Raw genomic sequence first — 55,890 nt, forward strand, 5'->3', positions numbered from 1 at the left:
GAGAGGCGATGAATTTCATCCACAAATAAGATATCCCCTGGCTTCATGTTCACCAGTAGCCCAACAATATCTCGTGGACGTTCTAGGGCTGGCGCACTGGTAATTTTGTAATTTACCCCCATTTCCGATGCTAAAATCATTGCCATTGTGGTTTTGCCCAATCCTGGCGGTCCATACAGCAGCAAGTGATCCAGCACCTCACCACGAGACTTGGCTGCTTTGATGGCAATATCTAGCACATCCTTTAAATCTTTTTGTCCAATGTAATCGGCAAATCGGTGCGGCCGAATACCTTCTTCCTGTTGTTCTTGTTCATCAATAGCAGCTTCAGGCTTCAAAATATTTTCTGTGGATGGTGCTTTCGCCGACTCCCGACGCTGCTTTGGTTCTCCGTTGGGTTCTGGAGGCTGTTTTTTCGAGGAGATTATCGCCATAATTCTTACAAGGTAGAGGTTACAGGGTAAAGGTTACAGGGAATGAGGTACAGGGTACAGTTACAGGGAATGGGGTACAGGGTAAAGGTTACAGGGTACAGATTATTCCCTATAACCTGTCACCTGTTACCTCTCCCCTAATCCCAATACCCGTGAAAATTTTCGTTTGGAAATACCCGCGCCAATTTAAAATTTAAATTCCGGTCAATTACCCAGAAGTACAAAAGTTATTATGTTATCTAAAAGAATCTTACCGTGCTTAGATGTGAAGGCGGGACGGGTTGTAAAAGGAGTTAACTTTGTCAATCTCCAAGATGCAGGCGATCCGGTAGAGTTGGCCAAGGTTTACAACGAAGCCGGTGCTGATGAGTTAGTATTTCTGGATATTACAGCTACTCATGAAGACCGAGCTACTATTTTAGATGTGGTCTACCGGACTGCTGAACAGGTCTTTATTCCATTAACTGTGGGTGGTGGCATTCAATCCTTAGAAAATGTTAAAGCTTTGTTACGAGCCGGCGCAGATAAGGTTAGTATTAATTCTGCGGCGGTACGTGATCCCGACTTGATTAATCGGGCAAGCGATCGCTTTGGTAATCAGTGCATAGTTGTTGCAATTGATGCTAGACGCAGAAATAACCCGGAAAATCCAGGTTGGGATGTGTATGTGCGGGGTGGCAGGGAAAATACAGGCTTAGATGCTCTATTGTGGGCACAGGAAGTTGAGAAACGCGGTGCTGGAGAACTTCTAGTAACAAGTATGGATGCGGATGGAACCCAAGCCGGATATGACATCGAGATTACACGGGCTATTGCAAACGCTGTAGAAATTCCAGTCATTGCTTCTGGTGGTGCAGGTAATTGTGAACATATTTACACAGCTTTAACTGAAGGCAAAGCGGAAGCAGCACTATTGGCATCGCTATTACATTACGGGCAATTAAGCGTAGCAGAAATCAAAAATTATTTACGCGATCGCAATGTGCCAGTAAGAACATTATCTTGACCCACAAATCACCTGTTAATGACATCTATCTGAGGTTAGACACACTTCTTAAAAAGGGTGTTAATATTATTTTACAAGTATTAACAAATATTAAAAAATATGTTGCTTCCTATTTTACTTTTTGATGTAGCTTTGGTAGCGTGGTCGCTGCACTTAATGGAAAAAGCCTACGAGAGTAAAGAATTTTCCCTCATGTTGGCTGGTACATTGGTTGCCCTGGCTGCTGCTGCCATGTTAGTAGTTTACTTTTTGATGGGGCACTGTATGACCTACTTGTTGCAAGTGTCGTTGTGAGTGTCTAGTGGTAGAGGAGATATTTAAAATTTAGTTTTCATAAAAAGCTTGACAAAGTGCCAAAATTAAGTGATTATGTATAATGGATTTTAAGGGGTTATAGCGCAGTTGGTAGCGCACCTCAATGGCATTGAGGGGGTCAGCGGTTCGAATCCGCTTAGCTCCATTCTTAAGTCCCTAATCTTCTTAGTAAATTGAGAGGGTTAGGAAAATTTTTTATGAGTTTTATTTGCTGTCTACCTAGCCAGTCTCGAAAGTTGGAATGATAGAGACTGTAATGGATTTCTAAGGCGATTCGTTTTTGCTGTAAAAACTCTAGCCCATTTTCTCGCACTTCCTCAACTTCATATTCATCAGTAAGCTAACGCGCCTACATATTGCAATATTTTCCGTGTAGACCGTCATTAGTCATTAGTCAAAAGTGTTTACCAAGGACAAAGGACAACCTCACCAGTTGATGTGCAATCTTATTTGCGTAACAGCTTATCAATGATTTGTGCAATACCTCGGCTATTTCAAGTTCTAAACTCGACACTTGGCTTTCAGACCCTCAACTACGGCAATATTAACCTTGCAACCATATCAACAAATAGATGCTTGCACACTAAAGATAGCCATCTATGGTATAGAAATGTATAGAATCTTGTAAAGATATAAAATATAGTTGTTAAATGCACACATTTCTAGCTTCTTCCTCAATGCAGCTGTCTGTACCACCAAATCACTTTCAGTCAATGAAGATTGTCGCACTGGGGGACAGCTTAATTTATGGATTCGGCGACCCGGAAAAAGGAGGCTGGATCGAGCAACTACGGCGATGGTGGATGTTGCCGGATAGTGCCGGTCATGTTCTTTATAATTTAGGGGTAAGAGGCGATCGCACGCAACAAGTAGCGCAAAGGTTAGAAGTAGAATTTCGCCACCGGGGTGAATTGCGAAATCGTGTCCCCGACTTGATTATTTTATCTGTAGGTGTGAATGACTCAGCGCGGTTAGCACGTCCCGATGGTCGCAGTTATACAGATTTTACATTGTTTGAAAAAGAAATTGCAACTCTTTTAGATTTAGCACAGCAACTCTGTCCTGTGTTATTTGTGGGCATGGTGCCAGTAGATGAAGCCAAGATGCCATTTTTAGATTGTTTTTACTATAATCATATCGATCAGTACCGCTACAAAGAAGCAACTCGACTTGCTTGTACCAAACGGCAGATTCCCTATTTAGATATTTTTGAGCAATGGATGGAACGCGGTGAAAATTGGCGGCTCAAACGCTTGAGTGAAGACGGTCTTCATCCCAATACACTCGGTTATCAAGCTTTGTTAGAAGATGTGATAAATTGGGATGCGATACATTCAGTAGGCTTTGCCAATGCAGCTTACCATTCTCAATTTAATTATCATCTTAAACAATCCTAATTAATATAGATATGTTGGTGCTTTGAAATTAGCCAAGATTGTCATATTTGCCATCTTCGCAAAAGCACCACAATCTCCCTAATTTTTTAATGAAGCGAGTCAAAATCTATCTATAAAAACTCTAATTTCTCTATATTATTCATTACTCCTAACTCATAACTCCTAACTCAGCACTCCTATGACACCAACTTTATTTGGTCGTTGGCAAACTCGATTATTATTACTTGCAACTGTGGGTGTACTTGTATCTTTGCCTTTTGCAATGGGTTGGATTGGCCCTGGTGCTAACTCAGTTTATTTTTGGATACTTCTTTATGTAGCCATATTTGGCTTAGGTTGGGATGTGCTTTATAACTATCTCCAAAAATCCCGATGGGATAGGGATTGGCCCGCAGCTTATCAACTCTTAGCTGGTATATGGGAATTAGTATTTGTGTTCTGTGGAGTAAAACTATTTGGCTTTTTACCAATACCTTTACCGAAAGAAGAATTACCGTTAACAGTTTTTCTACTGCACTATAGCATCGTGTGGCTAGCAGTTTTTATTAGTTCCCAAAGCCTAATGCGAATTATTTTCCTTCGTTGGCGTTTTCGGGGTGGTGAGTGGTTGTAAATTGCATAGGGTCTTGTACAGAACGGAATAAGAGTTGTAGAGAGTTATTGCATAAATGTTATTGTTATGCAAATACATCGGTTTGTAAAAATTAACTAATACAGCGTTTTTCAGGTAAATGAAGTACACAGATAGGGGCACAGCAGTACTGTGCCCTTAAAATCATCTGTACCTTATAAAGTTGCAATCTGCTGTATGTGGCGGTTTCAGTTTGGATGCAATATGTTGTATTGACACAAAGTTGTATCCGTTTTGACGAAAAATAGGGCAGTTGCTATCAAATTAAAAGCAGCTATCTTAATATTTCTAAAATTAGCACTTGTGCTGATGTATTCATCTATGAGAAAAACAGGACAAGCTTTGGAGTCTGAAAAGATTTTTCAATGCAGAGACGCATATTAAGGAAGTGCAATGTCAAATTTCGATCTGGTTATTCAGCTATTTTTGCAACTCACAGTTATTCTAGTCGCTTGTCGCATCGTCACGATTTTAGGACGGCGCTATCTTGGTCAAACCGATGTTGTTTGCGAAATGATTGCAGGTGTAATGCTAGGTCCATCGCTTTTGGGATTGATTGCACCGGATTTTCAGCAATGGCTTTTTCCTAAGCTTCCCATCATCACTGCTGTAGGACTCAAAATACCCAATCCATCAATGTCGATTTTATATGCTATCAGCCAGATTGGGTTGGTAATTTATATGTTTTTGATTGGTTTAGAGTTCAACACTAAACTCTTAAAACATCATATCAAAAGTGCAAGTCTGCTATCTGCGGCTGGAATTATCACTCCTTTTATTTTAGGAGCGATCGCATCTTTTTGGTTTTATCATAATGGCGATTTCTTTCAACCAAAGGTAATGCCTTGGTCAGCCGCTTTGTATCTGGGTGCGTCGATGACAATCACAGCATTTCCCATGTTGGCTCGCATTCTTTACGAACGCGGTCTTGCACAAACCCGCTTTGGGACTTTAGCTTTAGGTGCAGCATCGGTAGATGATGCAGTTGCTTGGTGTTTGCTAGCGATCGTCCTTGCTAGCGTGAAAAATTCTCTGAGCATTGCCATATTAGCAATTGGTGGTGGCATTTGCTACGTGCTATTTGCAATTTTTCTTGGTCAACCTCTACTGAGAGCGTTCACACGGATGACAAAACGCGATGCAGGTGTGAACAGACAAACTTTGACTTTGATGTTGATAATTTTGATGTTTTGTGCATGGTTTACCGATATTACAGGCATCTATGCAATATTCGGTGCTTTCGTGCTGGGAGCAGTAACACCACGCGGAGAATTTGCCCAACAAATTCGCCAATATACTGAGTTTTTAACTACTTCTTTTTTGCTACCGATATTTTTTGTCTTCTCTGGACTGAACACTCAAATTGGATTGGTAAACACGCCTACTTTGTGGGGAATTACGCTGTTAATTATTGCGATCGCAATTCTTGGTAAAGGTGTCGCTTGTATGTTGGCTGCAAGGTTAGCCGGGGAAAATTGGCGTGAATCTGCAACTATTGGCGCTCTTATGAATGCTCGTGGTTTGATGGAGTTAATCATCCTTAATATTGGTCTTGAGCAAGGTATAATTACCCCGACTTTATTCACTATAATGGTTATTATGGCAGTCATTACTACACTCATGGCATCACCACTAATTGCCTTTTTATTGCATGGTACAAGCTATGATCAGCCTTCTGCTTAAGCAAAGATAAATATAAAATTAAGTACCAATTAACTGATATTAGTTACATAGTAGTTGGGTAAAATTATCCGCTTAGACTCTAAGCTATAACGGCTAATTTGTTTGTGCCCACTTTTAACGAATACTACGAAACCAATCCCAATTATCTATTTTTTTGTATCGGCAATTCGGCAGTTATTCTAAATTTATCTCCTAAAATCATCAAAATTCATTTTTCAACTCTTCAAGTGCATCCTCTCAGTAATTGACATTACAACTAAGGGCAAATTAATCTTGGTTGTATCTAATGAACTTGACATTTTCAGACCCTTTAAAGATTCATCTTAGAGAAACCAGATAGTTAATTGTGAGGAAACCATGCACATAGTTATTCTCGTTCTGGTTGAAGTACTGATTATTATTGGACTTTCACGGTTAGTAGGGTTAGCATTCCGTTCCATTAAGCAACCTTTGGTAATTGGTGAGATTGTTGCCGGGATTATGCTCGGCCCATCTTTATTTGGTTTAGTTGCCCCCCATTTAGCAGTTACCTTGTTTCCACCAGAAACTATTCCTTTTTTAAATGTTTTGTCTCAGGTGGGACTAATATTTTTCATGTTTCTGATTGGGCTAGAACTAAATCCAAAATATCTTAGTGGGCAATTAGAAGTAGCTGTTTTAACTTCTCATGTCAGTATTTTAGTGCCATTTTCCTTGGGAACATTGCTAGCTGCGATTCTTTATCCCCTAGTTTCTAATGCAAGTGTATCCTTCACCGCCTTTGCCTTGTTTTTGGGGGCAGCAATGTCGATTACTGCCTTTCCAGTGTTGGCGCGAATCATTACTGAAAACAATTTGCAAGGAACGCGTTTAGGAACCTTGGCGCTAACTTGTGCAGCCGTAGACGATGTAACAGCTTGGTGTCTCTTGGCAGTAGCGATCGCAGTTGCTCGAACTGGTGACTTTGCTGGTGCGATACCCACAATTATCGCCAGTATCGTTTACATCGGCTTGATGTTGACGGCGGGACGTTGGTTCCTGCAACGCCTTGCCAGACACTACCTTCGTGCGGGACGACTCAGCCAATTGCTGCTAGCTGGGATTTATATGGCTGTGGTTGCGTCGGCATTAATTACCGAACTAATTGGTATTCACTTAATTTTTGGAGCATTTTTACTGGGAGCAGCAATGCCCAAAAATGAAGATTTAGTGCGGGAATTGGCAATAAAAACCGAAGATTTTGTTTTGATATTCTTGCTGCCGATATTTTTTGCCTACAGTGGCTTAAAGACACAGATTGGTTTGCTCAACCGTCCAGAATTGTGGCTTTTGTGTGCGTTAGTTTTAGGAGTTGCGATCGCAGGCAAATATGTTGGCACTTATGTCGCAGCCCGTGTCAGTGGCATTAGTAAACGGGAAGCCTCGGCACTCGGTTGGTTAATGAATACTCGTGGTTTGACCGAACTGATAGTACTAAACATTGGTCTAGAGTTAGGGGTAATTTCCCCTTTAATATTTACCATGCTGGTAATTATGGCATTGGTAACTACATTCATGACCTCGCCATTGCTGGAATGGACATATCCGAAGAAGTTGATCCGGTTAGATATGGTGGAACCGGAGTTGGAAGCAGAAACAGGTATAGATACCTCTGCTGAAGGTGAAACTTACCCTCATCCTTTCCGAATTTTGGTGCCAGTGGCTAATCCAAGTACCCAAAAAGGTTTAGTACAGTTGGCAGTAGCCTTGGCACAGCCCGCCGTCGGTGTGGCTCTCAGTTACCGATATCCTGCCATTGTTAACCCCCTTAGCCTGATTGAATTTCAAGAAGATTATGCCTTTGAAAGTACCCCAGTTGAAGCAGACAGATTAATCGCCCAGCGCCGCCAGCAACTAGAAGAATTAATTAATACTCTCGAACCGTCAGAAACTCGTTCTTGTGTGCATCCTATCGTTCGCATCTCCAGCAACGTTGCCCGCGAAACATCACAGATTGCCACATTAGAACAAGTTGATCTAATTCTTGTAGGCTGGCATCGGCCAGCTTTTAGTAGTAATCGTTTAGGTGGACGAGTCGGACAAATACTTACCACCGCCCCAGTAGATGTAGCAGTATTTGTAGACAAAGGCAAAGAGCGATTAGAAAGTCTACTTGTACCTTATTCTGCAAATATCCATGATGATTTAGCACTAATACTAGCTTTAAGACTGCTAATCAATCGTGAGACTTGTATGTTGCAAATATTACAGATAGCAGCAAATCACACTAGAGAAGAATTGAGTTACGAACTGCACACGATGATGGAGCAGTTGCCCACCAGTGTACGCGATCGCATTCAAATTAAAATTGTCGAAGCCCCAGAACCAATCCAAGCTGTAATTCAAGCCTCAGAAGGTGTTGACTTAACTATTGCTGGCACCAGCCGCACTTGGGGTATCGAACGCCAAACCTTGGGAAGATATACAGATCAATTAGCTATCCAATGTCGTTCTTCCCTGTTGATTACCCGCCGCTACAGTCAAGTTACCGCTCACCTTGCCTCTATGCTGCCTGAAGTTAGTAGTCAAGAGCCAACATTGAGGAATTGAAATTATGAATCATTTCAAGTTCAAATCTTTGGCTTTTTACGGAGTAACAATACTTTCAGTACTAGTGTTGTTTAAAACTGTAAGCGTTTACGGGGAAAACAATCTTAAGGCTCCTCCACCAGTGAACGGTAGGTATCGTCTAACCCTGTCAGAGAATTTGCCGAACTGTGAAAAATCGGATACTCTAACGTTAAACATTCAGCAGTCGGGTATTTACTTAAATGCCTCTGTATTACCGGCAAATGCTAACGCCGATACTGACGAAAAGCACTCTCTGGCAGGCATCTTCAGAAATCAACAGTTAAATTTATCTGGAAAAGTTGGTAGATCAATCCTTTGTAATATTCCTCGCCCTCAAAACGATCCTCTGAAGTCAGTCACAATTCAAATGCAACTTGTGGATAAAGTTAATATGACAGGTCAATTAAGCGTAAATGGCATTCCACAAACTCTAAAATTTACTGCTGTGCCCGAAAAAGCTAATTGAATTTGGGGGTGGGTAGAGACGCGATTAATCGCGTCTAGGGATTTAAAGCGCGAAGTAAACAGCAATGTGAGCGCATTGTATGGGTTTTATGGAGCAGATAAAAAGAATGGATCAGGGACTAAAGACTAGGCAATTTTGCCAATGGCGCAGGCAGCTATTTAACATCAGTCTATTAGGCTTTTGTGCAGCGATCGCCCTTGAAACTTGTACTACTGCTGCTACACCAGTAGCAAAGCTAGATAATTGGCGTTTTTCCCCAAAAACACAGCAACTCGAAATCAACCTTTCAGCAGGCACAACCCCCCGTTATTTCTACTTAGCCCAACCCTCTCGGCTTGTTGTAGATTTACCGAATACCAAGTTGGGCAAAGTTACCACACAACAAAATTATTCTGGAGCAATCAAAAGCATTCGCGTTTCTCAACTGAATGCAAATGACACACGCATTGTCTTAGATTTAGCACCAGGGACTGCTTTTAATCCTAAACAGGTACAACTGCAACCAGTTTCCCGAAAAAACTCCACTCGCTGGGTATTACGTCCCGTTAGTTCTGGTAAAACTACTGCCACGAAACCAGGAAACTCTGCACCTTCACCCAAGAAACAACCTCAAACACCGTATAAGTCACAGCCGCCTAGTAACCTACCCGTAACCACTACTAATCTACAAGCGCCATTACTCACAGTTCCGCCTATATCAAATGACCTGCCCACAACAATTACTAATAACTCAGGGCAGCCTTTTGTTACCGTACCTCCCCTAAATCCGAATACATCCTCTCAACAACCTGCTTTGATTCTTCCACCTCCTTCTTTCCCAAATCAACCCGGTAACTTAAATAGCATTCCTCCTTCTGTTACGTCAGAATTTCCAGTTCCAACAATCCCCAATGCTTCCAATCCCCAGGTAATCGAGTTTGGCCAACCTTTACCCAAAACTAAATAAAAATTGGGCATTGGGCATTGGGCATGGAAAATCGAAGCAATGCCCCATCTACTATGCGCCATGCCCTAATAATATTGTGCTTCTAGCTATTACTGTCCTCCAACTAACTCCTTCACCTTGTTGATAATGCTCACTGGATCGATACCTTGATATGGGTACTGTTCCCACAAACCACCGCAACCTTCTTTATGAGTTCCAAGATGAGCATATTTGGGAGTCAACCCGCGCTCTAGCAGCCAAGAACCAAAACGGCTGCCTAAGCCTGTCCTACGGTTGAAGGCTTCTACTACAAGGACAAAAGGAGCGTTACCAACTTTGGTAATCATTTCTTCATCAATAACGTTTAAAGTTGGTTTGTTAATTAAACCAACGTCTAACCCTTCTTGCTTCAGACGCTCTACAGCATCAACGGCACGGTAGAGAGCATCGCCAAAACTGATGATATAACCTTGTGTTCCCTCTCGTACAACCTCATCTTTACCGGGAACAAATTTGTAGCCACTTCCAAATAAGTCATTGCCGTTGCTGTCCTGAATATTGGGGACTTTGGAACGGGTGGAGAAAATAAACCGCAGTCCAGGCTCAAAGAATATGGCTTCTACACAAGCTGTCATTTGATTAACATCTGCTGGGAAGTATAGCTGTGTTTCGTAGCCATCATCTAAGCCGTTGTCGGCAAACATATTATTCAAACCGAAATGGCAAGTGTTATCTGCCATGTCATCGATACCCGCATGGGAAAAGTGGCACAGAACATTGGAATAGTTTAGTCGTGCCATTGTGATTTCTGAGATACACATTTCTAAGAAGGCGCTGAAGGTGGCAAAAATACCTTGCTTGCCCTTCTCCATCCCAAATCCAGCCGCAGCAGAGAAGTTGCTCCGTTCCATGATGCCGGAGGAAATAAATATTTCTGGGTATGTATCATGAATTTTCTTCAAACCGCAGGAGCCTTCTAAGTCACTATCAATGACCTTGACTGTTTCTTTACGCTTCGCCTCACTCATGCGACTGAGGACACCTACCACGGCTTCACCAAACACATTGCGGTTAGCGCCCCATTTGTCGCTGGAACCCAGAAATGTATATGTTTGTTTGGGTTTCTCAATACTTTTTAGGTATTCGACAGCCGCAGTTTGTCCGCGAGATTCTAGATACTTAACTGCTAAATCTACAGAAATTACATCATGACCATGAGTGGAGCCTTCTAAACCTTCAATACCAGGGCACATCGGGCGTTTATTGATAATAGCGATCGCTCCGGGAGTATTTACGGCTTCGCAAAGGCGACGGTATAAATCGTCTAAATCTTCCCCGTCTCCCTGAAGTACCTTTAACCCGTGCCCTTCTAAGGTTTTGGCGACACTGAAACCTGGTAAATATTTAGAAGGATGTCCAGCGATCGTTACATCATTGTCATCAATTATCAGCTTGACGTTAAGATGTTGAGCAACAGCCAAGCGAGCAGCTTCAGCATCGTTACCTTCTTGCTGCGATCCATCAGAACCGAGACAGAAAACAGCCTTGCCTGGATTTGCCATTGCCACACCATTGATGTAAGGCCAAACATGGCCCAGGCGGCCAGAACTAAATTTCACACCAGAAGTTAGTCCTAGTTCGGGGTGTCCTGGTAAATGGGAATGTGCTTGCCGATAATGTAAAAGTTGCTCGGCAGGTAAGTCACCATGCAACGTTGCCATTAGATATTGGGTGGCAACTCGATGTCCTGCTTCATCAAAGAAAATCGGTACAAATTGCTCCGATGCTCCCCGGAAAAAGGCATCAAGGATCATCACCTCTGGCACTGTATCATAAGGCCCCCCAGTATGACCGCCGACTCCGCTAGCAGCGCCAGTTGCTGTAAAAAAGACGATCGCATCTCGGCAGAGTTGAATATTCGCTTTGAGAGTCTCTCGCTGTTGGGCGGTAAGGCTGGAATTTGCTGGATTGAGCGCTAAAAATTGGTAAGCACCGAGATCAATCGGAAATTGGGTATTAATAATAGTCATGGTTTATTGATTGAATAAAAAACAATTTGAACAGATGGGACGCGCGATCGCACTACAAAAAAATTGTTAAAACCCCCATTGGGCAACAATTATCCAAGTTCAAGTCAACCACTTGGAACCACAATGGTTCCGAGTGATTTCATCAAATGCCAAAATCAATACATTCGATTGTGCATGAATGCGCTTGAATTCAATTGAAGTTACGGATTACCGTACAAAAACTTGCATATCAATAAGTATAAACTCACAAACGTGCAATTTCAAGGTCAAAAACGCATTTTCAGGAAAATTAATTATGCTAACTGCTGAACGACGACAATTCATCTTAGAAATTCTGCGTCGTGAGAAAAAGGTACTTTCGACAGAACTTAGTGCTGTTCTCAAAGTTTCTGAGGATACGATTCGCCGGGACTTGCGAGAACTGGCAGAAACTGGACTATTGCAACGCGTTCATGGGGGAGCGCTTCTCAAATCTCCAGCCACCGCTAGTTATGCCGATCGCCAAAAGCAAGCGCCAAAAGAAAAAGAAGCGATCGCTCGCACAGCAGCAAAATTAGTTTGTACGGGACAGGTGGTGATTTTAGATGGAGGTACAACAACTCTCCAAGTAACCCGTCATTTGCCCCTAGATTTGCACGCAACAGTCATCACAAATAGTCCGCCAATAGCAGTTGCTTTAGCAGAACATCCCCATATAGAGGTTGTGATGTTAGGTGGACAACTTTACAAAAAAGCCTTGGTGAACGTGGGTACTGTCACGATTGAAACTTTACGGATGATTCGTGCAGATTTGTGTATGTTGGGAGTTTGCAGTTTACATCCAGAAGTTGGGATTAGTGTACCTAACCTCGACGAAGCGCACGTCAAACGAGCCATGATTGCTGGCTCGGCCGAGGTAGTCGGATTAGTCACAGCAGAAAAATTAGACACGGCTGCTCCTTATCTAGTGGAGTCTATTCATGCTCTGACTTACCTAGTAACAGCACCTACGGTATCTAATAATATGCTGAGTGCCTACAAAGCTTTAGGTTTGACAATTATACGTGATGAGTACGAGTGATCTGATTTTGAAGATGCGATCGCTGGGGATTGGGGAAGGGAATAGGGTACAGGTTAGAGGGTACAGATTATTCCCTGTTACCTGTCACCTGTCACCTCTTCCCTAACCCCAATCCCCAAATCTAAAATCTATCCGTTTCTTGAGGTGTTCCAACTGCTCCTGGTTGAGCCGTAAAGAAGTTTTGAGCAGCTTCATTCTGATATATACACCTAATATCAGGTTGGCCACTGTCCAAGTTACCTGTGAAGCCAAAGGTATTCAGACGATTTTTGCAATCTCTTACCTGATCCGATGTCACTAGCTTACGTTGCTCTAAAAGCGCCCAGTTATTTTGTCGGATCACACATCCAGGACGCATACTCGGCTGGGCAACATAAACATTAAAAGGGTTGAGAGTAACGAACAGTCTAGCGTCCATCACCATCGCGCTAGCTCCGTACTGCACACAAATTTCCGGGTTTGGTGCTTTGGTGTCAATGAATTCACGGGAAGCCACATTTGATGGGGCTAACGTGGTTGTAGAACTAAAAGCAATGCCAATCCCAATTCCTAAAATCAACACCCCTCCCATAATTGCGATGGTGAAGAGGTTAAACATAGGGGATTGGAAAATAGAGGGTTTAGAAGTAGTAGCCGATCTACCAGTGGGTTTACGTCTCATTGTTGCTTAATCACCTTCACGTCGATTTTGCAGGGAGTTGTCTCAAGTTTTCTCTCTCTTTTCAGTATGCCTAGTCTTGACTGTTATTGGCTGCAATTTTCTGTACGATATACTTTTTAAACAATAAAAATAGCAACTTATCTAGATAACTTACTCTGCATTAATAAATAAAGGCTGTTAATAAGCGGCTCTCTCTGAAAATACGGCTATAATAACTATTTAGAATTCATATTACCGGGGATGATGGCGCTCTCGTCGATGCCAATATTTACCCTTATTCCAGTTTCTTTGGTACAGGATACCAATTTTGCTAGTGATTGTGATCGCACTTTCTCTGTGGGGTAGTTATAAATTCGCTCACCAGCAGGATTAAAACTTTAATTACAACCTCTGTTTTAACTGTTGAATTTTCTGTAAAACTTTTTCTCGATGCTGCGTCAACTTTATCCATCGGGGTAGACGACTGGCAAGACTGCCATTGTGCCAGCCTAATGTGTCATCAGGCAAACGTTCTCGCAACCTTGATTGAACATAGCTTTCCAAGAAGTTCAAATGTGCTTCATTATACGCCCATAGCACCTGACCACAACAGGAAGTTTGTAACCACAGAGGCAAGCCAAAAAAATGGTCTAATATTTCATAGCTAGAATTTCTTTTAGCCTTGGAATTGTTTTGCCATAACAGCAATACGGCTTTTCGCTGCCCATCCTTTGGCTGTTGTTTTGTATAGCTACAGTGCTGACAGATAATTCTTTTGATTGAACTGGGATTTGATTGTTCAGAGTTTACAGTCAATATTTTGGCAGTGCGCTCGCATTGTGGGCAGCGAACTAAAATTTCTTCCTCAAAATCAGAAAGCCTTTTGCTGTAGTCTCTAAATCTTACAACCATTCCAGATGACCACTTCTACCGTTTCTGCAACAATTCCAGAAAGTTGATTCACCCCGCGACAAAAGCTGACGTACCCTTCATCAGATGGGCGTTAAGCAAATTCGTCTAGATACAGCATTTATTTACCAGACTTCCCACCGATTATTTGCATCTTGTGCTTTTCGATTCAGCATTATTTGGAATACTAATTGGATTGAGTCATCAGTCATTAGTTATAAGCAAATGACTAATGACTAATGACAAAGGACTAACTAGCTAACAGAGTTTTTTCTAGAGAAGTCCAACGGAAGGCGCGATCGCCACCTCTCTCAATTACTACTTTCACTCGTGGTTCTAACTGAGGCAAATTCGTTAAATACTCAAGTTCCTCATTGGAAAGAATATGCCCTTCAATAATCCACAAAACCAGCCCCTTTGACTTTGGTGGTAGCTGTTCTAGATGAGAATCGAGAATTGGTGGCAAATAGTATACCTGACCTACTGCCGCACCGCTACCAGTGCTTTTTTTGCCAAGATGAGGAGGTCTGACTCCATGAATTCTTGTGAGATAGGCAGCTACGTCGCCTAGTCCCTTGGCAGTAATGTGGAGAGTGGTATAGCCAGCAGCGCGTAGTCGGCGCTGATATCTACCTTCATAACCTCCTTCTAGAGGTACATACACTCCAAGAGCGCCAAATTTTTCCAGATCGCGGATTAAACCGTTGCCAGTGGTAATTAGTGCCATAGATTTTCGTCGTATCCCACTTAGATATCTCTATTATTTACCCTGAACTGATAGATTAAAAGCATTTTCTTTGGGTATTGAGAAGAGGCAGAGGGGCATGGAGCAGGGAGCAGAGGGGAAAGAGATAATTTTTTATTCTCCCTTTGCCCCATGCTTCCCTGTTCTTCCCTACTCCCTAAAAATAACTCTATAAATTACTGGACAAACATAAATAAATAATTTATATTATTAGATTGTGACCAAACACGCAAATTAGATAAACTCTTTACTGTCATTCTGAGGTAGTGTTAGCATTAAAAGCTGATAATTTAATCCAAGTTGGATAATATAACTCAGATTGATCATAGACTGGTAAACTAAGAAAGCTTTCAGGTCAACATTGGAGCTTATGGATGAACAATCAAAGCCAATCCTAAGCTCCAGAGTGAATTTGCTCCCGTGCCTCTGAAAAAGCAGGCAAAATCTTAAACAATAGTTTAAGGTATTTAAGGAAGTAAAACTGAGCAGCAATGTTGGTTTCATGGCATTACGTCAGTCTCAGTTAACGGATACTGGGCGGTAAAGACCGCTTAAGTCCAACTGCAACACGGCAGTAGCCAAACTCCGGGAAACCGTCATTAGGGCGTACACAAATCGGAAAACCCGCCGACAGCGCTGCCTCCAGAAAGTGCCAGAGCAATTGCTTGGACGAAAGCATTGCTGCACACAGCTTAAAGCTGTAGCGCCTTGCATTGATTCCAGAAGTTACTCCTTCCCAAATGGAAGAGAATTGTAGCTGTTCTGGTGATCTATTGAGTGAAGCTAAACAGATTCACCAAGCAGTACGGACACGGTTTGTTGTGTCCCAAAGTATTTGGACTGGTTTACTGAAACCATTCCAAATTTCGCAGGCTAACTCAGCCTAAACTGATGCGTACAAAGCGTGTCCTCTAGAGTCCAATTCCAAGGTCAGCAAGTAGAAAGGAGAACCAGTTACTGTGTCTGTAGGTATTCTCGGCACCAAGCTGGGCATGACCCAAATATTTGACGAAGCAGGAGTAGCTATTCCTGTGACTGTCATTCAAGCAGGGCCATGCACCGTTACACAAGTTAAAACGAAACAAACCGACGGTTACTTTGCCATCCAAGTTGGTTTTGGCGAAGTTAAACCAAAGGCACTGAACAGACCACTACTGGGTCATTTGGCTAAATCATCTGCCCCAGCATTGCGTCACCTAAATGAATATCACACTGATAGTTCTAGTGATTATGCTTTAGGTCAACAGATTAAAGCAGATATTTTTAGTGCGGGTCAAATTGTCGATGTAGTCGGCACAAGCATCGGTCGCGGTTTTGCAGGAAACCAGAAGCGCAACAACTTTGGTCGTGGGCCCATGTCACACGGTTCCAAAAACCACAGAGCGCCAGGTTCTATTGGTGCTGGTACAACACCAGGTCGTGTCTATCCAGGTAAGCGGATGGCAGGGCGTTTAGGTGGTAAACGCATCACAATCCGTAAGCTGACCATAGTGCGAGTTGATGCAGAACGCAATTTATTGCTAATCAAGGGAGCCATTCCTGGCAAACCAGGCGCTCTAGTAAGTGTTGTACCTGCAAAAGTAGTGGGATAGTCAAAAGTCATTAGTCAACAGTCATTAGTCAAAAGTCATTGGCTAAAGACAAATGGCAAAAGACCAATGACAAATGACAAGAGACAAAGGACAAATAACAAAGATGGTTGAAAGCGTAGTTAAAAATTGGCAAGGAGAACAGGTCGGCGAGACGACCTTCGAGTTGCGCGTTGCCAAAGAAGAAACAGCGTCTCATATCGTACACCGCGCCTTAGTACGGCAATTGACTAATGCTCGTCAAGGAAATGCCAGTACAAAAACTCGTGCTGAAGTTAGAGGCGGTGGCCGTAAACCTTGGCGACAAAAAGGTACTGGTCGCGCTCGTGCAGGGTCTATTCGTTCACCATTGTGGCGTGGTGGTGGTGTGATCTTTGGGCCAAAGCCTAGAGACTTTGACCTGAAGTTGAACCGCAAAGAGCGACGTTTAGCACTGCGGACAGCATTTGTCGGTCGTATTGACGACTTGATCGTAGTAGAAGAATTTAGCACCGAACTATCTCGCCCGAAGACTAAAGACTTAGTGGCAGCACTTGCCCGTTGGGGAGTAGTACCAGAAAGCAAGGCACTGTTAATTTTGTCTGAAATTGCGGATACAGATAATGTTTATTTATCAGCCCGCAACATTGAAAATTTAAAACTAATTGCAGCCGACCAGTTAAATGTTTTTGATTTACTGCACGCTGACAAAATTGTAGTTACGGCATCAGCCCTAGAAAAAATTCAGGAGGTCTACAGTGCCTAGCTTTGACCCCCGCGACCTTGCCGACTTAGTACGTCGCCCAATAGTCACCGAGAAGGCGACTATCTTGATGGAGCAAAATAAGTACACCTTTGAAGTAATTCCAAAGGCATCCAAGCCAGAAATCAAGGCTGCGATCGAAGACTTATTTCAGGTCAAGGTTGTAAAAGTCAACACCACCTTACCACCACGTAAAAAGCGGCGCGTTGGTAAATTTATCGGTTATAAGCCCCAATATAAGCGAGCCATTGTTACAGTCGCACCTGGGGATGAAGACAAGATTAGACAAGTTCTATTCCCAGAAGTCTAGGAATTTTAGATTTTAGATTTTAGATTGAGGAGTTTACTGAATAAATACCAAAGATGGTCGCAATTAGTTAAACACTCATTAAATCCAAAATTCAAAATCCGAAATTAAGTAAATCAAAAATCCAAAATCCAAAATAGATTATGGGTACTCGTTCTTATCGCCCTTATACCCCCAGCACTCGCCAAGTTACAGTTTCTGACTTTGCGGAAATTACAAAAACCGAGCCAGAAAAATCCCTAACGACCTCCAAGCATCGTGCCAAAGGTCGGAATAATACAGGGCGGATTACCAGTCGTCGTCGGGGTGGCGGACACAAACAACTTTACCGGATCATCGATTTTAAAAGGGATAAACATAATATTCCTGCCAAAGTCGCCGCAATTGAATACGATCCTAACCGCAATGCCCGAATTGCCCTTTTGTATTACCAAGATGGCGAAAAACGGTACATCCTTCATCCCAACGGATTGAAAGTTGGAACAATAATTATTTCTGGTCCCGAATCTCCCTTTGAAGATGGTAATGCTTTACCTCTATCAAGGATTCCCTTGGGTACTAGTGTTCACAACGTAGAAATGACTCCTGGTAAAGGTGGTCAAATAGTGCGTGCTGCTGGTGCTAGCGCTCAAGTTGTGGCAAAAGAAGGTGATTATGTAACTCTCAAGTTGCCATCGGGAGAAGTCCGCTTAATTCGGCGTGATTGCTACGCCACCATTGGGCAAGTGGGCAACACCGATGCGAGAAACCTGAGTGCAGGTAAAGCCGGACGCAATCGTTGGAAAGGTCGCCGTCCGAAGGTTAGAGGTAGCGTCATGAACCCAGTGGATCACCCACATGGTGGTGGTGAGGGTAGGGCTCCTATCGGTAGATCGGGACCTGTTACACCTTGGGGTAAACCCACATTGGGCGCGAAGACACGCAATCGCAAGAAACTTAGCAGCAAATTCATTGTGCGTCGTCGCCGTAAGTCTTCTAAACGCGGTCGCGGTGGTCGTGAATCATAGAATTTTAGATTTTAGATTTTGGATTTTAGATTGGGGTCTACTTGTGAACATTGAAAATTTGTGAAACCTGATTGGACACCTAATTATCCAAAATCCGAAATTCTAAATCCTAATTCCTAAATCCTAAATCCAAAATTGAACTATGGGTCGTTCTCTAAAAAAAGGTCCTTTCGTTGCGGATCATCTCTTAAAGAAAATTGAAAAGCTCAACGACAACAACAGAAAAGAAGTTATTAAAACTTGGTCAAGAGCTTCAACAATTTTGCCCCTAATGGTAGGTCATACCATTGCTGTTCACAACGGACGACAACACGTTCCAGTTTTTGTAAATGAACAGATGGTAGGACACAAGTTGGGTGAATTTGCCCCGACACGCACCTACAGGGGTCATGGAAAAAGCGACAAAAAAGCGGGTAGGTAGTCATTAGTTATTAGTCATTAGTCATTAGCTAAAGACAAGTGACAAGTGACAAATGACAAATGACAAAATTGGAGAAAATTATGGCTACTAATACTACTGAAGTAAAAGCGATCGCTCGTTTTATCCGCATCTCGGCCTACAAAGTGCGTCGGGTACTCGATCAAATCCGGGGGCGATCATACCGAGAAGCGTTAATCATCCTAGAATTCATGCCCTATCGCGCCACTGAACCCATATTGAAGGTTCTCAGAAGCGCTGCTGCTAATGCTGAACACAATGCTGGGTTAGATCGGACTCAACTAGTGATTACTCAGGCTTACGCCGATCAAGGGCCGCCGTTGAAGCGGTTCCAACCAAGAGCGCAAGGTCGAGCTTACCAAATTCGCAAACCGACGTGTCATATTACTGTGGCCGTTGGAGCCGCACCAGAAAAATAAGCACGCTTACACGAATAAATTACGTAAAGTAAGAAATCTTAGAGGAAGCATTCGTGGGACAGAAAATTCATCCAGTTGGTTTTCGCCTGGGTATTACACATGAACATCAATCCCGTTGGTTTGCTGTTCCTGACCGCTATCCAGAACTTTTACAAGAAGACTACAAACTCCGTCAATACATAGAACAAAAGCTGGGTAGACTTGCTCAAAACAACGCCGGAATTTCCGAAGTGCGGATTGAGCGCAAAGCCGACCAAATCGACTTAGAAGTACGCACAGCTAGACCCGGTGTAGTAGTAGGACGTGGTGGGCAAGGCATAGAATCCTTGCGTACCGGACTCCAAGGACTATTGGGTAGCAATCGCCAAATTCGCATTAACGTAGTTGAAGTTCAACGAGTTGATGCTGATGCCTACCTAATTGCCGAATACATTGCTCAACAATTGGAACGCCGGGTTTCCTTTCGGCGGGTAGTGCGCCAATCAATTCAGCGCGCCCAACGCGCTGGTGTTCAAGGTATTAAAATCCAAGTCAGTGGCCGCCTCAACGGTGCAGAAATTGCCCGGACAGAGTGGACTCGTGAAGGTAGAGTACCTTTACATACCTTACGGGCTGATATTGACTACTCTTATTGCACGGCAAAAACTGTTTACGGCATTTTGGGCATCAAAGTTTGGGTGTTTAAGGGAGAAATTATTCCTGGACAGGAACCAGATCCACTACCACCAGCAAGCCGCGATCGCGAACGTGATCCCCGTGATCGCGATCGTGAGCCCCGTCGTCGTCAACAACAACGTCGTCGCCAGCAATTTGAAGACCGCTCAAATGAAGGATAAATCGTCATTAGTCATTAGTCATTAGTCATTAGTAAATGGCAGATGACAAATGGCAGATGACAAATGACAAATGACAAGTAACAAACCATGTTAAGCCCTAGAAGAACTAAATTCCGCAAACAACAGCGCGGACGGATGGAGGGACTAGCCACCCGTGGTAGCACCCTCAACTTCGGTGATTTTGCACTCCAAGCACAAGAACCTGCTTGGATCACCTCCCGGCAAATCGAGGCTTCCCGTCGGGCAATGACTCGTTATATTCGTCGGGGTGGACAAATCTGGATTCGGATTTTCCCTGATAAACCTGTAACCATGCGTCCTGCTGAAACCCGGATGGGTTCCGGTAAAGGTAATCCAGAGTTTTGGGTAGCGGTAGTCAAGCCAGGACGAATTTTGTTTGAAATCGGTGGGGTTTCTGAAGAAATCGCCCGTGAAGCTATGCGTTTGGCTTCATTTAAACTGCCTATAAAAACCAAGTTTATTGTGCGCTTTCAACCACAGGAGCAGGAGTAGCTTATGCCTCTTCCCAAGATTTCAGAAGCTAGAGAATTAAGTGACGAGAAGCTCTCTGATGAAATTGTTGCGATCAAAAGACAACTATTTCAGTTGCGCTTGCAAAAAGCGACAAGACAATTAGAAAAGCCCCACCAATTCAGACAGGCTCGACATCGCCTAGCCCAATTGCTGACATTAGAAACAGAACGCAAACGGGCAGCAAGTCAATCGGCTAAAGAAGAAAAGTAGGAGATTATGGCAGTTAAAGAACGAGTTGGCTTGGTAGTGAGCGATAAAATGCAAAAAACTGTGGTAGTTGCCATAGAAAACCGCGCTCCTCACCCCAAGTACGGCAAGATTGTGGTTAACACCCAACGATATAAAGTTCACGACGAAGAAAATAAGTGTAAAGTAGGCGATCGCGTTCGCATTCAGGAAACTAGACCCCTGAGCAAAACCAAGCGCTGGAAAATCACAGAAGTCCTGAACATCAAACCTGCTTAAACCTCATCGTTGTTAGAAACTAACAACATCACAAGGGAGAATAATTGTGATTCAACCCCAGACTTACCTGAATGTCGCAGATAATAGCGGTGCCCGAAAACTAATGTGCATCCGCGTCTTAGGCGGAGGCAACCGTCGTTATGGTTTTATCGGTGATAAAATTATCGCCGTTGTCAAAGATGCTACACCTAACATGGCTGTTAAAAAGTCTGATGTTGTGGAAGCAGTAATTGTCCGCACTCGTAAAGCTGTATCTCGTGACAGTGGCATGAGTATTCGCTTTGATGATAATGCTGCTGTAATCATCAACAAAGACGGCAATCCTAGAGGCACACGGGTTTTTGGCCCAGTTGCACGGGAACTACGCGATAAAAACTTTACCAAAATTGTTTCTCTGGCTCCGGAGGTGCTTTAATGGCAACCAAACAGGGTACGCCCAAAGTATTCCACAAAATGCACGTCAAAACTGGCGACACCGTACAAGTGATTGCTGGTAAAGACAAAGGAAAAATTGGTGAAATTATCCAGGCACTTCCCCAACTGAGTAAAGTCATCGTCAAAGGTGTCAACATTAAAACCAAGCACGTCAAACCCCAGCAAGAAGGGGAATCAGGGCGGATTGTCACCCAAGAATTCCCAATTCATAGCTCCAACGTGATGCTTTATTCCACTAAGCAGAACGTTGCTAGTCGTGTTTGTTATACCTTTACCTCAGAAGGCAAGAAAGTCAGAAAACTTAAAAAAACTGGCGAGATTCTGGATAAATAGTCATTAGTCATTGGTCATTAGTCATTAGTTATAAAGACAAATAACAAAAGACAAAGGACAAATAACAAAGGACAATAAAAGTTCCCTGACCAAGCCCAGGGATATCAGGACAAAAAACTATGGCGACAACAAGACTCAAAAGCTTATATCAAGAGACAATCGTCCCCAAACTGATTAATCAGTTTCAATATACCAACGTTCATCAAGTACCGAAGTTGGTAAAAGTTACTATTAACCGAGGTTTGGGTGAAGCAGCTCAAAATGCGAAGTCGCTGGAAGCATCCATCAACGAAATTGCGCTTGTTACAGGTCAAAAACCAGTAGTGACGCGGGCGAAAAAGGCGATCGCTGGCTTTAAGATTCGTCAAGGGATGCCTGTGGGGATCATGGTGACACTCAGAGCCGAACGGATGTATGCCTTTTTCGACCGGCTGGTTAGCCTATCACTGCCCAGAATTCGAGATTTTCGTGGCGTTAGCCCTAAAAGCTTTGACGGACGGGGTAACTATACTCTGGGTGTAAGAGAACAGCTAATTTTTCCAGAAGTCGAATACGACAGCGTTGATCAAGTGCGTGGGATGGATATTTCCATCATCACCACAGCAAAAAACGACGAAGAGGGCCGCGCCTTACTTAAAGAATTAGGAATGCCCTTTCGCGATCAGTAAGTTCATCTATAGAGGGAACGATGGCGGCTAACGACACAATTGCAGATATGCTGACGCGCATCCGCAATGCCAACCTGGCGCGGCATCAGACTACACAAGTGCCAGCTACAAAAATGACCCGCAGCATTGCCAAAGTGCTACGGGAGGAAGGCTTTATTGCTGAAATCGAAGAAGCAGAAGAAGGGGTAAAACACAACCTAGTGATTTCCCTGAAATATAAGGGTAAAAATCGTCAGCCTCTAATCACCGCCTTAAAGCGAGTGAGTAAGCCAGGCTTGCGTGTTTACTCCAATAGAAAAGAATTACCAAGAGTACTAGGCGGCATTGGCATTGCCATTATTTCTACATCCAGTGGAATTATGACTGACCGCGAAGCGCGTCGTCAGAACTTGGGTGGCGAAGTGCTTTGTTACGTTTGGTAGTCATTGGTCATTAGTCATTTGTCATTAGTCATTGGTCATTGGTCATTAGTCATTTGTTATTAGTGAAAGACAAAGGACAAAAGACAAAGGACAAAGGACAAATAACAAAAGGCAAAGGGCAAATAACAAAGGACAAAAAGTAATGTCTCGTATTGGTAAACGTCCAATTACTATTCCCGCCAAAGTTGAAGTGGCGATCGATGGTACGAATATTGTGGTGAAAGGCCCGAAAGGAGAACTTTCTCGCACTCTCAGAGATAATGTCTCACTCTCTCAAGAGGGAGAAATATTACACGTAAATCGTCGGGATGAAACTCGGACATCGAAGCAACTACACGGCTTGAGCCGCACTTTAGTTGCCAACATGGTTGAGGGAGTTTCCCAAGGTTTTCAACGCCGTTTGGAAATCCAAGGTGTTGGTTACAGGGCACAACTTCAAGGGCGTAACCTAGTTTTAAACATGGGTTACAGCCATCAAGTGCAAATTGAACCACCAGATGGGATTCAGTTTGCAGTCGAAGGTACCACTAACGTGATTGTCAGCGGCTACGACAAAGAAATCGTAGGCAACACAGCCGCAAAAATTCGCGCCGTTCGTCCACCAGAACCTTACAAAGGTAAAGGCATTCGCTATGCCGGTGAAGTGGTAAGACGTAAGGCTGGTAAGACTGGTAAGGGTGGTAAGAAGTAGAAATGAAACTTACTCGTAGAGAATCAAAAAACCGTCGTCATCGACGCGTTCGTGGCAAAGTTGTTGGCTCCCCAGAACGTCCGCGTTTAGCGGTATTCCGTTCTAATGAGCATATTTATGCCCAGGTTATTGATGATAGTCAGCATCAAACCATAGTGGCAGCATCGACTTTAGAACCAGAGTTGAAATCTAGTTTAGCGTCAGGTGCAAACCGCGACGCATCGGTGCAAGTTGGTAAGTTGATCGCAGTGCGATCGCTAGAAAAAGGCATCACCAAAGTAGTCTTCGATCGCGGTGGTAACTTATATCATGGTCGTGTCAAAGCCCTAGCTGATGCAGCACGCGAAGCTGGTTTAGATTTCTAAAGTCATTGGTCATTAGTCATTAGTCATTGGACAAATGACAAAGGACAAATGACAAATGACAAAAGACAAATGACGTTCACCAGAGCATAAATTATGGCAACAGAGCGTAAAAGTAGAACAAAGCGTGCCAAAAAAGAAGAAACTACTTGGCAAGAGCGGGTTATCCAAATCCGCCGCGTGAGCAAGGTCGTCAAAGGCGGTAAAAAACTCAGTTTCCGAGCGATCGTTGTCGTCGGTAACGAACGCGGTCAAGTTGGTGTCGGAGTAGGCAAAGCCTCAGATGTAATCGGCGCAGTCAAAAAAGGCGTAGCCGACGGCAAAAAACATCTCATTGATATCCCCATCACCAAATCTAACTCTATTCCCCATCCCATTGATGGTGTAGGTGGCGGTGCAAAAGTGATTATGCGTCCAGCCGCACCTGGTACTGGGGTAATTGCTGGTGGTGCTGTGCGGACTGTGTTGGAATTGGCAGGAGTTCGTAACGTCTTAGCCAAGCAACTTGGTTCTAACAATCCGCTCAATAATGCTAGAGCAGCAGTCAATGCCTTATCTACATTGCGGACTCTTTCTGAAGTCGCCGAAGATCGCGGTATTCCTATTCAAAATCTCTACATCTAACTAGTCATTTGTCCTTAGTCAGTAGTCCTTTGTTCTGAACAAATGACAACCTAAGATAATGGCAAATGACAAATGAGAAACGAAAAATGACAACTTGGTAACTTATGAGACTCCATGATGTTAAGCCGCAAAAAGGCTCAAAGAAACGCAAAAAGCGTGTAGCCAGAGGTATTTCTGCTGGTCAAGGTGCCAGTGCTGGTCTAGGTATGCGGGGTCAAAAGTCTCGTTCTGGTAGCGGTACTCGACCCGGTTTTGAAGGTGGTCAACAGCCATTGTACCGCCGCTTACCGAAACTGAAGGGCTTTCCGATTGTTAATCAAAAGATTTACACTACGATTAATGTAGAGAAGCTAGCCTCCCTTCCCGCTAATACGGAAGTAACTTTAGCCTCCTTGAAAGCAGCAGGTATCCTGACTGCTGTCAAAGGGCCATTGAAAATTTTGGGTAACGGCGAATTGAGCACTCCGCTCAAGGTACAAGCGGCAGCTTTCACAGGTACAGCTCGTAGCAAAATTGAGGCAGCTGGTGGGAGTTGTGAAGTCTTATGAGTGAGCCGGAACAGCGCACTTAAATGTAAGCCAACTCGCTGTCAGCGCCTGTTTCAATATAAAGGTAGCACTCTATGATCAGTCGAGATAAAGCCCCAACGGCTCAAGAAACTTTTATGCAGATGGCACAAGCAGCCGGGCTTAGAGGTAGGCTGCTTGTAACTGTCGGTGTTTTAATTTTGGTTCGCCTGGGTATCTTCTTACCCGTACCAGGGATTGACAGACCCAGATTTGCCGAAGCTATATCGGGCAATAATTCCATATTCGGTTTATTGGATATATTCTCCGGGCGAGGACTTTCGACTTTGGGCGTTTTTGCTCTAGGGATTTTACCCTTTATTAATGCGTCCATTATCATCCAATTGCTCACCGCGGCGATTCCATCTTTAGAAAATTTACAGAAAAATGAAGGCGAAGCGGGCCGGCGGAAAATATCGCAGATTACCCGCTATGTCACTGTATGTTGGGCAATTCTTCAAAGCACAGCTTTTTCAGCATTATTCCTCCAGCAATTTGCCTTAAATCCAGGGCCAATCTTTGTAGCTGAAACTGCGATCGCTCTGACTGCTGGTTCTATGTTCGTCATGTGGGCATCAGAACTCATTACAGAGCGGGGAATTGGCAATGGAGCATCATTGTTGATTTTTGTCAACATTGTCGCCTCATTACCAAAAGCTTTAGGCGATACTATCGATTTGGTGCAAGTCGGCGGTCGGGAAACAGTGGGTCGCGTCATCGTACTAATCTTAGTTTTCTTAGCAACCATTGTTGGTATTGTGGTTGTCCAAGAAGGAATGCGCCGCATCCCGATTATTTCGGCTCGTCGCCAAGTAGGTCGTAGAGTTTTGGCAGAGCAACGCAGCTTTTTACCCTTGCGGCTAAATCAAGGTGGCGTAATGCCAATTATCTTTGCCGCAGCTATCCTCAGTTTGCCATTGCTAATTGCAAATTTCGCCAAGAATGCTGAGTTGGCAAATATAATTAACACTTATTTGAGTCCAAGCGGTTCTGGCTCTTGGGTCTATGCCTTGGTTTACATGATTTCCATTATTTTCTTCAGCTACTTCTATTCTTCGTTGATTCTCAACCCGGTAGATGTAGCGCAGAATTTGAAGAAAATGGGTTCTAGTATTCCCGGTATTCGTCCCGGTAAAGCGACTAGTGAGTATATCGAGCGCGTGTCAAACCGACTCACCTTTTTGGGTGCTATCTTTTTGGGCTTGGTTGCTATTATCCCAACCGGTGTCGAAAGTGCTTTAGGAGTACCCACATTTAAGGGGCTAGGTGCTACCTCTCTGTTAATTCTAGTGGGCGTAGCGATTGATACGGCAAGACAAATCCAAACATACGTAATCTCTCAGCGCTATGAAGGAATGGTGAAACAATAGTGACGCGACTAATCTTCTTGGGGCCACCTGGAGCTGGTAAGGGAACACAAGCTCAATTATTGGCGGAACACTTGAATATTCCCCATATTTCTACTGGGGAAATATTAAGACAAGCTATGAAAGAGCAAACTCATTTGGGAATCAAAGCTCAAAACTATGTAAATAGCGGCGAGTTAGTCCCCGACCAGCTAGTGCAGGACTTGGTACAGGAGCGCCTCAACCAACCAGATGCAGAAAATGGTTGGATTCTTGATGGTTTTCCCCGTAAAGTGACGCAAGCAGCTTTTCTAGAAGAATTGCTGGTAACAATACATCAGAGTGGCGAAAGGGTAATTAATCTAGATGCACCAGATGATGTTGTGGTAGAACGCTTGCTAGCTAGAGGGCGAAAAGATGATACCGAAGAGGTAATTCGTCGTCGGTTAGAAGTGTACCGCGCTGAAACTGCACCTTTAATTGATTATTATCGCGATCGCCAAAAACTTTTAACAGTCAATGGCAATCAGTCCCAAGAAGAAGTCACTGGTGAACTGCAAAAGGTAATCGCTTGAGGATCAGGGAGTAGGGGAGGAGCTAAAGTAATTCTTCCCCCAATTCCCAATGTCCCATGCCCTCCCAAGAAACAGATCAATTTTAGCTAAGATATATTAATAAACTGTTGATATATTTCTTGAAATGTGTTCTCTTGCAGATGAAGTGCTGCAACTGAACACAAAATTGTTGAGTTGAGGAAAAAACAAATTGTCTAAGCAAGATTTGATTGAAATGGAAGGCACGGTTACAGAGTCCTTGCCCAATGCGATGTTTCGCGTTGACTTGGACAATGGATTTAACGTGCTAGCTCACATTTCCGGCAAGATTCGCCGCAACTATATCAAGATTTTGCCCGGCGATCGCGTCAAGGTAGAGTTAACTCCTTACGACTTGACCAAAGGCAGAATTACCTATCGCTTGCGTAAGAAGTAACTATATGTAGATGTAGAGAATTTTACCATAAAATCATCCTTTTGACTGTTTGCTAGTCAAATTAATGGATTGTTTTCTCTAAAAATGCTATAATTTAATATTTGGAGTCAAAAAATAAAAGGCATGAAAGTTAGAGCCTCAGTCAAGAAAATCTGTGAGAAGTGTAGCGTGATCAAGCGTCGTGGTCGCGTCATGGTGATTTGCGTGAACCCCAAGCACAAGCAACGTCAAGGATAACGCTCTTACAAAGAGAGTCAGTTGTAACACGCGTATCATCATTAACAACGAAAAAACGCGATTAATCACGTTTTTCCAACCAACAGTAATTGCGAAAACAATAGGGAGAGTTCATTGTGGCACGGATTGCCGGAGTAGACCTTCCACGCGATAAGCGCGTTGAAATCGGTCTAACTTATATCTACGGAATTGGTTTATCACGCGCTCAAGAAATTATAGCGGCTACTGGTGTGAATCCAGACACCCGCGTTAAGGACTTAAGTGATGCCGATGTGACAGCCCTGCGAGGCGAAATAGAAAGCAACTATCAAGTTGAAGGCGACTTGCGGCGTTTGGAGTCTTTGAACATCAAGCGCTTAGTTGACATTGGTACTTACAGAGGTCGTCGTCATCGCATGGGCTTACCAGTCAGAGGACAAAGAACTCGCACCAATGCCAGAACCCGTCGAGGCAGAAGGCAGACAGTGGCTGGTAAGAAGAAGGCTCCAGGGAAATAAATTTGCAACGCTTGCTAATCAGAGCAAGTTTTACCTTAAATCAACTAAACAAGTATGGCGAGACAACCAACTAAAAAATCCGGGAGCAAGAAGCAGAAACGGAACGTACCAAGTGGGATGGCCTATATCCAGTCTACTTTCAACAATAGCATTGTCACCATTACCGATCAAAATGGAGATGTCATCTCCTGGGCTAGTGCTGGTTCTAGCGGTTTTAAGGGAGCAAAAAAGGGAACTCCCTTTGCAGCGCAAACTGCTGCTGAAAGTGCAGCCCGTAGAGCTATAGATCAAGGAATGCGCCAAATTGAGGTAATGGTAAGTGGGCCAGGAGCAGGTAGAGAAACCGCTATCCGCGCACTTCAAGGAGCAGGACTGGAAATTACACTCATTCGGGATATTACCCCTATTCCTCACAATGGCTGCCGTCCACCCAAGCGCCGTCGAGTTTAAATACCAAGACTTGGGCATTGAGGACGAGAAGCTACAACCAAGAAAGTAAAGTTACTCACAATGACCGCTTGGGCGGATAACGTGCAAACTGTCATTGGGTGAAAACTTGGGCCACCAAAAGCGAATCAGATTTTCCTGTAGGGAAAGCTGTTAAACTTCGGGAACCCAAAATATTATTAGCGCCTGAAAGCTCAATAGGAGCGTCAAACTATACCGTAATTTCATACTAGTAGTTTGATAGACCTATAACCTACAGGACATAAAGTCAATTCGGGAGGCAATTGATTTGTCTGCTAGCAGCACCTTAGAAAAAGGGAGGCTCATCCGTGGCGCAGTTTCAGATTGAATGTGTAGAGTCGAATACTGAAGAAAGTCGGAACCATTACAGTAAATTTGTTCTGGAACCTCTAGAACGCGGTCAAGGAACAACGGTTGGCAACGCACTGCGGCGGGTTTTACTGTCTAACCTAGAAGGTACAGCAGTTACAGCAGTGCGTATTGCAGGCGTTTCACACGAGTTTGCCACAGTTCCGGGCGTGCGGGAAGATGTACTGGAAATCCTCATGAAAATGAAGGAAGTTATCCTCAAAAACTATTCCTCACAGCCTCAGATTGGTAGATTACTCGTTAGCGGCCCAGCAACAATTACTGCGGCACATTTTGATTTACCTAGTGAAGTAGAAGTCATCGATCAGACCCAGTATGTAGCCACCATCGCTGAAGGTGGAAAGCTGGAAATGGAATTTCGGATCGAGAAAGGCAAAGGCTATCGCACTGTAGAGCGAGGACGTGAGGAAGCCACATCGTTGGATTTTCTCCAAATCGACTCAATATTTATGCCGGTGCGAAAAGTCAACTATAGTGTTGAAGAATCTCGTGGGGAAGGCTTGATTCCAAAAGACCGACTACTGTTGGAAGTTTGGACAAATGGCAGTATTTCTCCTCAAGAAGCACTATCTTCTGCTGCTGCGATCTTGGTAGATTTATTCAACCCGTTGAAAGACATCTCCCTAGAACCAACAGACACAGGTTCGGATATTCCAGACGATCCAACTGCCCAGATACCCATCGAAGAGTTACAACTTTCCGTGCGGGCATATAACTGTCTCAAACGGGCACAAGTTAACTCTGTGGCAGATTTGTTGGATTATACCCAAGAAGACCTCTTAGAAATTAAGAACTTTGGGCAGAAATCAGCAGAAGAAGTCGTGGAAGCTTTGCAGCGACGCTTGGGCATCACCCTGCCAATGGAAAGAGGCTCTAAACACCCTTAAGAAAAACCTTCATAATTCATAGTGCATAATTATGCGTCACCGTTGTCGCGTCAAAAAACTCAGTAAACCAGCCGATCAACGCCGTGCTTTACTGCGATCGCTCGCCACCGAGCTGATCCGTCATGGTAAGATCACCACCACTTTAATTAGAGCGAAAGTTCTAAGAAGTGAAGTGGAAAAAATGATTACCCTAGCCAAAAATGGCTCCTTGTCAGCACGTCGGGAAGCCCTTGGCTATATCTTCGACAAACAACTGGTTCACGCTCTATTTGAGCAAGCTCCAACTCGATACGGCGATCGCCAGGGCGGTTATACCCGCATCCTGCGTACCGTACCGCGTCGGGGTGATAATGCAAAAATGGCAATAATTGAATTGGTTTAAGTCATTGGTCATTGGTCATTAGTCATTGGTTATTCACAAATGACAAAGGACAAATGACAAAGGACAAAATCTGTATGTTAGAAAGCCACCAGCCTACACAAACTCATCGAGTAGCCTTGGTAATCCAATACCTGGGCACTCATTTTCATGGCTGGCAACGGCAAAAACAACACCGGACAGTCCAAGAAGAGATCGAAATTGCGATCGCTACTATTCTTGGGCATCATGTAACATTACACGGTGCTGGGCGAACCGATTCTGGAGTTCACGCTGCTGCTCAAGTAGCCCATTTTGAAGCAACAGGTTTTATTCCGCCTCACAAGTGGGCAACAATCCTCAACAGCTACCTGCCGCCAGATATATTAATCAGGGCTTCAGCTGGTGTAGATAACCGTTGGCACGCTCGCTTTAGTGCAGCCTATCGACGGTATCGCTACACAATATATACTGAAGATCGGCTTAACTTGTTTGTAAGACCCTTCAGTTGGCATTATTATTATGCACCCCTGGATGAATCTTTAATCCAAGCTGCCTTGAAACCTCTCTTGGGAAAGCATCACTTAGCTGCTTTTCACCGTGCAGGCTCAAAGCGATCGCATTCCTGGGTAGAGGTGCAAGCAGCAGAGTGTCGTCGCAGTGGGCCATTTATCCATATTGAAATACAGGCAGATGGATTTTTGTATGGCATGGTACGGCTGTTGGTAGGGATGCTGGTAGAAGTAGGTTCTGGACAACGAACACTTTCTAGCTTCACCGAACTCTGGAAAGAAGAACGCCGGGAAGAAGTGAAATATGCCGCACCGCCTCAAGGCTTGTGCTTGTTGCGAGTCGGCTATCCCGATTTTCCCTTTCCAAAAGAGATTTGGTACGACACCTTGCCAAAGTTCGTCACTAGTCAAGAGTCATTAGTCATTGGTCAATAGTCATTGGTCAATAGTCATTGGTCATTAGTGAATAACTAAGGACAACTGACAAAGGACAAAGGACAAATAACAAATGACAAAAGACAAATGACTAATGACAAATTAAAAATGACAAAGGACAAATGACAAATGACAACAGTTAAAACATACCTTCCTTCTCAAGCAACCCTTGAGCGTGAGTGGTACATAGTAGATGCCACTGATAAACGCCTCGGTCGCCTCGCCAGCGAAATCGCCCAGGTATTGAGAGGCAAAAAGAAACCCGAATATACACCTCATCTAGATACAGGTGACTTCGTAATCGTCATTAATGCCGAGAAAGTAGCAGTTACAGGCAAAAAGCGCACTCAAAAGCTTTACCGCCGCCATTCTGGTCGTCCCGGTGGGATGAAAACCGAAACTTTTGCTAAACTGCAAGACCGCATACCAGAGCGGATTTTAGAACAAGCTGTTAAAGGTATGCTACCTAAAAATAGCCTGGGTAAGCAGTTGTTCACCAAGCTGAAAGTTTACGCTGGTCCTACGCATCCCCATGATGCTCAAAAACCTAAAGAACTAAAAGTTAATACAATTCCTGGAGAAGAAAATTAATGGTAGTAGCAGATGCCAATAGCGGTCGCGCCGTATACTGGGGTACTGGCCGTCGTAAGAACGCAGTAGCACGGGTACGCTTGGTTCCAGGCACTGGTCAATTGACTGTGAATGGTAAAGATGGAAACTTGTATTTCCAATTTAACCCCAACTACCTGGGAGTGATCAAAGCACCCCTGGAAACTCTGGGACTAGAAAACGAATATGACATTTTGGTGAAAGCAGAAGGCGGCGGCTTGACCGGACAGGCTGATTCTGTTCGTTTGGGAGTTGCTCGTGCTTTATGCCAACTAGACCCAGACAACCGCCCACCTTTGAAAACCGAAGGTTATTTGACTCGCGATCCGAGAGCAAAAGAGCGGAAGAAATATGGTTTACATAAAGCCCGGAAAGCACCTCAGTACTCTAAGCGTTAGGGAATTGGGTATTGATGAAGAAGGTGATAGGTTACAGGGGACAGGTGATAGTTTTCTGTTACCTCTAACCTGTTCCCTTCTCCCTTCTTCTAGCTGCAATTGAACGCTGAAAGTTATAATTTATATAGATTCATCACAAAAAGAACAATGGCTAAAGCTGATATTCACCCCAAGTGGTATCCAGACGCTAAAGTTTACTGCAACGGTCAAGTTGTTATGACCATTGGCTCCACCAAGCCAGAATTGCATGTAGATGTTTGGTCTGGAAATCACCCATTTTACACCGGCACTCAGAAGATTATTGACACTGAAGGTCGAGTAGAGCGCTTCCTCCGCAAGTACGGTATGAGCAGCACTCAAACATCTGGCGACGAACAAGACAAAAAGTAGCGAGTTGGCTCTGCTGTTAACGACGGCCCTGCATCAGCTGGGTCGATTTTCATTTATATGCTCGAGCCAATTTGTTATTTTTTAAGGAGCGATCGCACTCGTCATGGCTGAATCATACTTACTGGACAAACTAAAATCCGTTGAACAAACTTTTAATGAATTAACACGTCGTCTTGGCGACCCCGATACCGCTAGCAATCCTGATGAATATCAAGAAATTGCTAAGTCTCGTTCTTCTTTGGAAGAGGTTGTTGATACTTATGAAATTTGGAAAACAGCCCAAGAAGACTTGACCGGAGCGCGTCAGGTTTACAAAGAATCTGCAAGTGACCCAGAGTTGCAAGAAATGGCATCACTGGAAGTAAAAGAACTTGAAGAAAAAATAGAACATTTAGAGTCTCGCTTGAAAGTCTTACTGCTACCACGCGACCCCAATGATGAAAAGAATATCATGTTGGAAATTCGCGCTGGTACTGGTGGCGATGAAGCAAGCATTTGGGCTGGTGATTTGATGCAGATGTACACCCGCTATGCCCAGACTCAAGGTTGGAAAGTTTCTCTAGTGAGCGAATCTCGTGGAGAAATGGGTGGCTGGAAAGAGGTCATTCTCGAAATTAAAGGTAATGATGTTTACAGCCAGCTAAAGTTTGAAGCTGGGGTGCATCGTGTGCAGCGCGTGCCGGCAACTGAATCTGGGGGACGGGTTCATACTTCCACAGCTACCGTGGCGATTATGCCAGAGGTGGATGATGTGGAAATTCACATTGATCCGAAAGATATTGAAATGACTACAGCCCGTTCTGGTGGTGCTGGTGGACAAAACGTCAACAAGGTGGAAACAGCCGTTGACTTGATGCACAAACCAACGGGAATACGCATTTTCTGTACAGAAGAACGCAGCCAGTTGCAAAACAAAGAACGGGCGATGCAAATTCTGCGGGCGAAGTTGTATGACATTAAGTTAGGCGAACAACAAGCAGCTGTTACTTCCATGCGGCGATCGCAGGTTGGTACTGGATCGCGATCGGAAAAAATTCGCACCTATAATTATAAAGATAACCGCGCTACCGATCATCGGTTAGGTCAGAATTATTCTCTTACCCCTGTTTTGGATGGTGATTTAGAGACGCTTATCCAATCTTGTATATCTCTAGACCAGCAAGAACGGCTGGCGGAGTTAGCGACTTCTGCCGCTAACTAATTTCTGCTGTTAAATATCCTGTAAAACCACTTGTTGTACTGTTGCTTTTAACACAGACAGGTGGTTTTCTAATATCGCGTGGAGTATATCTTCTATTTCACTGGGATAATGATAATAGGCAAATTCGTACTTCATAACGTAATTTAACTTCGCCCATTCCTTTAGGGTTTCACAAGTATAAATTAGCTTTTCCACTTCTTCTTGCCAACGTGCAAAAATCCGGTAGCTAAAAAAGCTGCTGCATATATTGCCTTTTGCATCCCAGTAGGAAATACACACTTGATGCTTCAGAAGGTGGATTTTTTTGATTTGCTTAACATCATAGCCTTTAACTTTTAAAGCTTCTTTGGTTTCTGTGTCAGAAATGTTCCACTGTTCTGGTTTAATTTTATTAGTGGCTATAAGGTTTTTACCTTTGCGGCGATATTGGTTAATTTTGCGTGGCTTGCGAAACATGATGCACCTTCGATATTATTTCTTCGCAGCAAAGTTGAACTACTAGCTGAAGCGCCGTAGCAAACTAAGTTTTTTGGGTTGGTTAAAGATAGATGGGTTATTCTACTAGCTTGATGCCTGTAGTTGCCAATTTAAAACCAGAGATATAGTTTAGTACTAAAACACAAGGCTGTCAATATAAAAGTAAACTTGTATTATTGAAAGTAAACTTGTAAATAAAGTTGGCTAGCTATATAAGTAGTGAAGATCGAAAGCAAACAAAAACTGATTGAAATCATTAAACTAGCTCGCGGTTCAATGAGTCAGCGAGCATTTGGTAAGCTTTTGGGAGTATCTGCTACTGCTGTTCAGATGTGGGAAAAAGGTGTGAAGGTTCCAGATACAGAAAATTTGGCTCGAATCGCATCGAAAGCAGGCTACACAATGGAAGAGTTAATCAGCTGCATAGATGGCAAGCCAATTCCAGAAACCTCAGATTTGAGCCTGATTCTTAGACAAATCCAGCACATGCCTTTGGCCCAAGTGGCTCAAATCGTCCAAGCTGCGGCAGATAGATTGGCTGCTGTGGCTGAAGCATCCGGGGATGAAGCGAAAGCTAGTTGATAGAAGAAGTCTTGCTAGATGGTTTTGAAGCAGGTGTTAATTTTTGCCTCAGAGAAACCAACTTACCATTACGAACTTTTCCAGAGCATTGCCCCTATTTATCTGATGATGCGATTGCAGACAATTTTCTGTGCGATACTCGTCAAGACTGGGAAGGATAGTTCCTGCCATTTTTATTATGTAACAAAATCGCATTGCTACCGCAAATATTTATCCCTAATTAATGTTAACTAAAACTTTTTAATTAAAGCTTTTCCCAAAGCTATACCAGGTAACTCTATATACTTGTATGAGAAATATGAAGTTACATATGTTAAAGGGATAACTGCAATTATTATCATCATTACACATTGGTTTGATGTGTATCCTAATGGGTATAAATTACGTTCTATATATGCGCCTAGAATTGACAAGAAAAATCCATGAAATAAATATGCTGAATATGATAAGTCTGATAAAATAGTAAAAAAATTATTATCAAAAAAGTTATTTAATTTTTGACTACAAACACTATTAGAGAATGAAATTGCCAATAATATTGCAGCAATTAACAAATAAAAATCATCTCGATGATCTTTTATTAAAATGCTATATAAACATAGCAATAAGGCTAATATAAGAGAAATAATTCTTTTTCTATTACTCATATCACATGTGCCACAATAAATAAAAATACCAATTAAAAATAGGGGTAATTGATAAAAAATTAATGAAGGTTCTGTAAAATAAGGAATAATATATTTTTTTGATAGAATACTTATAAATATTGTTGCAATCAAAAAGATTACTAGTTTATTCAAATTAGCTTTTTTGAAAAACAAAAAGATTGGTGGAAAAATTAAATAAAATTGCATTTCCAATCCCAGACTCCAATCTGGTAGCATCGTTGAGAATGCATTCTTGGGCTGTAATCCAAAAACATAAGTAATATGTAATATAATATTTTGCATACTAAAATTTGCTGGGATATTTGCCAACCATATATTGTGATTCAAACTACCAAGTTCGTGATAATATCGTACAAAATAATTTTCTAAAAGTAATGCAACAATCAGCTCAACATAGTAGGCAGGGGATAGTCTGAAAAATCTTCTAATGTAAAAACTTATCCAATTTTTTTTGTTTTCAAAAGATTGTTTATTGTGAACAATTTCCGTAGTGTACATCATAAGAAAACCAGAGATCATCATAAATATATCTACTGCCACTTTTGGATTGGGATTATACCCTTTATACCCACCCCAAATGCCACAATGGGAAATTATTACCCACAAACATGATATTCCTCTAAGCCCATTGATCGTTGATATCTTTTTCATCAGGTGTTATTTTTTAATGTTAATTTAAAAATATTGCAAATAGCTGTCGTTTTTCCTTGTTCAATATTACGTATAAAAGCAATATAGTATTATATTTACCGAGAGTATACACTGTTGGCAGATCGACTTTTTAGACCAACCATATAGTAGTATGTCTTTCGGCACCAGATAATTATGTTTCTTCCAAAAGTGGATTCCCCCTATTTACCTATACTAAATACACACAGCAACAAGCGAGCCTTGCTCACTTCAAGCCTCAGTCTTTTTACAGTTCCCAATGATATTGACATTCCAAACACTTCTTGCATTTCACCCAGTTTCTTGACACTGGTTAGAGTTTTCCTCAATCATCAGGGAATATCTGCTCTAAATGATTCAGGCGCTTCTGTTCCACATCACTTAATTTATCAGATTGGGGTAGCTTTTTTGACGAGCACTCTACTACCCCCCTTAACGGTTACGATGTAATTCTTCTTGCCACGTTATCGTTAACATACTATTTACCCTGTTTCTATGCTTACTTACTTGATATTTACAGTATTCCGATTATGGTTGAATATCTAAAAAAAGCCTCATAATACCACCCACTACTCGCATGGAAAGCCTTTAGGCACTTGGCGCTAATTTTGGCTGAGTTAGAGGTTCTGGTAGAAATACATAACGACTGCACAAACTAAATCCGTCTGCATGGACTCCAGCAAGTTGAAACCCACCTCCGTGGGTTTTGTCTGTATAGCTGCGATTTCTAATTACCAGGGCTAGGGGATTTTACTGGCAGTTAAGGAATAAATGGTTTTAAAATGGTGCAATCTTAAATGATTTAGGGGTGCAGCTATGTCGCTACGCAATGAGCCTTTAGATTGGCAACTTGAAACGAATAATCCTTATATACCAGTTTATCATCAAGGTAATTTGGTGGGATTTTTTAAACCAGAATATGCCAGTGAAATTATTAAAATTTTAAATGAAGAAGAAGTTTTAAAGAAAGCGCTGAAAATGGCTTGTACTGATTTAATTAAAAAAATCGGCGGCGATACCAGGAAAGTCAATTATTTAATGGAAAAATATATAAAAACTAGTGAACGTCCAAAGCATGGAACTAGAGCGATCGCAGTTTTACTTCGTGATAGGCAAAAAGAGCTGGATTTGAGTAACCAGGAGTTTGCAAAATTCTGCGATACCTTTAAATTATCTCCTACAGAACTGAATAATATTTATGCTGGAGAAGCATTTGATGATAGTTTACTAGCGCCCCTTTCACGTATATTAGGGATGGCAAAAGAGCGGTTGCTGGAAGTGCGAGATGGTTCTGAAGAATCAAGTAACACATGAACAGCGAATCAAAATTTTCAAATAATATAAAATTGTGAAAACAGACATCATCTTTTATCGGCTGTTTCAAGAATTCCCTGATATCTTTTTTGAACTTATTGGTAATCCTCCAGGAGAAGCTAATCTTTATCAATTTTCATCAGTTGAAATTAAACAAACAGCCTTCAGAATCGATGGTGTGTTTCTACCGACACAAGGAAGCGAGAACCCGATTTACTTTGTTGAAGTGCAATTTCAAGCTGATGGGGAAATTTATTCACGGCTAATTGCAGAAATATGTTTATACCTACGTCAAAATCAACCATCAAATGACTGGGATGCTGTGGTTTTATACCCAAATAGGAATGTAGATACAGGCGATATCAAACATTACCGTGAGTTTTTCACAAGTGGGCGCGTCAGACGCATTTATTTGGATGAATTAGGTGAGGCTGCATCGCTTCCAATTGGCATTGCAACTGCTAAATTAGTAATTGCAACCGACGAGATAGCGATCGCACAAGCAAGGGAGTTGATAGACAGAACCAAGTCAGAGATAAACTCACCACCAAAACAGCAGCAATTATTACAATTTATAGAAACTATTTTGGCTTACAAATTTCCCACAATGAGTAGGGAGGAGATGGAGGAAATGTTTGGCTTAAGCGAGTTAAAGCAAACCAGATTTTATCAGGAAGCCTTTCAGGAAGGTGTTGAACAAGGTAAGGTTCAAGGCATTGAACAAGGTAGGGTTCAAGGCATTGAGCAAGGTAAACTCAAAGCAGTACCAGCAATGTTGGCAGCCGGGTTGACTATAGAACAAGTAGCACAGGCGCTAGATTTGAGTGTCGAAGAAGTCAGACAAGCCGCGCAGTAGGATTCTTCTGATCAAGGAGTAGAGGAATTGGTGGACTACAACATAGGAACTATGAGTTTCAAAGATACAAAAGTTTATCAAGAAGCATTTGAAGAAGGGCGTTTGGAAGGTTTACGGCAATCAGTACCTCGTCTATTAGATTTAGCGTTAACTATTGAGCAAGTTGCGGAGGGATTAGGTTTAACTATAAACCAAGTTCAAAACGCGAAACTCTATCATGATGGCATCCAAATAGGGGAGCGTATAGCCAAATTACAATTAATACCCACCTTATTAAAATTGGGGTTGACTGTGGAACAAGTGGCAGAGGCATTTAGTTTCAGTGTCGAAGAAGTCAGACAAGTAGCACAAAGTCAACCTTGAGATAGATGTGGTAAATTTTATCCGTAGCTCAAGCCAAATTTGGTTTGCGCCTCCTCGACTTTCTCACGACGAATTTATAGTTAATTTTTGTTAATATTAGAGGCGGTGTTAGTACTTCGTCCTCAACCACCCACTCCCTACCTGAGAGAAACTTAATGCTGCGACTAGAACATATAAGTAAAATTTATCCCACAGGCGAAGTTCTCAAAGATATCAACTGGGAAGTTAAACCAGGCGATCGCATCGGCTTAGTCGGTGTCAACGGTGCTGGAAAATCTACCCAACTCAAAATCATCTCTGGGGAAATTGAACCCACCGCAGGCGAAATTATCCGTCCTAATAGCTTACATATAGCCTACCTCAACCAAGAGTTTGAAGTAGACCCCACCCGCACCGTTAGAGAAGAATTTTGGACTGTCTTCAAAGAAGCCAACGAAGTACAGTTATCTCTGGCGCACATCCCACAAGAGATGGAAACAGCTAACCCAGAGGAACTGGATCGACTGATCGACAAGTTGGATCGCTTGCAGCGCAAATTTGAAGCCTTGGATGGCTACAACTTAGATGCACGCATCGGGAAAATTTTACCAGAGATGGGGTTTGGGCTAGAAGATGGCGATCGCCTCGTCAGTGCCTTCAGTGGTGGTTGGCAAATGCGGATGAGTTTAGGTAAAATCCTGCTGCAAAAACCTGACTTGTTGCTGCTGGATGAACCGACTAACCACTTAGATTTAGAAACCATTGAGTGGTTGGAAAATTACCTCAGAGGGCTGGTTACACCGATGGTAATAGTCTCCCATGACCGGGAGTTCCTTGACCGCCTCTGTACCCAAATTGTGGAAACTGAACGTGGCGTTTCCAGTACCTACCTTGGTAACTACTCAGCATATTTGGAACAAAAAGCCGAAAGTCAATCAGCACAACTTAGTGCTTACGAACGTCAGCAAAAAGAATTAGAGAAACAGCAAACCTTTGTTGATAGATTCCGCGCCAGTGCTACCCGCAGTACCCAGGCAAAAAGCCGGGAAAAGCAACTCGATAAAATTGAGCGCATTGAAGCACCCATTGCTGGGGTAAGAACTCTACACTTCCGTTTTCCCCCTGCACCCCGCAGTGGACGCGAGGTAGTAGACATTAAAGATTTAACTCATCTTTATGGTGATAAAATCCTGTTTTTGGCAGCAAATCTCCTAATTGAAAGAGGCGATCGCATTGCTTTTCTTGGCCCCAACGGTGCTGGAAAATCTACCCTTCTGCGCGTAATTATGGGTATGGAACCACCAACTGAAGGTAGCGTTCAATTAGGGGATCATAACGTTATTCCCGGTTACTTTGAGCAAAATCAAGCTGAAGCTTTAGACTTGAAGAAAACTGTCATGGAAACTATCCATGATGAAGTTCCAGACTGGGATAATCAAGAAGTCCGCACGCTTTTGGGACGCTTCTTATTTACTGGTGATACTGTATTTAAGGCAGTCGGGGCATTAAGTGGAGGAGAAAAAGCTCGTTTGGCCTTGGCAAAAATGCTCTTACGTCCCGCGAACTTATTAATTTTAGATGAGCCGACAAACCACCTAGATATTCCAGCGAAGGAAATGCTGGAAGAAGCGCTGAAAAACTATGATGGTACGGCAATTGTAGTTTCCCACGATCGCTACTTTATTTCTCAAGTAGCTAACAAAATCGTCGAAATTCGTGATGGTGAATTCCGCGTTTACTTAGGAGACTATCATTACTATCTCCAGAAAATTGCCGAAGAAAAAGAACAAGCAAAATTAGCTGCGATCGCTGCCGAAAAAGCTGCTAAAAAAGCTGGAAAAGCTTCTACCAAAAAGAAATAAGTGATTGAATACGGACTTAGTAGTAGTGCTAAAAGGCTACTACTAAGTAATCATTTATTATTAGCGCTCAACAAAATTACAGAATAATCGCTAAGGTTTAAAAAATATTTCAAAAAACTGTAAGTCTTTCATAAAAGAAATTAATAAGCAAAAATTCACTTGCGACGTGGATTAGCAATGGTATCATTCGGGTATTACAAAAAGTAAAGGGCAATTTTACTATGACCAAAGCACCTGTTGCTCCTGTGGTGCTAGTCATTTTAGACGGATGGGGCTACTGCGAAGAAAAGCGAGGAAACGCTATTGTTGCTGCTAAAACTCCCATTGTGGACAGTTTATGGACAGCTTACCCGCACACTCTCATCCGCACATCAGGAAAAGCCGTAGGGTTGCCAGAGGGTCAAATGGGCAACTCGGAAGTTGGTCATTTGAACATTGGTGCTGGGCGAGTTGTACCGCAAGAACTGGTACGCATCTCTGATGCGGTCGAAGACGGTTCTATTGCATTAAACCCAGCACTTGTCAAAATTTGCCAGGAAGTTCGTTCTCGGAATAGCAAGCTACATCTAGTCGGGCTTTGTTCTGAGGGAGGGGTACATTCGCATATCACCCATCTATTCGGACTACTTGACTTAGCCAAAAACCAGCAAATTCCAGAAGTTTGTATCCACGCCATCACCGATGGTCGTGACACCGCCCCAACAGAAGGGGTAAAAGCAATCACACTGCTGCAAGATTATTTAGACCGTACAGGAATTGGACGCATAGTCACCCTCAGCGGTCGCTACTACGCGATGGATCGCGATCACCGATGGGATCGGGTCAAACGCGCCTACGACGTGATGACCCAAGATGGTACAGGTGATAATCGCACGGCTGTGGAAATCTTGCAAGCATCTTACGCCGAAGGGGTAAAAGATGAATTTATCAACCCCATCCGAATTGCACCCGGCGCAATAGAACCAGGGGATGGGGTGATATTTTTCAACTTCCGCCCCGATCGCTCCAGACAACTGACTCAAGCTTTGGTCAGTCCCACTTTTAACGGTTTTGAAAGACAGCAAATTACACCACTGTCTTTTGTCACTTTTACACAGTATGATTCAGACTTACCTGTAGCTGTAGCCTTTGAACCGCAGAATCTCAGTAACATTCTGGGAGAAGTCATAGCTAATCATGGTCTGAATCAGTTTCGCACCGCCGAAACCGAAAAATATGCCCACGTCACCTATTTCTTTAATGGGGGTCTGGAGGAACCTTTTGCTGGAGAAGATCGGGAACTGGTAAGCAGCCCGATGGTAGCGACTTACGATCATGCCCCAGCGATGTCAGCAGCAGCAGTTACAGATGTTGCGATCGCTGCGATTCAAAAGGGTACGTATTCTCTAGTTGTAATTAACTATGCCAATCCAGACATGGTAGGGCATACTGGTCAAATCGACGCTACCATTACAGCAATTGAAACAGTTGATCGCTGTTTAGGTCGCTTACTAGAGAGCGTTATCAAAGCCGGTGGGACAACAATTATTACTGCCGATCATGGCAACGCTGAGTATATGCTAGATGATGGGGGTAATCCCTGGACAGCCCACACCACTAACCCAGTCCCCTTTATATTGGTAGAAGGTGAGAAAGTCAAAATCCCTGGATATGGTACAAATGTCGAACTGCGAAGCGATGGTAAGCTATCCGACATTGCCCCCACAATTCTAGAGATTTTACAGCTGCCTCAACCACCAGAGATGACAGGGCGATCGCTGCTGAAAACAGCAGATTATGAACTGCAACGCACTCGCACCCCTGTGCAAGTAGGACTGTAAAACAGTTCTGAGTGCTGTTAGCGGTAGCGGGGCGTTCAGCCCGTGCTGAGTTAGGAGTTAGGAGTTTTTAGTGAACTTCTGACTCCTGAATTCTGAATTCTGAATTCTGTTTTTTGAAAAATTGTTATAAATGAGATTCCTACCATGACAGCTACTAATATCGTGCAAGGCATTTGGGCATTTTCCGCCACTGGTTTGATTATCTTAGTTTTACTACATAGCCCCAAAGGTGATGGTATTGGAGCCATTGGTGGACAAGCCCAGCTATTTAGCAGTACCAAAAGTGCAGAAAACACCTTAAATCGAATTACTTGGGCATTGACAGTAATTTTCCTCGGTTTAACAGTGGTTTTAAGTGCTGGTTGGCTGCCTAAATAAGGATAGGTCAATGGGGAAAAAAACCCAACACCAAATACTTAACATCCTAATAAATTTAATCTCACAACGGTTAATTACAGCTCTTGCCTTATTTATTGGCACAGGGCTGTTTATCGTTTGTATTAATCTTCATTCGAGTTATGGGTTTACAATAAAACCAAAATATGTTTATTCCGGCTCAGTAATCTCTCTCTCCACCTCACCCATCCCAAAACCCCATCCCTTACCGCCCACACTCGCACAGTGGCAAGATAGCACTAACAGTGGTGATTACTTTTCACAAGTCACAACAACCCAAGTTGGTTATTTAGTCTGGTCACAATTTCCCATTCGGGTTTACGTAGAACCACCAAAATCCGTTAAGGAAAAACAAGCTCAAGTATGGGTGAACGGTGTCTTGCAGGGTGTAAAAGAATGGAGCAATTATTTGCCTTTAACAATAGTAGAACAGCCAGAAAGTGCTGATATTACCATTGTGCAAAAAGCGCCACCTCTACAAATTTCCCCTGATAGTAATAAACCCCGTGCGCGATCAGCACAAACTACTTACGAGTTATACACCAGCAACAAAGTTTTATCCCACCGCTTCACTATTTTGCTAAGTCCCAGTCAAACAGGTGAGTATCTGATTGCAGCTACCCGCCATGAATTCGGTCATGCCTTGGGAATTTGGGGTCATAGTCCGCTACAAACTGATGCTTTATACTTTTCTCAAGTTCGTAACCCGTTGCCTATTTCTTCCAGAGATATAAATACTCTAAAACGGGTTTATGAACAGCCAACTAGTTTGGGCTGGTCTTTAGTGAATAATTCAAAGATTAATTGATCAATCTGACTTGCGTGGTAAGAGAATTCTGAGTGAGGTATCTATATTCATAAGTCACATATTCTATGACTCGAATATTAGTCAATGCTGCCTCAATACTGTTCAGTTTAGGGCTACTGGCAAAAATTTTGGGTTTTTGAGACGCGATAAATCGCCGTCTCTACAAATGTTTTGGTCTTATCTGAACTGTATTGAATGTTGCGTAACGTTCTTGCCCGATCGCATTGATTACCATCTCATAATTTACAGCGCGATCGCACTTCTTCCCTTTCCCTAAGCTCTACGACTTAGCGGTAGTGGTCGCTGTGCTAAAACTTCTTTATAAAGTTCTTCCAGCAGAGTAATATTTTTACTGAGGGTATAGCGGTCTAATACACGCTGTCTGGCTTTTTGCCCAAGTAAAGTTGTTAACTCTGGATGGTCTTGCAATACTGGCAAGAGGGTTTTTAACTGCGATCGCGCGGTTTTAGTACTAATAACTATACCTGCACCTTTTTCTAATACTTCTCCATCTGCACCCACATCTGTTGCTAAACAAGCCAACCCACATGACATTCCCTCTAACAGAGATAGAGATAAACCCTCTACCAATGAAGGTAGAACAAATACATCTGCGCCCCGCAAAATTTCGATCCGTCGGTCTTCATCAGCAACAAATCCCAACCAGATAATGCCGTATTCTGAACCATAAAACGGCTCTAAGGAAGACTTCAAAGGGCCATCGCCAACAATTAGCAACTTCGTACCAGGCCCCATTGCCGACTGCTTCCAAGCGCGGAGTAGGGCCTCGACATTTTTCTCTGGCGCTATTCGACCTTGGTAAACAAACAAGCGTTCGGCTTTAAATTCTGCTTTGATTTGAGAAAATCCTGGAGAATACTTAACGGTATCAACACCATTGGGAATTACAGCAATATTTTCTTCCCTTACGCCCATCCCTGCCAATAATTCTCGCTGAATTTGGGAAAATACAATCACGCGATCGTAGTTAACTAAAAAAGGTGCGTAAAGCTGATAAGCCAAAAGTTGTGTTCCCGATATCAGCTTTGCCCCCTTGCCAGCAAATGGTGTGTGAAAAGTTGCAACTAGGGGCAACCTCAGTTCCTCACAGATTTCCGGTAGAAAAAAGTCTAGAGGAGATAATGTTAAGGAAGCGTGGACTACATCTGGCTTGATTTCCCGCAGCGAATCAGTTAAAACTTTGGTTGCTTTAAAAGTAGGAATTGTATAAACCTGAGACTTGTAAATGAATGGGAGCGAAACCTCTCGAAGATTTGGCCAATTCTCAGGTTCAGACTCTTCCTGTGCGAAGTGAAGAAAGCTAACTTGATGTCCCCTATCTAGCAAAGCATTTGTAATTTCTCGACTGTAGGTTACATTGCCGCAAAAGGGTGATTTTTTTCCAATCCAGGCTATACGCATTCTTTATTTGGCTGTAAGAAAAGCGGGTTTGAGCTATTAATTGTGTGCCCTTTGTGATTTTTATTTTATCTAGCTATACTTGCTGGCTTTTATTTATTAAAAATTGCCACCACATAGTAGTTTAAAAAGCATATTTGAAAGCTGATTAAATTCGTGGATTGATGGCTTTATTTATTTTACGTATAAGTTGTTAATTTCTGATACTTAAACAACTTACTCCGACTAATGTCAGATTGATATCCCACAAGTATATGATAAATTTTCACTGACCACAGTTTAGCATGAACACAAAAGCTTTAAGGAAATTAGTAATTACTTCAAGGTAATGAATAATAACTCCTCTTAGCTGATAACTACTTACGTGAGTTATACCAGGTTAATATACCTCCTGAAAAGACGATCGCAGCTAATCCCAAAAAAACTACCTGTAATCCCAAAAAGGTTTCTGCGACACCAGCTAAAGCTAAAGGTAAGGAGAGGGCAATATTAATTACATTGTTTTGCAAGCCAAATACTTTACCACGCATTTCTGGTGGTGTTTCTGTTTGGATTGCGGTTTGCATGGGAATTCCTACTAGGGCTCCAAAGATACCTAATAACGCCACCAGTAACAGGACTAGCCACAGTTGGGTTGTAAAGATTGATAGACCAATCAGAGATGCTGCCATACCCATACAACCACAAAGACTTAGTTGGGTATAGGAAAAGCGTTGACCAAATTGACCGAGAATTGTTGCCCCCGCAGCAATGCCAACACCACCGGCTGCTAGTAAAAAGCCAAACTGGGAAGCTTTCATATTAGGAATTATTTCTGCCATCCGAACAGCTAGAACAGTTAATGCTGCAAAGACAGAAAACAAGATAATTAGCTGAAGCAAAGCATTGCGGACGCGATGATTTGCTTTGAGGTAGGCAAAACCATCTCGCAAATCAGAGAATACGTGAGGGAATTCTGTATCAGGGTGGTGGTGTTTTTCCTTAGTTGCTAGGAGGAATAAAATTAGTCCAGCGATCGCATAACTACCACCAACTAAAAGTTCTTTGCCCAAACTACCGCTACCACCAATTTGCGACCAAAGTCCATCTGCGATCGCTAACAAAGGTTCTCCCACAGCAAACCCAACAATCACCGATGCCATCATCGTTGTCGTATAAAGCGAATTAGCTGAGAGTAAATGCTGTTCTTCTACCACTAAAGGAATTGCTGCCTGTTCCGCCGGGGCAAAAAACTGTGTCAGTGTGGAAACTAGAAAAGTTACACCCAGGATGATCAAAAAACCTACTGGCATAACTCCTATGGGTTTCCAGGCATGAGTCAACCACAGCAGGAAGGGAATTGACAAAACCAGGATGCCGCGCCAAATATTCGTTGCCACCAGCACAGCCTTTTTTGACCAGCGATCGACAAACACGCCAGCAACAGAACCAAATAATACGGCTGGAATCGTAAAAGCCATCATCAATACTGACACCCAACCACTAATACTCTGATTACTAGCCTGAAACTGAGTATTAATCAAAGCAATCATCAGCACCAAATAAACTTTATCTGCTAGTTGGGAGAAAACTTGACCGCCCCAAAGAGCGAGGAAATTAGGGTTTTTTAATACAGGCAAAAACCCCTGCTGTGTTACATTCCCGGAAACAGCTTCTCCACCTGAACCAGATCCATCTAATTTGGGTGATTCTGTTTCTGGGGTAGTAGCTACTGGCAAACTCTGCCCGTTGCTATTACCGTTGCTATTTGCCTCAGCAGTAGTTAATTTGTCCTCAGATTGTATTTCTGATTGGCTTGGAACATCAGTTTTTGGGATCTGGGCTGTCCAACTTTGATCGTTTTTAGAAACGTCTTTTGGGGACATTTCTTGGCTATTGATTTGACTAGGTGTACACTTTGAAACGGCACTCAAGTGATTCTTGACGTTAGGATCTGATATCCTATTCTGTTTTTTAACGAGGCTTGGTGACAAAGGCAGGATTTTTTTATCCAAATCAGATGGTTGCATCATGGTTGGCAGCAAAATAAGAATCGATCAAGGTAGCAGAGCGAATAGGGCGACCTAATTGATACTGAGCATACTGCCGCAAAATCTGCTCAACAGATAACCAGTGATGGTCTCTAGCACCATCAATTTGCATTATCTCTGGTTGTGACAGATGTTGAAGCAAAGCCAGTTCCATAGCACCCAGACGACTAGAAATCAAAGGTATTTCTTGCCGATGCACAACAACTGTTTGGGCATGGGGTATGGGTAATGGGGTATGGGGTATGGGGTATTGGTTATTAATCTCCCCCTCTCCCTGTGTTCGTAAACGTTTCCAAGTTTCTAAGCAAATCGTTCCACCCGTAGGAACGCTAAATCCTATCTGCCAGTTGGGGTCTGTAAAGTCTGGCTTGAGGGAGCGCCCAGATAAGCAGCATACTTGCACTTGCGGTGTTACTCCTGCTAAGGCTAAAAGGTGAAACACCCCATGAGCCAGATGAGCCAAAACACCAGATGCATTTGTACTAGACAATGCTTCTAACCGATGGAGATGTTCATTGAACAACTCATAAAGTTCTTCTTGGGGTTGTTCGCTCAAAGCTTGAGAGAGGACTATTTCTGCTAAATATTGGCTAGCAGCCAATTTTCCCAAATCTTTAGCTAAACCAGGATAAGTTTTTAACGTCTGTGCTTGAGTAATTTTATCAAGCGATCGCCCTTTCGCGATCAATAGTTCATTCACAACAAACATACCACTCCTGCCGCCCAAGCTGGAGTTGTGCTTACGTGCCCCTGGAGCCACTGCTCGAATCAGACCGAATTCGGGTGTCAAAATGGTCACTATTTTATCTGATTCTCCCAGCACCTGAGTTTTAAGATTAATTCCGGTTGCTTTGTAGGTTCTACTCATTAGTCATTAGTCATTAGCCAATCAATTTTGGATTTTGGATTTTAGATTAACGCCATACCTAAAAGTAGGGACTTACAAAAGGAATGCAAGGATTTTAGATTTTTCCATAGTTGAAACTAGCTGCTCTGAAACCAGGTTTAAATTTTGAATCCTTCAATCCTTCAATCCAAAATCTAAAATTGGTCATTGGGTTAGGACAAAGGGCATAGATGTGCCCGCAGTTTTTCGTAGGTTAGTAAGATAAACAAATGACTATTCACCCTTCCCCAGATTATCGCGCTGGCGGATCAAATCGATACCGCGAGATGTGCCTAATCTAGTAGCACCCGCTACGATTAAGTCTAGAGCTTGATTAATAGTGCGGATACCACCCGCAGCTTTAATTCCCACCCTTTCTTTTGCCAATTCCTGCAAAAATCGCACATCTGCCACTGTTGCACCGCCATTCCAACCTGTACTAGTTTTTAAGAAAGCCGCCCCCGCCTCCATAGCTATTTCAGCAGCTATTTTTTTCTCCGCATCTGTCAACAGATTGGTTTCCAAAATTACCTTGACAGTTTGCCCAGTTTCTTCACAAATTTCGGCAATTTCCCGGTGGACTTCTTCAGTTTTACCAGCTTTCAACCACCCCAAGTTCATGACCACATCCAATTCAGTGGCTCCATTATCCGCCGCTTCTTGAGCTTCATAGAGTTTCACTGCTGAAGTTGTCGCACCAGAGGGAAAGCCAATCACAGTACACACTTTGGGATTCTTGCCGTGGAGGAGTTCGACTGCTTGTTTGACATAGGTGGGGTACAAGCAAACTGCCGCAAAATTGAATCTATATGCTTCTTCACACCACTGCTGAACCTGCTCTGGAGTCGCCGTTGGCGTTAACAGGGCGTGATCGATAAATGGCGCAATATCAATATCTGGATAGTCTGCTGCCATCGTGTCTTCTGCCAGTAATTGATTATTAAACTTTATAAAAAATTAAAACATTTCTTATATATATATATTAAACCATATTTATTACGAGTTTATCCTGAAAACAAGCTACTAACTTATTTTGAATGTTGCTTCTGTAGATGTTGCGGAATTAGTATAAGTGTTTAAGTTGACATTAGGCTTAGTAAAGTTAGAAATATTAACAGCATTTTTTACACCAATTCCTAAGAAGTTAGTAATAGTTTTAGCTAACGTATTGGATGCCAAATAGGGTACGCCATTACCAATAGTCTTAAACATATTAGTGAGTGACATATTCTCTGGAAGTACAAAATTTGCAGGTAAAGATTGGATAGCTAAAGCTTCTGCTACAGATATTCGCCGGATTTTATAGGGATGCAAATGTACTTCATTATTTCCATAGCAAGCTGTCGGAGAGTAACGCCATCTGTGAAGACGTTTGAAAGACTTTTTAGAATCATCTCCTTCATCAATAGCAGCAAATTTGGTGATGCCTGCCCTTGGTTTAAAACAGTTTTCAGTATTAGGATGCTTCAAAACATTATTTTTTCTAAACCAGTATTCAACTGTTAATTCTTGAGGGATGTCTTCAGGACAAAGCATGATGGAATTTTCTTGGAATGGATCGCACTTCTGCCAAGGGTAAGTAAAAACCTCTTTTTTAGGATATAAAATATGATTTTCCCAAGGAAAAGACTTTTCAGTAAGTAACTTTTCACTACCGAGTTTTATTCCTATATCTTTGATAAAATTATTTCGAAAACCAATGAGAATAATTCTTTCTCTATCCTGGGGTACACCATATTCGATAGCATTAATTAACCGCTCTGTTAAGATGTAGCCTGCTTCTAGTAATTGTTGCTTGAGCGATTCAAAAAATAAACGGTGCTTTGTTGTTTTCCACAACCCCTTAACGTTCTCAAATAAAAAGAAATCTGGAAGATTGTGGCAAATTAATTCAACATAAGAAGCGGAAAGCTTGCCATTATCTCCTAAACGTCCTCTATTTTTCCCGCCAATAGAAAAATCAGGACAGGGAGGTCCACCAATGAAGCCCACAATATTATTAGATTTGCGGCAGTCTTGTACTAACTCACGGAAGTGTTGTGCTTGTAAACCTTCGTGAAGTTGGCTTACATCTCCTCTTTCTCCGTGATGATACCCGTATTCTGGCAATGGCAGATTGAGAATCTGCCGTGAATAGCGGTATGCTGCCATAAATGGTGAAAACATTTCATTGACGTAAACAATATTAAAACCGCTAGTTTCAAAACCTAAATCTAGGAATCCCGAACCAGCAAAAAAGGAGAAAATACAAGGGCGATTGCTCATTCAATAACTAAATATTGTGAAACAGTCTTAATTAATATCAGAATACTTAGGGTTTATACTTACGTACCAATCAAAAGTTAAAAATTTGAAGGCTGCTTAAATAGTAAAAAAATTCATACTTCCTCTAAGTATTTAATATCTAAGTTTACTCAATCTTTAAGGAAAATCCCTGACAGAAAAAGAGTCTGAAGTCACAATTAAATATAAGAGTTTCTAAGCTCTAAACAATGTTGAAGACAAATATTTGTCATTCAACAAAAAACCGGGGTACTTCAGACTAACTTTTATGCGAATTTTAATTTACTCTTACAACTACTATCCAGAGCCAATTGGTATTGCCCCACTGATGACTGAATTAGCAGAGGGACTAGTGAAGCGTGGGCATCAAGTGCGCGTAGTCACCGCTATGCCCAACTACCCTGAGCGTCAAATTTACCAGGAATATAGGGGCAAGTGGTATCTCAACGAATACAAAAATGGTGTTCAAATCCAACGCAGTTATGTTTGGATTCGTCCCCAACCCAACCTATTAGATCGAGTGTTACTAGATGCTAGTTTCGTTGTCACTAGTTTTGTACCTGCCCTCTTTGGTTGGCGGCCAGACGTGATTCTCTCAACATCGCCATCTTTGCCAAGCTGTGTGCCAGTTGCTCTTTTAGGATGGTTACGTGCTTGTCCTGTGATCTTAAATTTACAAGATATATTACCAGAAGCAGCTGTTCACGTTGGTCTACTGAAAAATAAATGGCTTATAAAGTTATTCACAGTGTTGGAAAAATTTGCTTACCACACTGCTAGTAAGATTAGCGTCATTGCCGATGGTTTTGTGGACAATTTGCGATCTAAGGGCGTAAAAGCTGACAAAATTGTGCAAATTCCTAACTGGGTTGATGTAAATTTTATCCGCCCTTTGCCTAAAGAAAATAACCCTTTCCGTGCAACACATAACCTGAATGACAAATTTGTAGTACTTTATTCTGGCAACATTGCTCTAACCCAAGGCTTAGAAAGCGTTGTCAAAGCCGCTTCTATGTTGCGCCATATCCCAGATATTGTTTTTGTGATCGTTGGAGAGGCAAAAGGTTTACAGCGATTGCAACAGGAATGTCTAGACTGCGGCGCAGATAACGTTTTGCTACTGCCATTTCAACCCCGCAAAGATTTGCCACAAATGTTGGCAGCTGCTGATGTTGGCTTAGTGGTGCAAAAGAAAAATATTGTATCTTTCAATATGCCGTCAAAAATTCAAGTGCTACTTGCCAGTGGGGGGGCTTTAGTTGCCTCTGTGCCTGATAATGGTACAGCAGCTAGAGCAATCAAACAAAGTGGCGGCGGAGTTATTGTTCCTCCAGAAGATCCTCAAGCTTTAGCAATGGCAATTTTAGATTTGTATCAAAATCCCGAAAAGGTAAAAACTCTCGGTTATAAAAGTCGCCAATATGCCATTGAAAACTATGCTTTTGAGCAAGCTTTAAATCAGTATGAGTCGTTGTGTTACTCATTAACGGCAGATCGTGCAGCTATTCAGTCTACAAGAGTTACAGTATCTAGAGCAGAAAGCCCATAAGGATGTGACTAACTCAGAAAGTCGCAATTATACCCTCACTATTTAAATATTAACTAATTTTGAGGGTAACTAATTATACTTTAAAATATACAACATATATACCAATACGCTTAAGTTAAAGAAATGTCTCTTTTGAGGCAAGCAAATGAAGCCGAAGGACAATACCTTTTAATTCAAGCATCTTAAGCAGGTTTCCAATGCGTTTTGAACCCCAAATCCCACAACTTCACTTCATTAAATATGTGGGAACACCAATTTTTTAACTATACAGTCTGAGTACTTTAGTATCCTCTAATACTAAATACTACACTGGTGCCAATCAAGCTTTTGGTAGACCAGGCATGAATTTGATGTGTTGTATTGTAGTTTTTAGTAAACAGCAATTCTCAAACTAGCTCCCATGAACACCTGTTTTTTTGTTAGTATTCAAAAAAACCTATTGACACATTTGTCAGATCAATTGTTTGTATTTGTAAGTAAATGTAAACAATTGTTTCAAAGGAAAAAAGCACCTGAGGTTTAATGACTGATTATTTCCAAGGAAATTTCCCATTACAATCCGTTCCACTGACGAAGAGTGTGGTCAAGAGCCACGCCCATACTGAAGAGGAGAGCGGAAAATTAGCTGCAACGATCGCAGAAGCTGGATCAGACCGCAAAGCAGGTGAAATTATATTGCTAAAAGTAGCAGAGGTATCTTACCTAGCGGATTACTTTGTGATGATGACTGGCTATTCTAGGGTACAAGTCAGAGCGATCGCTCAAGCAATTGAAGGAAAAGTCGAAACTGAGTTGCAACGTCGTCCCATAAGGACAGAAGGAAAAGTTGAGGGGAGTTGGGTATTACAAGACTACGGTGATGTGATCGTTCACATTATGATGCCCAAAGAACGGGAGTTTTATAATTTAGAAGCGTTCTGGATTCATGCAGAACGTATTTCCCTTCCAGAATCTGATGAGGGTGAAGGTAAGCCAACATGATTAGGTCTTCGGTTTCAAATTGCCCAGTTCCCATAGACCAACAACCGCTCAATGAGTACGAAGAGTTAAAAAATTCCTGGTTGTTTCGTGATAGCACTTTAGATTTGCGCGAATATATCACGAAAATAGCTTGGATTTGGAGTTTATCTTGGCTGATCGCAGCACCTGTGGCAGCAGCAAGTTTTCCTCCCCACAAGTATATTGCACATTTTATCCTTTGTGGTGCAGCAGCAGCCAGTGTCGGGGTCGTACTGGCACTGGTAAGATTATACTTAGGCTGGTTCTACGTGTGCGATCGCCTTGGCAGTCCTACAGTATTTTATGAAGAGTCAGGCTGGTACGACGGCCAAACTTGGACGAAACCACAGGAAATCCTTAACCGCGATCGCTTAATTGTTGCATACGAAATCAAACCCATCTTGCGGCGATTGCAATTTACCTTCGCTGGCTTGGCGGGAATGTACGTTACTGGTACGATAGTTTGGCATTTGTTTTAAAGAGTCATTGGTCATTGGTGATTAGTCACTAGTCATTAGCTAAGGACTAATTACCAATTACCAATGACTAAATTAATTAAAAAAAGGTGATAAATATAAACCCATGACAATGGGAAAACGAACTCAAGCCACAGCACTGGAAGTCCGGTTGCTGCGGGAAGGTATTATTGAATCCAGGCATATAGTCCAGGCTGTAGTATGCGACGATCGGGGACGGGTTCTAACCGTTGCCGGCAATTCTGAAACTGCTGCATTTATCCGTTCAGCCCTCAAACCATTTCAGGCACTCGCAGTCACCACCACAGGTACACTGGAACGCTATCAACTCAGCGATCGCGACTTAGCAATTATGACAAGTTCCCATAAAGGAACAATAGATCAAGTCCGACAGGTATTTAACATCCTTTGGCGAGCTGATCTTGACCCGACTATACTCCAGTGTCCAACTCCTGAAGGTAAGCACAGTCCTCTGGAATACAATTGCTCTGGAAAACATGCGGGAATGTTAGCTGTTTGTCAGCAACGCCGTTGGCCCTTGAATAACTACTTGGATCGCAAGCACCCAATACAGCAATTGATTTTGGGCAAAGTAGCAGAGTTGCTGCGAATGCCAGCCGCAGAATTTATCTGCGCTCATGATGACTGTGGCGCACCAACTTATTTGATGCAACTAGGACACATGGCATCTTTATATGCGCTGCTAGCCTCTAGTACCAATCTGGATATGGAGCGCATCGTCCGGGCTATGACTCATCACCCCGCGATGGTAGCAGGAGATGGAGAATTTGATACGGAACTGATGCGCTTAACTCCAGGGGAACTGGTTAGTAAAAGTGGTGCCGAAGGAGTTCAGTGCATTGGTAGACTTGGTGAAGGCTTGGGATTAGCGATCAAAGTTATGGATGGGACAAAACGGGCAAAACACGCTGTTGCTATTCACCTACTCAAGCAAATGGGTTGGATTAGTCCTAGCGCCGCCGAAAGCCTCTGTGAAAAGTTTGCCACCTTGGGAAAATACACGCGTTTAGAAGTAATTGGAGAATTATCATTTTTGTAGTTGCCAAACTCTTGACTATAGGTTATTATAAATAAGTCGAGAGCAACGCGGGATAGAGCAGCCTGGTAGCTCGTCGGGCTCATAACCCGAAGGTCAGTGGTTCAAATCCACTTCCCGCCACCAAATAAAAAACAAAAACCCTACAATCAGTGAAGATTGCAGGGTTTTTGTTTTGTTTTGATCTATTCTGGAAGAAATAGCCATCTAAAAGGCGCGGAGAATCATGGTTGTGAAGTTGCAGCGACCAATTTTAGTGGGAGGATTGGGACTGTCCTTTTCTCTGTGGATGTTGGACAGTTGGCACGATTCGATAGTGCAGGTGGGTGAGTTTGGTTTGTTGAGTGCCTTAGCTGTAGGCGGTGGTTTGTGGTTATTCCAGCAAAATCGCCCGAAAGACAGTTTAAAGCAGCTAGATGATATGCTCGTAGATCGGGCGACTGTGGAAAGTGCGATCGCTAAAACTGAAACTGTAATTAACCAACTGGCACAAGAATCAGAAAACCATCCGGCGTTACAGACACTGCGAGAACAAATTACCCAATTGTTGTTGGAATTAGACAGACAAGAAATTAAAGTGGCTGTGACTGGCGGTAAATCCGTAGGTAAAAGCACCTTAATTCAAGCTTTAAAGCAAATAGAGACACAAAATTTGGTGTCTTTAGAAGAGACAACACCTTTATTTAGAGAAACGGGTAACAATTCAGATGCTGCGGTTTTAGCAGAAGTTGCAAAATCAGATTTTGTTCTATTTCTGACAAACGGTGATTTGACAGACTCAGAATTTCAAACCCTACAGCAGCTAAAAGCAGCAAATCAGCCGACAATCCTGGTTTTCAACAAACAAGACCAGTATTTAGCCGATGAAAGCGCCAGCATCTTGCTGTCATTGAAACAGCGAATGCAGGGAAATGTAGTTGCAACAGCCGCCTCTCCCATAGCCATCAAAGTCCGAAAGCATGAGGCTGATGGTGCTGTGCAAGAGTGGATGGAACAACCAACAGCAGATATCCAGCAGTTGACTCAGCATTTGGGTGAAGTTTTTGCACAGCAAAGACAACGCTTGGTTTGGGTAACAACCATGAGGAAAGCCGGGTTGTTGAAAGCTGAGGCGAAAAACTGGCTGAATGGAACCAGACGCGATCGCGCCACCCCAATTATTGAACAATATCAATGGATAGCTGCGGCTGCTGCCTTTGCTAACCCAGTTCCAGCCCTTGATATTCTAGCGACTGCGGCAATTAATGCTCAAATGGTAATGGATTTGGGTAAAATCTATCAGCAGAAATTTTCCCTAGAACAAGCACAAACTGTAGCTGGAACAATGGGAAGTTTGATGCTGAAACTGGGTTTAGTTGAACTTTCTACAAAGGCAATTAGTACTGTTCTTAAAAGTAATGCCGTTACCTTTGTTGCTGGTGGCTTAGTGCA

Annotated in this window: 67 protein-coding genes and 2 tRNA genes (2 of these 69 cut by a window edge); 56 read left to right on the forward strand and 13 right to left on the reverse strand. The window is 42.7% G+C overall.

Features of this window, described 5'->3' with window-relative positions; genetic code table 11:
- Positions 1–434, reverse strand: the beginning of a protein-coding gene (gene ruvB / locus FD724_RS24225) for a Holliday junction branch migration DNA helicase RuvB (RefSeq protein ID WP_179074378.1). Its footprint begins 667 nt before the window's first position; 434 of the gene's 1,101 nt are visible here — the first part of the coding sequence; its start codon is at positions 432–434; the stop codon falls past the left edge of the window.
- Between the two features lie 232 nt (positions 435–666).
- On the opposite strand from ruvB, the gene hisF reads away from it, so the two are divergent.
- The 9 genes from hisF (at position 667) to FD724_RS24270 (ending at position 9,467) form a co-directional block, all read left to right on the forward strand.
- Positions 667–1,440, forward strand: coding sequence for an imidazole glycerol phosphate synthase subunit HisF (hisF, locus tag FD724_RS24230; RefSeq protein WP_114081963.1), 774 nt, complete (start codon positions 667–669; stop codon positions 1,438–1,440).
- Between the two features lie 99 nt (positions 1,441–1,539).
- The gene (locus FD724_RS24235; RefSeq protein WP_012410736.1) at positions 1,540–1,734 is read left to right on the forward strand and encodes a hypothetical protein; all 195 of its coding nucleotides are present in this window, start codon (positions 1,540–1,542) and stop codon (positions 1,732–1,734) included.
- Positions 1,735–1,827: 93 nt separating this feature from the next.
- Positions 1,828–1,900: transfer RNA gene (locus FD724_RS24240), tRNA-Ala, on the forward strand.
- Positions 1,901–2,405: 505 nt separating this feature from the next.
- Positions 2,406–3,152 (forward strand): GDSL-type esterase/lipase family protein, encoded by a 747-nt coding sequence (locus FD724_RS24245; protein WP_179074379.1) that lies wholly within the window; start codon positions 2,406–2,408, stop codon positions 3,150–3,152.
- A 178-nt stretch (positions 3,153–3,330) separates the two neighbouring features.
- Complete coding sequence (locus FD724_RS24250; protein WP_114081974.1) at positions 3,331–3,765, forward strand: hypothetical protein; 435 nt, start codon at positions 3,331–3,333, stop codon at positions 3,763–3,765.
- 411 nt (positions 3,766–4,176) lie between these two features.
- Positions 4,177–5,466, forward strand: a complete 1,290-nt coding sequence (locus FD724_RS24255; RefSeq protein WP_179074380.1) for a cation:proton antiporter — start codon at positions 4,177–4,179, stop codon at positions 5,464–5,466.
- A 357-nt stretch (positions 5,467–5,823) separates the two neighbouring features.
- Entirely contained in the window at positions 5,824–8,034 is a 2,211-nt protein-coding gene (locus FD724_RS24260) for a cation:proton antiporter (RefSeq protein ID WP_179074381.1), read from the forward strand.
- 4 nt (positions 8,035–8,038) lie between these two features.
- Positions 8,039–8,521: a hypothetical protein gene (locus FD724_RS24265; protein ID WP_114081977.1), complete on the forward strand. Its 483-nt coding sequence runs from the start codon at positions 8,039–8,041 to the stop codon at positions 8,519–8,521.
- Between the two features lie 106 nt (positions 8,522–8,627).
- A complete protein-coding gene (locus FD724_RS24270) occupies positions 8,628–9,467 on the forward strand; it encodes an AMIN domain-containing protein (protein ID WP_179074382.1) in 840 nt (279 codons plus the stop codon).
- A gap of 89 nt (positions 9,468–9,556) precedes the next feature.
- On the opposite strand, the gene FD724_RS24275 is transcribed toward FD724_RS24270, so the two are convergent.
- Entirely contained in the window at positions 9,557–11,476 is a 1,920-nt protein-coding gene (locus FD724_RS24275) for a transketolase C-terminal domain-containing protein (protein WP_179074383.1), read from the reverse strand.
- Between the two features lie 295 nt (positions 11,477–11,771).
- Here FD724_RS24275 and FD724_RS24280 point away from each other — a divergent pair, with 295 nt between their 5' ends.
- Positions 11,772–12,536: a DeoR/GlpR family DNA-binding transcription regulator gene (locus FD724_RS24280; RefSeq protein WP_179074384.1), complete on the forward strand. Its 765-nt coding sequence runs from the start codon at positions 11,772–11,774 to the stop codon at positions 12,534–12,536.
- 121 nt (positions 12,537–12,657) lie between these two features.
- Here FD724_RS24280 and FD724_RS24285 read toward each other — a convergent pair whose 3' ends face one another.
- From FD724_RS24285 to FD724_RS24300, 4 genes are all read right to left on the reverse strand, one after another.
- Complete coding sequence (locus FD724_RS24285; RefSeq protein ID WP_114081980.1) at positions 12,658–13,197, reverse strand: DUF3172 domain-containing protein; 540 nt, start codon at positions 13,195–13,197, stop codon at positions 12,658–12,660.
- A gap of 381 nt (positions 13,198–13,578) precedes the next feature.
- Positions 13,579–14,088, reverse strand: a complete 510-nt coding sequence (locus FD724_RS24290; RefSeq protein ID WP_179074385.1) for a hypothetical protein — start codon at positions 14,086–14,088, stop codon at positions 13,579–13,581.
- Between the two features lie 247 nt (positions 14,089–14,335).
- Positions 14,336–14,812 carry an NAD(P)H-quinone oxidoreductase subunit N gene (locus FD724_RS24295; protein WP_012410726.1) on the reverse strand — a complete coding sequence of 159 codons (477 nt, stop codon included), beginning with the start codon at positions 14,810–14,812 and terminating at the stop codon, positions 14,336–14,338.
- A gap of 541 nt (positions 14,813–15,353) precedes the next feature.
- Positions 15,354–15,509 (reverse strand): hypothetical protein, encoded by a 156-nt coding sequence (locus FD724_RS24300; protein ID WP_179074386.1) that lies wholly within the window; start codon positions 15,507–15,509, stop codon positions 15,354–15,356.
- Positions 15,510–15,789: 280 nt separating this feature from the next.
- On the opposite strand from FD724_RS24300, the gene rplC reads away from it, so the two are divergent.
- The 31 genes from rplC (at position 15,790) to prfA (ending at position 33,966) form a co-directional block, all read left to right on the forward strand.
- Entirely contained in the window at positions 15,790–16,422 is a 633-nt protein-coding gene (gene rplC / locus FD724_RS24305; RefSeq protein ID WP_094342450.1) for a 50S ribosomal protein L3, read from the forward strand.
- Positions 16,423–16,525: 103 nt separating this feature from the next.
- Entirely contained in the window at positions 16,526–17,164 is a 639-nt protein-coding gene (rplD, locus tag FD724_RS24310; RefSeq protein WP_114081983.1) for a 50S ribosomal protein L4, read from the forward strand.
- Positions 17,157–17,471 carry a 50S ribosomal protein L23 gene (locus FD724_RS24315; RefSeq protein ID WP_069070779.1) on the forward strand — a complete coding sequence of 105 codons (315 nt, stop codon included), beginning with the start codon at positions 17,157–17,159 and terminating at the stop codon, positions 17,469–17,471. The genes rplD and FD724_RS24315 overlap by 8 nt, the downstream gene beginning before the upstream one ends.
- Positions 17,472–17,611: 140 nt before the next feature.
- Positions 17,612–18,475 (forward strand): 50S ribosomal protein L2, encoded by an 864-nt coding sequence (rplB, locus tag FD724_RS24320; RefSeq protein ID WP_012410722.1) that lies wholly within the window; start codon positions 17,612–17,614, stop codon positions 18,473–18,475.
- Positions 18,476–18,617: 142 nt separating this feature from the next.
- Positions 18,618–18,896: a 30S ribosomal protein S19 gene (gene rpsS, locus FD724_RS24325; RefSeq protein WP_012410721.1), complete on the forward strand. Its 279-nt coding sequence runs from the start codon at positions 18,618–18,620 to the stop codon at positions 18,894–18,896.
- A gap of 80 nt (positions 18,897–18,976) precedes the next feature.
- Positions 18,977–19,333 carry a 50S ribosomal protein L22 gene (rplV, locus tag FD724_RS24330; protein ID WP_012410720.1) on the forward strand — a complete coding sequence of 119 codons (357 nt, stop codon included), beginning with the start codon at positions 18,977–18,979 and terminating at the stop codon, positions 19,331–19,333.
- A gap of 53 nt (positions 19,334–19,386) precedes the next feature.
- Positions 19,387–20,169, forward strand: coding sequence for a 30S ribosomal protein S3 (gene rpsC, locus FD724_RS24335; protein WP_012410719.1), 783 nt, complete (start codon positions 19,387–19,389; stop codon positions 20,167–20,169).
- Between the two features lie 87 nt (positions 20,170–20,256).
- Complete coding sequence (gene rplP, locus FD724_RS24340; RefSeq protein ID WP_114081985.1) at positions 20,257–20,682, forward strand: 50S ribosomal protein L16; 426 nt, start codon at positions 20,257–20,259, stop codon at positions 20,680–20,682.
- A gap of 3 nt (positions 20,683–20,685) precedes the next feature.
- Positions 20,686–20,913, forward strand: coding sequence for a 50S ribosomal protein L29 (rpmC, locus tag FD724_RS24345; protein ID WP_012410717.1), 228 nt, complete (start codon positions 20,686–20,688; stop codon positions 20,911–20,913).
- Positions 20,914–20,919: 6 nt separating this feature from the next.
- Positions 20,920–21,168, forward strand: a complete 249-nt coding sequence (rpsQ, locus tag FD724_RS24350) for a 30S ribosomal protein S17 (RefSeq protein ID WP_012410716.1) — start codon at positions 20,920–20,922, stop codon at positions 21,166–21,168.
- Between the two features lie 46 nt (positions 21,169–21,214).
- On the forward strand, positions 21,215–21,583 hold the full coding sequence (rplN, locus tag FD724_RS24355; protein ID WP_012410715.1) for a 50S ribosomal protein L14: 369 nt from the start codon (positions 21,215–21,217) through the stop codon (positions 21,581–21,583).
- Positions 21,583–21,936, forward strand: a complete 354-nt coding sequence (gene rplX / locus FD724_RS24360) for a 50S ribosomal protein L24 (protein ID WP_114081986.1) — start codon at positions 21,583–21,585, stop codon at positions 21,934–21,936. The genes rplN and rplX overlap by 1 nt, the downstream gene beginning before the upstream one ends.
- Positions 21,937–22,055: 119 nt before the next feature.
- Positions 22,056–22,604 (forward strand): 50S ribosomal protein L5, encoded by a 549-nt coding sequence (gene rplE / locus FD724_RS24365; protein WP_012410713.1) that lies wholly within the window; start codon positions 22,056–22,058, stop codon positions 22,602–22,604.
- A 20-nt stretch (positions 22,605–22,624) separates the two neighbouring features.
- A complete protein-coding gene (gene rpsH, locus FD724_RS24370; protein ID WP_012410712.1) occupies positions 22,625–23,026 on the forward strand; it encodes a 30S ribosomal protein S8 in 402 nt (133 codons plus the stop codon).
- 142 nt (positions 23,027–23,168) lie between these two features.
- The gene (gene rplF / locus FD724_RS24375; RefSeq protein WP_114081987.1) at positions 23,169–23,717 is read left to right on the forward strand and encodes a 50S ribosomal protein L6; all 549 of its coding nucleotides are present in this window, start codon (positions 23,169–23,171) and stop codon (positions 23,715–23,717) included.
- A gap of 2 nt (positions 23,718–23,719) precedes the next feature.
- Positions 23,720–24,082: a 50S ribosomal protein L18 gene (rplR, locus tag FD724_RS24380; protein WP_012410710.1), complete on the forward strand. Its 363-nt coding sequence runs from the start codon at positions 23,720–23,722 to the stop codon at positions 24,080–24,082.
- Between the two features lie 93 nt (positions 24,083–24,175).
- Positions 24,176–24,703, forward strand: coding sequence for a 30S ribosomal protein S5 (gene rpsE, locus FD724_RS24385; protein ID WP_012410709.1), 528 nt, complete (start codon positions 24,176–24,178; stop codon positions 24,701–24,703).
- 104 nt (positions 24,704–24,807) lie between these two features.
- Positions 24,808–25,251, forward strand: a complete 444-nt coding sequence (rplO, locus tag FD724_RS24390) for a 50S ribosomal protein L15 (protein ID WP_012410708.1) — start codon at positions 24,808–24,810, stop codon at positions 25,249–25,251.
- Between the two features lie 74 nt (positions 25,252–25,325).
- On the forward strand, positions 25,326–26,639 hold the full coding sequence (gene secY / locus FD724_RS24395) for a preprotein translocase subunit SecY (RefSeq protein ID WP_114081988.1): 1,314 nt from the start codon (positions 25,326–25,328) through the stop codon (positions 26,637–26,639).
- Positions 26,639–27,190 carry an adenylate kinase gene (locus tag FD724_RS24400; RefSeq protein ID WP_179074387.1) on the forward strand — a complete coding sequence of 184 codons (552 nt, stop codon included), beginning with the start codon at positions 26,639–26,641 and terminating at the stop codon, positions 27,188–27,190. Before secY ends, FD724_RS24400 begins: the two co-directional genes overlap by 1 nt.
- A 190-nt stretch (positions 27,191–27,380) precedes the next feature.
- Positions 27,381–27,605, forward strand: a complete 225-nt coding sequence (infA, locus tag FD724_RS24405; RefSeq protein WP_006276978.1) for a translation initiation factor IF-1 — start codon at positions 27,381–27,383, stop codon at positions 27,603–27,605.
- A 123-nt stretch (positions 27,606–27,728) separates the two neighbouring features.
- On the forward strand, positions 27,729–27,842 hold the full coding sequence (rpmJ, locus tag FD724_RS24410; protein WP_012410705.1) for a 50S ribosomal protein L36: 114 nt from the start codon (positions 27,729–27,731) through the stop codon (positions 27,840–27,842).
- 116 nt (positions 27,843–27,958) lie between these two features.
- A complete protein-coding gene (gene rpsM / locus FD724_RS24415) occupies positions 27,959–28,339 on the forward strand; it encodes a 30S ribosomal protein S13 (protein WP_012410704.1) in 381 nt (126 codons plus the stop codon).
- Positions 28,340–28,393: 54 nt separating this feature from the next.
- Positions 28,394–28,789 carry a 30S ribosomal protein S11 gene (gene rpsK, locus FD724_RS24420; RefSeq protein ID WP_012410703.1) on the forward strand — a complete coding sequence of 132 codons (396 nt, stop codon included), beginning with the start codon at positions 28,394–28,396 and terminating at the stop codon, positions 28,787–28,789.
- A 326-nt stretch (positions 28,790–29,115) separates the two neighbouring features.
- Entirely contained in the window at positions 29,116–30,063 is a 948-nt protein-coding gene (locus FD724_RS24425; protein ID WP_114081990.1) for a DNA-directed RNA polymerase subunit alpha, read from the forward strand.
- Positions 30,064–30,094: 31 nt separating this feature from the next.
- Positions 30,095–30,445 (forward strand): 50S ribosomal protein L17, encoded by a 351-nt coding sequence (rplQ, locus tag FD724_RS24430; RefSeq protein ID WP_094349105.1) that lies wholly within the window; start codon positions 30,095–30,097, stop codon positions 30,443–30,445.
- A 74-nt stretch (positions 30,446–30,519) separates the two neighbouring features.
- Positions 30,520–31,368, forward strand: coding sequence for a tRNA pseudouridine(38-40) synthase TruA (gene truA, locus FD724_RS24435; RefSeq protein ID WP_179075612.1), 849 nt, complete (start codon positions 30,520–30,522; stop codon positions 31,366–31,368).
- A gap of 129 nt (positions 31,369–31,497) precedes the next feature.
- The gene (gene rplM / locus FD724_RS24440; protein ID WP_114081992.1) at positions 31,498–31,959 is read left to right on the forward strand and encodes a 50S ribosomal protein L13; all 462 of its coding nucleotides are present in this window, start codon (positions 31,498–31,500) and stop codon (positions 31,957–31,959) included.
- Complete coding sequence (rpsI, locus tag FD724_RS24445; protein WP_012410698.1) at positions 31,959–32,375, forward strand: 30S ribosomal protein S9; 417 nt, start codon at positions 31,959–31,961, stop codon at positions 32,373–32,375. The genes rplM and rpsI overlap by 1 nt, the downstream gene beginning before the upstream one ends.
- Before the next feature lie 147 nt (positions 32,376–32,522).
- On the forward strand, positions 32,523–32,765 hold the full coding sequence (gene rpmE / locus FD724_RS24450; RefSeq protein WP_069070756.1) for a 50S ribosomal protein L31: 243 nt from the start codon (positions 32,523–32,525) through the stop codon (positions 32,763–32,765).
- A 103-nt stretch (positions 32,766–32,868) separates the two neighbouring features.
- The gene (gene prfA, locus FD724_RS24455) at positions 32,869–33,966 is read left to right on the forward strand and encodes a peptide chain release factor 1 (protein ID WP_114081993.1); all 1,098 of its coding nucleotides are present in this window, start codon (positions 32,869–32,871) and stop codon (positions 33,964–33,966) included.
- Between the two features lie 9 nt (positions 33,967–33,975).
- Here the strand turns inward: prfA and FD724_RS24460 are convergent, their stop codons facing one another.
- On the reverse strand, positions 33,976–34,422 hold the full coding sequence (locus tag FD724_RS24460; protein ID WP_114081994.1) for a hypothetical protein: 447 nt from the start codon (positions 34,420–34,422) through the stop codon (positions 33,976–33,978).
- Positions 34,423–34,662: 240 nt separating this feature from the next.
- On the opposite strand from FD724_RS24460, the gene FD724_RS24465 reads away from it, so the two are divergent.
- Both FD724_RS24465 and FD724_RS24470 read left to right on the forward strand, forming a co-directional pair.
- Positions 34,663–35,025 carry a helix-turn-helix domain-containing protein gene (locus FD724_RS24465; RefSeq protein WP_012410694.1) on the forward strand — a complete coding sequence of 121 codons (363 nt, stop codon included), beginning with the start codon at positions 34,663–34,665 and terminating at the stop codon, positions 35,023–35,025.
- Positions 35,022–35,186, forward strand: a complete 165-nt coding sequence (locus FD724_RS24470; protein WP_256874347.1) for a DUF29 domain-containing protein — start codon at positions 35,022–35,024, stop codon at positions 35,184–35,186. The genes FD724_RS24465 and FD724_RS24470 overlap by 4 nt, the downstream gene beginning before the upstream one ends.
- A 69-nt stretch (positions 35,187–35,255) precedes the next feature.
- On the opposite strand, the gene FD724_RS24475 is transcribed toward FD724_RS24470, so the two are convergent.
- A complete protein-coding gene (locus tag FD724_RS24475) occupies positions 35,256–36,344 on the reverse strand; it encodes an acyltransferase (protein ID WP_179074388.1) in 1,089 nt (362 codons plus the stop codon).
- 834 nt (positions 36,345–37,178) lie between these two features.
- Here FD724_RS24475 and FD724_RS24480 point away from each other — a divergent pair.
- The 7 genes from FD724_RS24480 to FD724_RS24510 all read left to right on the forward strand — a co-directional run bounded on the left by FD724_RS24480 (position 37,179) and on the right by FD724_RS24510 (position 43,760).
- Positions 37,179–37,676, forward strand: a complete 498-nt coding sequence (locus FD724_RS24480; protein WP_179074389.1) for a hypothetical protein — start codon at positions 37,179–37,181, stop codon at positions 37,674–37,676.
- 34 nt (positions 37,677–37,710) lie between these two features.
- Positions 37,711–38,532 (forward strand): Rpn family recombination-promoting nuclease/putative transposase, encoded by an 822-nt coding sequence (locus tag FD724_RS24485; RefSeq protein WP_179074390.1) that lies wholly within the window; start codon positions 37,711–37,713, stop codon positions 38,530–38,532.
- 51 nt (positions 38,533–38,583) lie between these two features.
- Positions 38,584–38,895, forward strand: coding sequence for a hypothetical protein (locus tag FD724_RS24490; RefSeq protein WP_179074391.1), 312 nt, complete (start codon positions 38,584–38,586; stop codon positions 38,893–38,895).
- Positions 38,896–39,050: 155 nt separating this feature from the next.
- On the forward strand, positions 39,051–40,736 hold the full coding sequence (locus tag FD724_RS24495; RefSeq protein WP_179074392.1) for an ABC-F family ATP-binding cassette domain-containing protein: 1,686 nt from the start codon (positions 39,051–39,053) through the stop codon (positions 40,734–40,736).
- 221 nt (positions 40,737–40,957) lie between these two features.
- A complete protein-coding gene (gpmI, locus tag FD724_RS24500) occupies positions 40,958–42,556 on the forward strand; it encodes a 2,3-bisphosphoglycerate-independent phosphoglycerate mutase (protein WP_179074393.1) in 1,599 nt (532 codons plus the stop codon).
- 144 nt (positions 42,557–42,700) lie between these two features.
- Positions 42,701–42,934, forward strand: coding sequence for a preprotein translocase subunit SecG (secG, locus tag FD724_RS24505; RefSeq protein ID WP_012410686.1), 234 nt, complete (start codon positions 42,701–42,703; stop codon positions 42,932–42,934).
- Between the two features lie 10 nt (positions 42,935–42,944).
- Positions 42,945–43,760, forward strand: a complete 816-nt coding sequence (locus tag FD724_RS24510; protein WP_179074394.1) for a peptidase — start codon at positions 42,945–42,947, stop codon at positions 43,758–43,760.
- Positions 43,761–44,033: 273 nt separating this feature from the next.
- Here the strand turns inward: FD724_RS24510 and FD724_RS24515 are convergent, their stop codons facing one another.
- The 5 genes from FD724_RS24515 to FD724_RS24535 form a co-directional block, all read right to left on the reverse strand.
- Positions 44,034–45,182 (reverse strand): glycosyltransferase family 4 protein, encoded by a 1,149-nt coding sequence (locus FD724_RS24515; protein ID WP_179074395.1) that lies wholly within the window; start codon positions 45,180–45,182, stop codon positions 44,034–44,036.
- A gap of 353 nt (positions 45,183–45,535) precedes the next feature.
- A complete protein-coding gene (locus FD724_RS24520) occupies positions 45,536–47,188 on the reverse strand; it encodes an MFS transporter (RefSeq protein WP_179075613.1) in 1,653 nt (550 codons plus the stop codon).
- Positions 47,175–48,077: a DNA repair protein RecO gene (gene recO, locus FD724_RS24525; RefSeq protein WP_179074396.1), complete on the reverse strand. Its 903-nt coding sequence runs from the start codon at positions 48,075–48,077 to the stop codon at positions 47,175–47,177. Before recO ends, FD724_RS24520 begins: the two co-directional genes overlap by 14 nt.
- Positions 48,078–48,329: 252 nt before the next feature.
- Positions 48,330–49,010 (reverse strand): deoxyribose-phosphate aldolase, encoded by a 681-nt coding sequence (gene deoC, locus FD724_RS24530; protein ID WP_114085010.1) that lies wholly within the window; start codon positions 49,008–49,010, stop codon positions 48,330–48,332.
- Positions 49,011–49,118: 108 nt separating this feature from the next.
- The gene (locus FD724_RS24535; protein ID WP_179074397.1) at positions 49,119–50,360 is read right to left on the reverse strand and encodes a DNA cytosine methyltransferase; all 1,242 of its coding nucleotides are present in this window, start codon (positions 50,358–50,360) and stop codon (positions 49,119–49,121) included.
- A gap of 286 nt (positions 50,361–50,646) precedes the next feature.
- Between FD724_RS24535 and FD724_RS24540 the strand changes: the two genes are divergently transcribed.
- The 6 genes from FD724_RS24540 to FD724_RS24565 form a co-directional block, all read left to right on the forward strand.
- Positions 50,647–51,927 (forward strand): glycosyltransferase family 4 protein, encoded by a 1,281-nt coding sequence (locus FD724_RS24540; protein ID WP_179074398.1) that lies wholly within the window; start codon positions 50,647–50,649, stop codon positions 51,925–51,927.
- A 522-nt stretch (positions 51,928–52,449) separates the two neighbouring features.
- Positions 52,450–52,908, forward strand: a complete 459-nt coding sequence (rsfS, locus tag FD724_RS24545; RefSeq protein ID WP_163935637.1) for a ribosome silencing factor — start codon at positions 52,450–52,452, stop codon at positions 52,906–52,908.
- Positions 52,905–53,405: a CGLD27 family protein gene (locus tag FD724_RS24550; protein WP_179074399.1), complete on the forward strand. Its 501-nt coding sequence runs from the start codon at positions 52,905–52,907 to the stop codon at positions 53,403–53,405. Before rsfS ends, FD724_RS24550 begins: the two co-directional genes overlap by 4 nt.
- 103 nt (positions 53,406–53,508) lie before the next feature.
- The gene (locus FD724_RS24555) at positions 53,509–54,462 is read left to right on the forward strand and encodes an asparaginase (RefSeq protein WP_179074400.1); all 954 of its coding nucleotides are present in this window, start codon (positions 53,509–53,511) and stop codon (positions 54,460–54,462) included.
- 46 nt (positions 54,463–54,508) lie between these two features.
- Positions 54,509–54,585 (forward strand) — tRNA-Met (locus tag FD724_RS24560).
- A gap of 100 nt (positions 54,586–54,685) precedes the next feature.
- A protein-coding gene (locus tag FD724_RS24565; protein WP_179074401.1) for a YcjF family protein crosses the window boundary here: on the forward strand, positions 54,686–55,890 show its 5' portion. It continues 250 nt past the right edge of the window; only the first 1,205 of its 1,455 coding nucleotides appear in the window; the start codon lies at positions 54,686–54,688; its stop codon lies off the right edge, out of view.

Source organism: Nostoc sp. C057 (assembly GCF_013393925.1).
Taxonomy (GTDB): Bacteria; Cyanobacteriota; Cyanobacteriia; order Cyanobacteriales; family Nostocaceae; genus Nostoc; species Nostoc muscorum_A.

What these genes read in the sequence shown, in the direction of transcription:
- FD724_RS24480 (WP_179074389.1), top strand. Translation starts at nt 37,179, where the DNA reads ATGTCGCTACGCAATGAGCCTTTAGATTGGCAACTTGAAACGAATAAT.
- FD724_RS24295 (WP_012410726.1), bottom strand. Translation starts at nt 14,812, where the DNA reads ATGGCACTAATTACCACTGGCAACGGTTTAATCCGCGATCTGGAAAAA.
- FD724_RS24510 (WP_179074394.1), top strand. Translation starts at nt 42,945, where the DNA reads ATGGGGAAAAAAACCCAACACCAAATACTTAACATCCTAATAAATTTA.
- rplO (WP_012410708.1), top strand. Translation starts at nt 24,808, where the DNA reads ATGAGACTCCATGATGTTAAGCCGCAAAAAGGCTCAAAGAAACGCAAA.
- secY (WP_114081988.1), top strand. Translation starts at nt 25,326, where the DNA reads ATGATCAGTCGAGATAAAGCCCCAACGGCTCAAGAAACTTTTATGCAG.
- rpsQ (WP_012410716.1), top strand. Translation starts at nt 20,920, where the DNA reads ATGGCAGTTAAAGAACGAGTTGGCTTGGTAGTGAGCGATAAAATGCAA.
- FD724_RS24535 (WP_179074397.1), bottom strand. Translation starts at nt 50,360, where the DNA reads ATGAGCAATCGCCCTTGTATTTTCTCCTTTTTTGCTGGTTCGGGATTC.
- FD724_RS24495 (WP_179074392.1), top strand. Translation starts at nt 39,051, where the DNA reads ATGCTGCGACTAGAACATATAAGTAAAATTTATCCCACAGGCGAAGTT.
- FD724_RS24285 (WP_114081980.1), bottom strand. Translation starts at nt 13,197, where the DNA reads ATGAGACGTAAACCCACTGGTAGATCGGCTACTACTTCTAAACCCTCT.
- rpmE (WP_069070756.1), top strand. Translation starts at nt 32,523, where the DNA reads ATGGCTAAAGCTGATATTCACCCCAAGTGGTATCCAGACGCTAAAGTT.
- FD724_RS24555 (WP_179074400.1), top strand. Translation starts at nt 53,509, where the DNA reads ATGACAATGGGAAAACGAACTCAAGCCACAGCACTGGAAGTCCGGTTG.
- rpsS (WP_012410721.1), top strand. Translation starts at nt 18,618, where the DNA reads ATGGGTCGTTCTCTAAAAAAAGGTCCTTTCGTTGCGGATCATCTCTTA.
- rplP (WP_114081985.1), top strand. Translation starts at nt 20,257, where the DNA reads ATGTTAAGCCCTAGAAGAACTAAATTCCGCAAACAACAGCGCGGACGG.
- FD724_RS24540 (WP_179074398.1), top strand. Translation starts at nt 50,647, where the DNA reads ATGCGAATTTTAATTTACTCTTACAACTACTATCCAGAGCCAATTGGT.
- rpmC (WP_012410717.1), top strand. Translation starts at nt 20,686, where the DNA reads ATGCCTCTTCCCAAGATTTCAGAAGCTAGAGAATTAAGTGACGAGAAG.
- recO (WP_179074396.1), bottom strand. Translation starts at nt 48,077, where the DNA reads ATGAGTAGAACCTACAAAGCAACCGGAATTAATCTTAAAACTCAGGTG.
- rpsI (WP_012410698.1), top strand. Translation starts at nt 31,959, where the DNA reads ATGGTAGTAGCAGATGCCAATAGCGGTCGCGCCGTATACTGGGGTACT.
- rsfS (WP_163935637.1), top strand. Translation starts at nt 52,450, where the DNA reads ATGACTGATTATTTCCAAGGAAATTTCCCATTACAATCCGTTCCACTG.
- FD724_RS24490 (WP_179074391.1), top strand. Translation starts at nt 38,584, where the DNA reads ATGAGTTTCAAAGATACAAAAGTTTATCAAGAAGCATTTGAAGAAGGG.
- rplE (WP_012410713.1), top strand. Translation starts at nt 22,056, where the DNA reads ATGGCGACAACAAGACTCAAAAGCTTATATCAAGAGACAATCGTCCCC.
- FD724_RS24550 (WP_179074399.1), top strand. Translation starts at nt 52,905, where the DNA reads ATGATTAGGTCTTCGGTTTCAAATTGCCCAGTTCCCATAGACCAACAA.
- rpmJ (WP_012410705.1), top strand. Translation starts at nt 27,729, where the DNA reads ATGAAAGTTAGAGCCTCAGTCAAGAAAATCTGTGAGAAGTGTAGCGTG.
- rplR (WP_012410710.1), top strand. Translation starts at nt 23,720, where the DNA reads ATGAAACTTACTCGTAGAGAATCAAAAAACCGTCGTCATCGACGCGTT.
- FD724_RS24265 (WP_114081977.1), top strand. Translation starts at nt 8,039, where the DNA reads ATGAATCATTTCAAGTTCAAATCTTTGGCTTTTTACGGAGTAACAATA.
- deoC (WP_114085010.1), bottom strand. Translation starts at nt 49,010, where the DNA reads ATGGCAGCAGACTATCCAGATATTGATATTGCGCCATTTATCGATCAC.
- secG (WP_012410686.1), top strand. Translation starts at nt 42,701, where the DNA reads ATGACAGCTACTAATATCGTGCAAGGCATTTGGGCATTTTCCGCCACT.
- rpsE (WP_012410709.1), top strand. Translation starts at nt 24,176, where the DNA reads ATGGCAACAGAGCGTAAAAGTAGAACAAAGCGTGCCAAAAAAGAAGAA.
- FD724_RS24475 (WP_179074388.1), bottom strand. Translation starts at nt 36,344, where the DNA reads ATGAAAAAGATATCAACGATCAATGGGCTTAGAGGAATATCATGTTTG.
- rplM (WP_114081992.1), top strand. Translation starts at nt 31,498, where the DNA reads ATGACAACAGTTAAAACATACCTTCCTTCTCAAGCAACCCTTGAGCGT.
- rplX (WP_114081986.1), top strand. Translation starts at nt 21,583, where the DNA reads ATGGCAACCAAACAGGGTACGCCCAAAGTATTCCACAAAATGCACGTC.
- rplD (WP_114081983.1), top strand. Translation starts at nt 16,526, where the DNA reads ATGGTTGAAAGCGTAGTTAAAAATTGGCAAGGAGAACAGGTCGGCGAG.
- rplQ (WP_094349105.1), top strand. Translation starts at nt 30,095, where the DNA reads ATGCGTCACCGTTGTCGCGTCAAAAAACTCAGTAAACCAGCCGATCAA.
- truA (WP_179075612.1), top strand. Translation starts at nt 30,520, where the DNA reads ATGTTAGAAAGCCACCAGCCTACACAAACTCATCGAGTAGCCTTGGTA.
- FD724_RS24250 (WP_114081974.1), top strand. Translation starts at nt 3,331, where the DNA reads ATGACACCAACTTTATTTGGTCGTTGGCAAACTCGATTATTATTACTT.
- gpmI (WP_179074393.1), top strand. Translation starts at nt 40,958, where the DNA reads ATGACCAAAGCACCTGTTGCTCCTGTGGTGCTAGTCATTTTAGACGGA.
- FD724_RS24270 (WP_179074382.1), top strand. Translation starts at nt 8,628, where the DNA reads ATGGATCAGGGACTAAAGACTAGGCAATTTTGCCAATGGCGCAGGCAG.
- rplF (WP_114081987.1), top strand. Translation starts at nt 23,169, where the DNA reads ATGTCTCGTATTGGTAAACGTCCAATTACTATTCCCGCCAAAGTTGAA.
- FD724_RS24460 (WP_114081994.1), bottom strand. Translation starts at nt 34,422, where the DNA reads ATGTTTCGCAAGCCACGCAAAATTAACCAATATCGCCGCAAAGGTAAA.
- rplV (WP_012410720.1), top strand. Translation starts at nt 18,977, where the DNA reads ATGGCTACTAATACTACTGAAGTAAAAGCGATCGCTCGTTTTATCCGC.
- rpsH (WP_012410712.1), top strand. Translation starts at nt 22,625, where the DNA reads ATGGCGGCTAACGACACAATTGCAGATATGCTGACGCGCATCCGCAAT.
- FD724_RS24255 (WP_179074380.1), top strand. Translation starts at nt 4,177, where the DNA reads ATGTCAAATTTCGATCTGGTTATTCAGCTATTTTTGCAACTCACAGTT.
- FD724_RS24300 (WP_179074386.1), bottom strand. Translation starts at nt 15,509, where the DNA reads ATGCTTTCGTCCAAGCAATTGCTCTGGCACTTTCTGGAGGCAGCGCTG.
- rpsK (WP_012410703.1), top strand. Translation starts at nt 28,394, where the DNA reads ATGGCGAGACAACCAACTAAAAAATCCGGGAGCAAGAAGCAGAAACGG.
- FD724_RS24275 (WP_179074383.1), bottom strand. Translation starts at nt 11,476, where the DNA reads ATGACTATTATTAATACCCAATTTCCGATTGATCTCGGTGCTTACCAA.
- prfA (WP_114081993.1), top strand. Translation starts at nt 32,869, where the DNA reads ATGGCTGAATCATACTTACTGGACAAACTAAAATCCGTTGAACAAACT.
- FD724_RS24520 (WP_179075613.1), bottom strand. Translation starts at nt 47,188, where the DNA reads ATGCAACCATCTGATTTGGATAAAAAAATCCTGCCTTTGTCACCAAGC.
- rplB (WP_012410722.1), top strand. Translation starts at nt 17,612, where the DNA reads ATGGGTACTCGTTCTTATCGCCCTTATACCCCCAGCACTCGCCAAGTT.
- FD724_RS24290 (WP_179074385.1), bottom strand. Translation starts at nt 14,088, where the DNA reads ATGGTTGTAAGATTTAGAGACTACAGCAAAAGGCTTTCTGATTTTGAG.
- hisF (WP_114081963.1), top strand. Translation starts at nt 667, where the DNA reads ATGTTATCTAAAAGAATCTTACCGTGCTTAGATGTGAAGGCGGGACGG.
- FD724_RS24515 (WP_179074395.1), bottom strand. Translation starts at nt 45,182, where the DNA reads ATGCGTATAGCCTGGATTGGAAAAAAATCACCCTTTTGCGGCAATGTA.
- FD724_RS24280 (WP_179074384.1), top strand. Translation starts at nt 11,772, where the DNA reads ATGCTAACTGCTGAACGACGACAATTCATCTTAGAAATTCTGCGTCGT.
- FD724_RS24245 (WP_179074379.1), top strand. Translation starts at nt 2,406, where the DNA reads ATGCACACATTTCTAGCTTCTTCCTCAATGCAGCTGTCTGTACCACCA.
- FD724_RS24260 (WP_179074381.1), top strand. Translation starts at nt 5,824, where the DNA reads ATGCACATAGTTATTCTCGTTCTGGTTGAAGTACTGATTATTATTGGA.
- FD724_RS24235 (WP_012410736.1), top strand. Translation starts at nt 1,540, where the DNA reads ATGTTGCTTCCTATTTTACTTTTTGATGTAGCTTTGGTAGCGTGGTCG.